The 48,310-nt window shown below is 69.0% G+C and carries 45 protein-coding genes (1 of these 45 cut by a window edge); 32 read left to right on the plus strand and 13 right to left on the minus strand.

What is annotated here, in order from left to right; all coding sequences use genetic code 11:
* Positions 1 to 645 carry the 5' portion of a TetR/AcrR family transcriptional regulator gene (locus Q9R27_RS05545; RefSeq protein ID WP_311251342.1) on the minus strand. 54 nt of this gene lie to the left of the window's left edge, so only the first 645 of its 699 coding nucleotides appear in the window; the start codon lies at positions 643 to 645; its stop codon lies off the left edge, out of view.
* Positions 646 to 730: 85 nt separating this feature from the next.
* On the opposite strand from Q9R27_RS05545, the gene Q9R27_RS05550 reads away from it, so the two are divergent.
* The 9 genes from Q9R27_RS05550 (at position 731) to Q9R27_RS05590 (ending at position 9,646) form a co-directional block, all read left to right on the plus strand.
* Positions 731 to 1,651, plus strand: a complete 921-nt coding sequence (locus tag Q9R27_RS05550; protein ID WP_311251343.1) for a DNA-3-methyladenine glycosylase 2 family protein — start codon at positions 731 to 733, stop codon at positions 1,649 to 1,651.
* A 124-nt stretch (positions 1,652 to 1,775) separates the two neighbouring features.
* Positions 1,776 to 2,621 (plus strand): ABC transporter permease, encoded by an 846-nt coding sequence (locus Q9R27_RS05555; protein WP_311251344.1) that lies wholly within the window; start codon positions 1,776 to 1,778, stop codon positions 2,619 to 2,621.
* 11 nt (positions 2,622 to 2,632) lie between these two features.
* The gene (locus tag Q9R27_RS05560) at positions 2,633 to 3,451 is read left to right on the plus strand and encodes an ABC transporter permease (protein WP_311251345.1); all 819 of its coding nucleotides are present in this window, start codon (positions 2,633 to 2,635) and stop codon (positions 3,449 to 3,451) included.
* Positions 3,451 to 4,476 carry an MCE family protein gene (locus Q9R27_RS05565; RefSeq protein WP_311251346.1) on the plus strand — a complete coding sequence of 342 codons (1,026 nt, stop codon included), beginning with the start codon at positions 3,451 to 3,453 and terminating at the stop codon, positions 4,474 to 4,476. Before Q9R27_RS05560 ends, Q9R27_RS05565 begins: the two co-directional genes overlap by 1 nt.
* Positions 4,476 to 5,495: an MlaD family protein gene (locus tag Q9R27_RS05570; protein WP_311251347.1), complete on the plus strand. Its 1,020-nt coding sequence runs from the start codon at positions 4,476 to 4,478 to the stop codon at positions 5,493 to 5,495. Before Q9R27_RS05565 ends, Q9R27_RS05570 begins: the two co-directional genes overlap by 1 nt.
* Positions 5,492 to 6,466, plus strand: a complete 975-nt coding sequence (locus Q9R27_RS05575) for an MCE family protein (RefSeq protein WP_311251348.1) — start codon at positions 5,492 to 5,494, stop codon at positions 6,464 to 6,466. Before Q9R27_RS05570 ends, Q9R27_RS05575 begins: the two co-directional genes overlap by 4 nt.
* Positions 6,466 to 7,548: an MCE family protein gene (locus tag Q9R27_RS05580; protein ID WP_311251349.1), complete on the plus strand. Its 1,083-nt coding sequence runs from the start codon at positions 6,466 to 6,468 to the stop codon at positions 7,546 to 7,548. The genes Q9R27_RS05575 and Q9R27_RS05580 overlap by 1 nt, the downstream gene beginning before the upstream one ends.
* On the plus strand, positions 7,545 to 8,537 hold the full coding sequence (locus tag Q9R27_RS05585) for an MlaD family protein (protein ID WP_311251350.1): 993 nt from the start codon (positions 7,545 to 7,547) through the stop codon (positions 8,535 to 8,537). Before Q9R27_RS05580 ends, Q9R27_RS05585 begins: the two co-directional genes overlap by 4 nt.
* The gene (locus tag Q9R27_RS05590) at positions 8,537 to 9,646 is read left to right on the plus strand and encodes an MlaD family protein (protein WP_311251351.1); all 1,110 of its coding nucleotides are present in this window, start codon (positions 8,537 to 8,539) and stop codon (positions 9,644 to 9,646) included. The genes Q9R27_RS05585 and Q9R27_RS05590 overlap by 1 nt, the downstream gene beginning before the upstream one ends.
* Positions 9,647 to 9,929: 283 nt before the next feature.
* Here the strand turns inward: Q9R27_RS05590 and Q9R27_RS05595 are convergent, their stop codons facing one another.
* Genes Q9R27_RS05595 through Q9R27_RS05605 form a run of 3 tightly spaced genes read right to left on the minus strand, consistent with a single transcriptional unit; the run spans position 9,930 to position 12,696 of the window.
* The gene (locus Q9R27_RS05595) at positions 9,930 to 10,523 is read right to left on the minus strand and encodes a carboxymuconolactone decarboxylase family protein (RefSeq protein WP_311251352.1); all 594 of its coding nucleotides are present in this window, start codon (positions 10,521 to 10,523) and stop codon (positions 9,930 to 9,932) included.
* Entirely contained in the window at positions 10,520 to 11,410 is an 891-nt protein-coding gene (locus Q9R27_RS05600; RefSeq protein ID WP_311251353.1) for an SDR family oxidoreductase, read from the minus strand. Before Q9R27_RS05600 ends, Q9R27_RS05595 begins: the two co-directional genes overlap by 4 nt.
* 26 nt (positions 11,411 to 11,436) lie before the next feature.
* Positions 11,437 to 12,696 (minus strand): phospholipase D-like domain-containing protein, encoded by a 1,260-nt coding sequence (locus tag Q9R27_RS05605; protein ID WP_311251354.1) that lies wholly within the window; start codon positions 12,694 to 12,696, stop codon positions 11,437 to 11,439.
* A gap of 85 nt (positions 12,697 to 12,781) precedes the next feature.
* Between Q9R27_RS05605 and uvrB the strand changes: the two genes are divergently transcribed.
* From uvrB to Q9R27_RS05680, 15 genes are all read left to right on the plus strand, one after another.
* Positions 12,782 to 14,905, plus strand: coding sequence for an excinuclease ABC subunit UvrB (uvrB, locus tag Q9R27_RS05610; RefSeq protein WP_311251355.1), 2,124 nt, complete (start codon positions 12,782 to 12,784; stop codon positions 14,903 to 14,905).
* A gap of 190 nt (positions 14,906 to 15,095) precedes the next feature.
* Positions 15,096 to 15,818 carry an ABC transporter permease gene (locus tag Q9R27_RS05615; RefSeq protein ID WP_311251399.1) on the plus strand — a complete coding sequence of 241 codons (723 nt, stop codon included), beginning with the start codon at positions 15,096 to 15,098 and terminating at the stop codon, positions 15,816 to 15,818.
* On the plus strand, positions 15,818 to 16,657 hold the full coding sequence (locus Q9R27_RS05620; RefSeq protein WP_311251356.1) for an ABC transporter permease: 840 nt from the start codon (positions 15,818 to 15,820) through the stop codon (positions 16,655 to 16,657). Before Q9R27_RS05615 ends, Q9R27_RS05620 begins: the two co-directional genes overlap by 1 nt.
* Before the next feature lie 6 nt (positions 16,658 to 16,663).
* The gene (locus tag Q9R27_RS05625) at positions 16,664 to 18,031 is read left to right on the plus strand and encodes an MCE family protein (protein WP_311251357.1); all 1,368 of its coding nucleotides are present in this window, start codon (positions 16,664 to 16,666) and stop codon (positions 18,029 to 18,031) included.
* Positions 18,028 to 19,095 (plus strand): MCE family protein, encoded by a 1,068-nt coding sequence (locus Q9R27_RS05630; protein WP_311251358.1) that lies wholly within the window; start codon positions 18,028 to 18,030, stop codon positions 19,093 to 19,095. Before Q9R27_RS05625 ends, Q9R27_RS05630 begins: the two co-directional genes overlap by 4 nt.
* Positions 19,095 to 20,078 carry an MlaD family protein gene (locus Q9R27_RS05635; protein WP_311251359.1) on the plus strand — a complete coding sequence of 328 codons (984 nt, stop codon included), beginning with the start codon at positions 19,095 to 19,097 and terminating at the stop codon, positions 20,076 to 20,078. The genes Q9R27_RS05630 and Q9R27_RS05635 overlap by 1 nt, the downstream gene beginning before the upstream one ends.
* Positions 20,078 to 21,268, plus strand: a complete 1,191-nt coding sequence (locus Q9R27_RS05640; protein ID WP_311251360.1) for an MCE family protein — start codon at positions 20,078 to 20,080, stop codon at positions 21,266 to 21,268. Before Q9R27_RS05635 ends, Q9R27_RS05640 begins: the two co-directional genes overlap by 1 nt.
* Positions 21,268 to 22,650: an MCE family protein gene (locus Q9R27_RS05645; protein ID WP_311251361.1), complete on the plus strand. Its 1,383-nt coding sequence runs from the start codon at positions 21,268 to 21,270 to the stop codon at positions 22,648 to 22,650. Before Q9R27_RS05640 ends, Q9R27_RS05645 begins: the two co-directional genes overlap by 1 nt.
* Positions 22,647 to 23,918: an MlaD family protein gene (locus tag Q9R27_RS05650; RefSeq protein WP_311251362.1), complete on the plus strand. Its 1,272-nt coding sequence runs from the start codon at positions 22,647 to 22,649 to the stop codon at positions 23,916 to 23,918. The genes Q9R27_RS05645 and Q9R27_RS05650 overlap by 4 nt, the downstream gene beginning before the upstream one ends.
* Positions 23,919 to 24,470: a hypothetical protein gene (locus Q9R27_RS05655; RefSeq protein ID WP_311251363.1), complete on the plus strand. Its 552-nt coding sequence runs from the start codon at positions 23,919 to 23,921 to the stop codon at positions 24,468 to 24,470.
* Between the two features lie 4 nt (positions 24,471 to 24,474).
* A complete protein-coding gene (locus Q9R27_RS05660; RefSeq protein WP_311251364.1) occupies positions 24,475 to 25,254 on the plus strand; it encodes a hypothetical protein in 780 nt (259 codons plus the stop codon).
* Between the two features lie 131 nt (positions 25,255 to 25,385).
* A complete protein-coding gene (locus Q9R27_RS05665) occupies positions 25,386 to 26,366 on the plus strand; it encodes an NAD(P)/FAD-dependent oxidoreductase (RefSeq protein WP_311251365.1) in 981 nt (326 codons plus the stop codon).
* 28 nt (positions 26,367 to 26,394) lie between these two features.
* Positions 26,395 to 26,589, plus strand: coding sequence for a ferredoxin (locus Q9R27_RS05670; protein ID WP_311251366.1), 195 nt, complete (start codon positions 26,395 to 26,397; stop codon positions 26,587 to 26,589).
* A 5-nt stretch (positions 26,590 to 26,594) separates the two neighbouring features.
* Positions 26,595 to 27,497: a 3-oxoacyl-ACP reductase gene (locus tag Q9R27_RS05675; protein ID WP_311251367.1), complete on the plus strand. Its 903-nt coding sequence runs from the start codon at positions 26,595 to 26,597 to the stop codon at positions 27,495 to 27,497.
* Positions 27,498 to 27,517: 20 nt separating this feature from the next.
* Positions 27,518 to 28,291: a glucose 1-dehydrogenase gene (locus tag Q9R27_RS05680; protein WP_311251368.1), complete on the plus strand. Its 774-nt coding sequence runs from the start codon at positions 27,518 to 27,520 to the stop codon at positions 28,289 to 28,291.
* A 17-nt stretch (positions 28,292 to 28,308) separates the two neighbouring features.
* Here Q9R27_RS05680 and kstR read toward each other — a convergent pair whose 3' ends face one another.
* Positions 28,309 to 28,914 carry a cholesterol catabolism transcriptional regulator KstR gene (gene kstR, locus Q9R27_RS05685; RefSeq protein WP_311251369.1) on the minus strand — a complete coding sequence of 202 codons (606 nt, stop codon included), beginning with the start codon at positions 28,912 to 28,914 and terminating at the stop codon, positions 28,309 to 28,311.
* A gap of 176 nt (positions 28,915 to 29,090) precedes the next feature.
* Here kstR and Q9R27_RS05690 point away from each other — a divergent pair, with 176 nt between their 5' ends.
* Genes Q9R27_RS05690 through Q9R27_RS05700 form a run of 3 tightly spaced genes read left to right on the plus strand, consistent with a single transcriptional unit; the run spans position 29,091 to position 32,209 of the window.
* Complete coding sequence (locus Q9R27_RS05690) at positions 29,091 to 30,338, plus strand: glycosyltransferase family 4 protein (RefSeq protein ID WP_311251370.1); 1,248 nt, start codon at positions 29,091 to 29,093, stop codon at positions 30,336 to 30,338.
* A gap of 4 nt (positions 30,339 to 30,342) precedes the next feature.
* The gene (locus Q9R27_RS05695) at positions 30,343 to 31,101 is read left to right on the plus strand and encodes a class I SAM-dependent methyltransferase (protein WP_311251371.1); all 759 of its coding nucleotides are present in this window, start codon (positions 30,343 to 30,345) and stop codon (positions 31,099 to 31,101) included.
* Entirely contained in the window at positions 31,094 to 32,209 is a 1,116-nt protein-coding gene (locus Q9R27_RS05700) for a prenyltransferase (protein ID WP_311251372.1), read from the plus strand. The genes Q9R27_RS05695 and Q9R27_RS05700 overlap by 8 nt, the downstream gene beginning before the upstream one ends.
* Here the strand turns inward: Q9R27_RS05700 and Q9R27_RS05705 are convergent.
* Positions 32,180 to 32,824 (minus strand): class I SAM-dependent methyltransferase, encoded by a 645-nt coding sequence (locus Q9R27_RS05705; RefSeq protein WP_311251373.1) that lies wholly within the window; start codon positions 32,822 to 32,824, stop codon positions 32,180 to 32,182. The two genes, Q9R27_RS05700 and Q9R27_RS05705, sit on opposite strands and share 30 nt — an antisense overlap.
* Positions 32,825 to 32,898: 74 nt before the next feature.
* Between Q9R27_RS05705 and Q9R27_RS05710 the strand changes: the two genes are divergently transcribed.
* Complete coding sequence (locus tag Q9R27_RS05710; protein WP_311251374.1) at positions 32,899 to 34,998, plus strand: acyl-CoA dehydrogenase; 2,100 nt, start codon at positions 32,899 to 32,901, stop codon at positions 34,996 to 34,998.
* On the opposite strand, the gene Q9R27_RS05715 is transcribed toward Q9R27_RS05710, so the two are convergent.
* Positions 34,999 to 36,288, minus strand: a complete 1,290-nt coding sequence (locus Q9R27_RS05715) for an alpha/beta hydrolase (RefSeq protein ID WP_311251375.1) — start codon at positions 36,286 to 36,288, stop codon at positions 34,999 to 35,001. It lies immediately after the preceding gene.
* Positions 36,289 to 36,370: 82 nt separating this feature from the next.
* Here Q9R27_RS05715 and Q9R27_RS05720 point away from each other — a divergent pair, with 82 nt between their 5' ends.
* On the plus strand, positions 36,371 to 37,762 hold the full coding sequence (locus tag Q9R27_RS05720) for a wax ester/triacylglycerol synthase family O-acyltransferase (protein WP_311251376.1): 1,392 nt from the start codon (positions 36,371 to 36,373) through the stop codon (positions 37,760 to 37,762).
* Here the strand turns inward: Q9R27_RS05720 and Q9R27_RS05725 are convergent, their stop codons facing one another.
* From Q9R27_RS05725 to pepN, 4 genes are read right to left on the minus strand one after another with little or no spacing between them, the layout of a single operon-like run.
* Positions 37,763 to 38,665: an alpha/beta hydrolase gene (locus tag Q9R27_RS05725; protein WP_311251377.1), complete on the minus strand. Its 903-nt coding sequence runs from the start codon at positions 38,663 to 38,665 to the stop codon at positions 37,763 to 37,765.
* Positions 38,666 to 38,724: 59 nt separating this feature from the next.
* On the minus strand, positions 38,725 to 41,724 hold the full coding sequence (locus Q9R27_RS05730; protein WP_311251378.1) for an SMC family ATPase: 3,000 nt from the start codon (positions 41,722 to 41,724) through the stop codon (positions 38,725 to 38,727).
* A complete protein-coding gene (locus tag Q9R27_RS05735; protein ID WP_311251379.1) occupies positions 41,724 to 42,893 on the minus strand; it encodes an exonuclease SbcCD subunit D in 1,170 nt (389 codons plus the stop codon). Before Q9R27_RS05735 ends, Q9R27_RS05730 begins: the two co-directional genes overlap by 1 nt.
* Positions 42,894 to 42,928: 35 nt before the next feature.
* Complete coding sequence (gene pepN, locus Q9R27_RS05740; protein ID WP_311251380.1) at positions 42,929 to 45,391, minus strand: aminopeptidase N; 2,463 nt, start codon at positions 45,389 to 45,391, stop codon at positions 42,929 to 42,931.
* Between the two features lie 155 nt (positions 45,392 to 45,546).
* On the opposite strand from pepN, the gene Q9R27_RS05745 reads away from it, so the two are divergent.
* Positions 45,547 to 45,687, plus strand: a complete 141-nt coding sequence (locus Q9R27_RS05745) for a hypothetical protein (protein ID WP_311251381.1) — start codon at positions 45,547 to 45,549, stop codon at positions 45,685 to 45,687.
* Between the two features lie 43 nt (positions 45,688 to 45,730).
* Here Q9R27_RS05745 and Q9R27_RS05750 read toward each other — a convergent pair whose 3' ends face one another.
* Positions 45,731 to 46,009: a Fe-S cluster assembly protein HesB gene (locus Q9R27_RS05750; RefSeq protein WP_311251382.1), complete on the minus strand. Its 279-nt coding sequence runs from the start codon at positions 46,007 to 46,009 to the stop codon at positions 45,731 to 45,733.
* Positions 46,010 to 46,124: 115 nt separating this feature from the next.
* Between Q9R27_RS05750 and Q9R27_RS05755 the strand changes: the two genes are divergently transcribed.
* Together Q9R27_RS05755 and Q9R27_RS05760 are read left to right on the plus strand one after the other, a co-directional pair.
* A complete protein-coding gene (locus Q9R27_RS05755) occupies positions 46,125 to 46,568 on the plus strand; it encodes an OsmC family protein (protein WP_311251383.1) in 444 nt (147 codons plus the stop codon).
* Between the two features lie 5 nt (positions 46,569 to 46,573).
* Positions 46,574 to 47,485 carry an oxidoreductase gene (locus tag Q9R27_RS05760; protein WP_311251384.1) on the plus strand — a complete coding sequence of 304 codons (912 nt, stop codon included), beginning with the start codon at positions 46,574 to 46,576 and terminating at the stop codon, positions 47,483 to 47,485.
* Between the two features lie 10 nt (positions 47,486 to 47,495).
* Here the strand turns inward: Q9R27_RS05760 and Q9R27_RS05765 are convergent, their stop codons facing one another.
* On the minus strand, positions 47,496 to 48,248 hold the full coding sequence (locus Q9R27_RS05765) for a peptidylprolyl isomerase (RefSeq protein ID WP_311251385.1): 753 nt from the start codon (positions 48,246 to 48,248) through the stop codon (positions 47,496 to 47,498).
* Positions 48,249 to 48,310 lie beyond the last annotated feature (62 nt).

Here is a 48,310-nt window from a genome sequence, read left to right on the forward strand (position 1 = left end):
GTACTGCCGCACCTGGTCCACCGAGAGCGGCGCAATCGTCGGCACGCCTGGCGCCAGCTCCTTCACCACCATGCCGACCCGCGCGAGCTGAAGAGCACCCAGGCCGCTGGCGTACATGTAGTTGGCCAGCAGATTGGTGTCGGCGACCTCGAAGTCGCCGCTGGCCACCCCGTCATCCAGGGTGGAGCCCAGCAGTGACAGGCAGCCGGCGATGCCGCGGCCCAGCCGGAACAGCGCCGACTCCGAGATCTCGTCGAGCAGCTCCGGGCCCGGGCGGCGCATCAGCGTCTGGGCACAGTCCACGAATGCCGGGTGCTGGATGCCGAAGTCCACGAAGGCAGCAACCAGGTCACCCAGTTGGTCAAGCGGGCCCTGGTCCCGCTCGGCCACCGTCTCCATCGCCTCGCGCAGCTCGTCCAGGTAACCGACCAGGGTGAGCGCGAAGAGTTCCTCCTTGCCGGAGAAGTGGCGGTAGAGGATCGCGCGGTTGGTGCCCACGGACCGGGCAATCTCGTCAATCTGTACGTCGCGCACCCCGCGCTCGTCGAAGAGCTTCCGGGTGGCCGCCAGGATCTCCGCCTCGCGCTTGCGCCGGCGGGTCGCTGCCGCGGTCCGTCGGCCGTCACCGGGTTTCGTGGTGGTCATGGCGTGCATCCTAGCCAAGGTGTAACAACGTGTTGCACACCGCGTTGACACCTGTCACGCCGACCCTGCGGGATACGGTGAGCAGGTGAGTGAGCCAGGCGTCCGGGAACGTACGTGGCGCCCGGCGTGGCCGTGCCCGGCAGGCCAGGTGCTCGCCGCGAGCCGCCGGGGGACCGGCGATCCGACGTACCGGATCGGCGACGACGGCGCCCACTGGCGCGGCATCCGTACGCCGCAGGGCCCGGTCGCCCTGCGGGTGGCCGCGCGCCCCGCCGAGGCGAGCATCCACGCCACCGCATGGGGGCCCGGCGCGGAGTGGGTCCTGGAACGCCTGCCGCAGATGCTCGGTGCCGACGACGACTGGTCCGGCTTCGAGGCGGACCACCCGGTGCTCCGCGAGGCACGACGGCGCCACCCGCACTGGCGGATCGGGCGGACCAGTCTGGTCTGGGAGGCGCTCGTGCCCTCGATCATCGAGCAGAAGGTGACCGGCCAGGAGGCGTTCCTCGGCTTCCGACGCCTGGTCCGGGCGCGTGGCGAGCGTGCGCCGGGCCCGCATCCGGACCTGTGGGTCCAGCCCGCGCCGGCCACCATCGCAGCGATCCCGTCCTGGGAATGGCTGGCCTGGCGGATCGACCCGGCCCGTTCCCGCACCCTGGTCGCTGCCGCGCAACGGGCCGCGGCCGTGGAACGGATCGGCACCTGCGAGACGGACGAGGCCGACCGGCGCCTGCGCTCCCTGCCGGGGATCGGGGTCTGGACCAGTGCCGAGGTGCGCCAGCGCAGCCACGGTGACCCGGATGCGGTCAGCTTCGGTGACTACCACGTCGCGGGCCAGGTGGGCCTGGCATTGACCGGGGAGCCGGTGGATGACGCGGGGCTTGCGGAGTTGCTCCAACCGTGGGCCGGGCACCGCTTTCGGGTCCAGGCGCTGGTCGCGATGAGCGGTCCGCACCGGGAACGGCGCGGACCACGGATGGCGCCACGCACTCATTTACGTGGATGAGGTTTGCGTCAAGTAGTGATACAAATAGCGGAGCCATGTCGACGGCCGTAACCTCATCCCGGATGGGCCGTTGGCAGGACAGGACGGGTGAGGACCCGGCGAGACCGTTGGGAGAGCGGGTCGGATGAGTACGCAGAGTCGCGGCGGTGTCGCAGCGTCGCTGCCTGTCCGCATCGTGGCCGAACTGGGCAACCGGATCCAGAAGGGCATCGAGACCGCCGGCGCGATGATCGTGCTGGCCATCGAGGCGACCGTTGCCGCCTTCTCGGACATCGTCCGCCGCCGCTTCTCATGGTCGGAGTTCCTGCTCCAGGCCTGGTTCATGAGCCGCGTCTCCGTCTTGCCGACCATCCTGGTCGCCATCCCGTTCGGCATCATCGTCTCGATCCAGGTCGGCGGTGTCGCCGCCCAGATCGGTGCCGAGTCGTTCGCCGGTGCGGTCAACGGGATCGGCGTACTGCGCCAGGGCGCACCCCTGGTCACCTCGATCATGATTGCCGGCGCCGTCGGTGCCGCGATCACCTCCGACCTCGGTGCGCGCACCATCCGTGAGGAGGTCGACGCGCTCAAGGTGATGGGGATCAACCCGGTCCAGCGACTCGTCGCCCCGCGGGTGCTCGCCGCCCTGGTGGTCGCCTTCTTCCTCAACATCATCGTCGCGGCCACCTCGATCACCACCGGCTACATCCTCAACGTCGGGGGAGGCGCGGTCAGTTCCGGCACCTACATCGCCGCGTTCGTCTCCTTCGCCCAGCCCACCGACCTCTTCCTGGCCAGTTTCAAGGCCCTGATCTTCGGCTTCATCGCCACCATCGTCGCCTGCCACAAGGGGCTGACCGCCAGCGGCGGCGCCAAGGGTGTGGCCGACGCGGTGAACGAGGCCGTGGTGATCAGCGTGGTCTGCCTGGCCGTCGTCAACGTCGGACTCACCCAGGCCTACGTCATGTTGGCCCCGGCCAGGATCGCGTAGGGGGAGGAGCGATGGCGAAGCCAACAGCAGGGGTCCAGGACGCACTGGCCCGATTCGGCGACTTCGCGTGGTTCTCGTGGACCGCGTTCGCAGGCACCCGCTACACCCTGCAGCGCTACTACAAGGAAGTGCTGCGGCAACTGGCCGACATCAGCTGGGGCACCGGCGCCCTCCTGGTCGGCGGCGGCACCGTCGGCGTGATGGTGCTGCTCTCCCTCTCGGCCGGCACCTCGCTGGGCATCGAGGGGTTCAACGGACTCGAGATCATGGGCCTCGCCCCGCTGACCGGATTCGTCTCGGCAGGCGTCAACACGCGCGAACTGGCACCACTGGTCGCGGCGCTGGCCCTCGGTGGGCAGGTGGGATGCAGATTCACCGCCCAGATCGGCTCGATGCGGATCTCGGAGGAGATCGACGCGCTCGAGGTGATGGCCGTCGAGCCGATGCGCTACCTGGTCACGACCCGGGTGCTGGCCTGCATGTTCGCGATCCTGCCGCTCTACCTGATCGGACTGCTCGGCGCGTACGCCGCCTCCGAGGCATCCGTGGTGCTGATCTTCAACCAGTCACGCGGCACCTATGAGCACTACTTCTATTCGTTCATCGACGGCAGGGACGTCCTCTTCTCGATCATCAAGATCCTGATCTTCGCGATGATGGTCGCTCTGATCCACTGCTGGTTCGGCTTCCGCGCCTCCAGCGGCCCCCAGGGCGTCGGCGAGGCGACCGGCCGGGCGATCCGGGCCAGCATCGTCTCCGTCGTCATCATCAACATGCTCCTCACCCTGGTCTTCTGGGGTTCGGACCCGGGATTCAGGGTGGCTGGCTGATGGCGCGCGGAAAGACCCTCGTCCCGCCGGCGACGCGCGGCGCCATCATCCTGGTGGTCTGCCTGTGCCTGCTCGGCCTGATCCTGGCCAAGTCGTTCGGCAAGTTCGACAAGACCCTTCCTGGCTCGGTCAACCTGGACACCGCCGGCGGCGCGCTGCAGGTCGGCGCCGAGGTCAAGCTCGACGGCGTCGTGGTCGGCAAGGTCACCGCGATCGATCCCGCCGAGCAAGGCGTCCGGGTCGCCCTCGAGTTCGACCCCGAGCGGGCCGAGAAGGTGCCCGGCAACGTCACCGTCCGGGTGCTCCCGGTCAGCATCTTCGGTGCCGCCTTCGTGGAACTGCTCCGCCCCGAGTCACCCCAGGGCGCCCTGGCCAGCAACGCCGTCCTCAAGCAGGACGAGTCGGCCACCACCGTCGAGCTGGGCGACCTGCTCGAGGAGACCCTGGCCCTGGTCGACGCGCTCGGCCCGGCCGAGCTGGCCAACATGCTGGAGACGTTCGCCTCGACGCTCGACGGCAAGGGCGAGCAGATCGGCGAGATGATCGAGACCGCGGACCGGGTGGTCGCCCGGGTGCAGCCGGTGATGCCGCTGATCCGCCAGGACATCCGCCTGGCCACCATCGTGATGACCACGCTGTCGCGGATCACCCCGAACCTCTTCACCGCGCTCGACGGCCTGGTTGCCCTGTCGCACACCATGATCGACATGGAGTCCGAGTTCGCCCAGGTCCTCACCAGCCTCGACCAGACCAGCACCAAGCTCGACACCGTGGTCACCAAGAACCAGCAGGCACTCGAGTACGGCGTCCCCTACCTGGCCCGGGTCGTGAACGCGCTGTACGCCGCCCGCGGTGACATCCCGCGCACCTTCGACGCCGTGATCTCGCTGGCCACCCGGGCAGCGCCCGCGTTCAGCTACGGCCCCTACATGCGCATCGACGCCGACCTGCGCCTCACCGACGAGCCCGAATACGGCCGCGGCGACTGCCCGACGTACGGCGGCCTAAGGGGGGTGGGTTGCTGATGGAGAAGGGTGTCAAGGCGATCGCCATCAAGTTCGGGCTCTTCGGCCTGATCGCGATCCTCCTCTTCGCGTCGCTCTACAACACGATGACCAACCAGGTCGACGGCAAGACCAAGAAACTGAGCGCGACGTTCTCCAACGTCAGTGGCCTGCGTGTCGGCGACGACGTACGCATCTCCGGCGTCAAGGTCGGCCGTGTGGAGGGCGTCAAGGTCAAGGACAACCACCTGGCCGAGGTGACGTTCACCGTCCAGGCCAAGCAGCAGGTCAGCGACACCACGCGACTGGAGATGCGCTACCAGAACCTGCTCGGGCAGAAGTACCTCGCCCTGACCCCCGGCGCGGTGGGCGGCGAGATCCTCAAGGACGGTGCCAACATCCCGATCGGGCAGACCAGCCCGGGCTTCGACCTGACCGCCCTGCTCAACGGGTTCGAGCCGCTCTTCAATGTGCTCTCGCCCGACGACATGAACAAGCTGGCCGAGAACATCGTCGCCGTGCTCCAGGGCGAGGCCGGCAGTGTCGAGTCGCTGCTGGACGAGACCGCCCAGCTGACCTCGTTCCTGGCCGACAAGGACCAGGTCTTCGGACAGGTGGTGGAGAACCTCACCCCGGTGATCGAGAACCTGGCCAGCCGCAACGACCAGTTCAACACCGCCCTGGTCGAACTCAAGGACCTGGTCACCGAGCTGAACCAGAGCAGCGACGCGTTCTTCGGGCCGCTGACCGCGATCAGCGCCAACCTGGCCTCCTCGACCGACCTGATCGAGTCGATCCGCCCCTCGCTGGCCCGCGACATCGAAGCCCTGCGCACCTTCGGCGCCACCATCAAGCGCGGCACGCCGATCATCGAGGACTCCCTGAAGACCATGCCGCAACTGGTCTCCGCCTTCGTGCGCTCCCAGTCCTACGGCAGCCACCTGCAGGTCTACCCGTGCATCTTCGGCCTCCGGTTGATCGGCGATGAGCCGCTCTTCCTCGGCGGCACCGAGGGCCCGTTCTCGGAGGCGTGCCAGTGAAGTTCGACAAGACTCCCCGCGGCTATCGCCGGATCGGCCTGATGGGTGCCGGCGTACTGGCCGTCCTGGCTGCGCTCGTGCTGGCGCTGACCGTCTTCCCGTTCGGTGTCACCACCTATACCGCCGAACTGGAGCACACCGCCGGGCTGCGGGTCGGCGAAGAGGTCCAGGTGGCTGGCGTCGGTGTCGGCGAGGTGCGCTCCATCGAGCTGGACGGCACCAAGGTCCGCATCGAGTTCACCGTCTCCAACGACATCGACCTCGGCAAGGACACCACCGTCGAGGTCAAGGTGGCGACCCTGCTGGGCACCCACTTCCTCCTGGTCCGGCCGCAGGGCACCGGCGAGCTCAGCAACCAGATGGTGCCGCTGGCCCAGACCCGGGTGCCGTTCAACCTGCAGGACGTGATCAACGAGACCGGGGACCTCTCCAAGGACCTGGACATCGACCTGATCAGCGAGTCGCTGGAGATCATCGCCCAGACCATGGACCAGTCGCGCGAGGAGTTCCTGCCAGCGCTCAAGGGCATCTCGGATGTGTCGGAGATGTTCGCCAAGCGCTCCGAGGACCTCAGCACGCTGCTGCAGTCGACCAGCACCTTCAGCGAGCAACTGGTCAACAACTCCGACGACATCACCGTGCTGATGGAGCAGGCGAACATCCTGATGACGGACGTGCTGAGCCGCCGCGATGCGATCCACAACCTGCTCGTCGACCTCAAGTCGGTGATGGAGGAGTTGACCACGCTGATGACCGAGAACCGCAAGGACGTCGGCCCGATGATCGACAACCTCAACGCGACCATCGAACTGATGACCCGGAACCACGAGCAGCTCTCCGCGATCGCGAAGCAGATGGGTCCGACGGCCCGCTACTTCGCCAACGCGACCGGTGCCGGGACCTGGCTCGACCAGTACATGCCCGAGGCGACCCCCGACGGGATCCGCTGCAAGCTGGAGGGCCGGTGCTGATGGCTACCATGACGGCGCGTCCCCTGGTCCGGCTGCTGGCGGCAGCGTTCGCGACGATGATGCTCACCCTCGGGTTGAGCAGCTGCTCCCTGGTCGGCGGCGACACGATCGAACTGACCGTGGAACTCGAGGACAGCTCGGGCCTCTTCCTCGGCAACGACGTCGGCGTGCTCGGCGTCTCCGTGGGCAAGGTGACCGCGATCGAACCGGTCGGCGACCGGGTCCGGATCACCCTGCAGGTCGATGCCGACGTGAAGATCCCCGCCGACGCCGGCGCCGTCGTGGTCTCCCGGTCGATGGCCACCGACCGCTATGTCGAGCTCACCCCCGTCTACAACGGTGGACCGACGATGCAGGACGGCGACACCATCGAGCCGGGCAAGACCCGCACCCCGGTGGAGTGGGACGAAGTGCTCGCTGCCATCGACACCCTCTCCGAGGGCCTCAACGGAGTCGGCGAGGACGGCGAGAAGCTGCGTGAACTCCTCGACGCCACGGCCGAGACGTTCGACGGCAACGGCCAGGTGGTCCGCGACACGATCGCCAACCTGGTGGCCGGGACCAGCGCGTTTGCTGACAACAGCGACGAGTTCGAGACCACCCTGAAGAACCTGGACACGCTGACCGCTGCGATCGCCAAGAACGATGCGCTCACCCGCGAGTTCATCAGCAACATCACCAAGACCACCGAACTGGTCCGTGACGAGCGGACCAACCTCGAGGCATCGGTGGAGAGCCTCGCGGAGACGATCCGGCTGCTGGGGATCTTCACCACCAACCACCGTGACGACATGAGCCGGACCGTGACGAACATCGAGGACGTCAGCGCCCGGATCATGAAGTACGACACCTCGCTGGACGAGTTCCTGCGGGTGATGCCGGTGGCGATGGAGAACCTGGGCCGGGCGATCAACGACAACCAGCGCCTGGACGTCAAGATGCCGCCCACCATGCTGCTGCCCGGCTCCGACCTGCTGCTCGACCTGTGTGAGAGCCTCAACGGGCTCTGCGACGCACTCGGCACCGCTCCGGACCTCGGCGCGATCCTGGACGCGATCCTCGGCCTGGGAGGCCGCCCATGACCCGCCGGCTCCCTGCCATCGTGCTCACCGTCGCGCTCGGCCTCTTCGGCGCGAGTTGCTCGGTGCTGAACGCCGAGAACATCCCGGTCTCGACCGGGGTCAAGGACCCCTACCAGGTCACCGTGATGTTCCCGGACGCGCTGAACCTCGCCAACGGCGCCGCGGTCAAGATCGACGGCGCGACCGTCGGTCGGGTCAACTCGGTGGAGACGGAGAACTTCAAGGCCAAGATTGTCCTCGACATGGACGGACGTACGCCGCTGCCGCAGGACACCATCTTCCGGCTCCGCCCCACCACGGCCCTGGGCGAACTCTTCGTGGAAGTGATCCGCGGCGAGAGTGTCACCACCATGGAGCCCGGCACCGTCGTCAACGACGACATGACCCGGGTCGCCCCCACGGTCGAGGACGGCCTGGCGGCGGCCTCGCTGCTGATCAACGGCGGCAGCCTGAGCCAGATCAAGACGATCATCACCGAGGTGAACACCTCGATGGAGGGTCGCACCGACACCATCAAGGACTTCCTGCACGGCGCGGACACCCTGCTCGCCACCCTCAACGACAGCACCGGTGACCTGGACGCGTTCCTGACCGCACTGGCCGAGGTCTCCACGATGCTGAATCAGCGCGAGGAGCAGATCAACGAGGCCCTCGACATCGCTGCACCGGTCGCCGGCGTGGTCCGACGCAACAAGGACGACATCACTGCGCTGCTGGCCAACCTGCAGGGGACCACCGCGTCGGTCGACGGGCTGGTCAAGGCCACCCGCGAGGACTTCCGCGCCACGCTGGCCGAACTCGGCCCGATCCTGGAGACCCTGCAGGCCAGCAAGGGCAAGGGGAAGACGATGGTCATCGAAGCCGCGAAGCTGGCCGGGCAGATCGATGCCGCGGTGCCCACCGAATACCTCAACCTGCTCCTGGTGATGCGCCTCGCCGGTGACTTCGGGTTGCCGACCGCCCTGACCGCTGCAGGAGGTGGCAACTGATGAAGAACAAGAAGGCTGCGTCCGCATCGCTGGGCAAGCTGGTCACCGGTGCCGCCATCCTGGCCCTGGTCCTGGTGCTCTGCCTGATGCTCCTCTTCGCCTGGGTGCTCCGCTCGCCGATCGGGCAGGAGCGGGCCGAGGTCACCGTCACCATGCCGTTCACCGGTGGACTCTTCGAGGGATCCGCGGCCACCTATCGTGGAGTGAACGTCGGCGAGGTCACCAAGATCGACCTGGACGAGAACGGGGTGCGCGCCACCGTCAAGCTGAAGGCCGGCGCCCAGATCCCCACCGACGTCGAGGCCAAGGTGCGATCGCTCTCACCCGTGGGGGAGCAGTACATCGACTTCCGGCCACGGACCGCCGAGGGGCCGTTCCTCAAGGACGGCGACACCGTCTCCGCCGAGGCCAAGGACCTGCCGATCTCGCTGGCGAAGATGGTCACCGGCCTGCAGCGGGTGATGCGCCAGGTCGACCCGGAGAAGGTCAAGACCGTGCTCCGTGAGATCAACACCGCCTTCGACGGCAGCAGCGACGACCTGCGTGCCCTGCTGGCCAACACCGAGGTGCTGCTGGAAACCCTCGACACCAACTGGCCCGAGTTCGAGAACGTGCTCAACCAGGGCAAGACCAGCCTGGAGATCTTCGCCGACAACCGCGACACCCTGGTGTCGTTCGCGGCTTCCGCGGCCCAGGTCGGCACCTGGTACATCGCCTGGGACCCGCAGGTGCGCAACGTTCTCTCCACGATGCCCGCCGACCTGAGCGCCGTGATGGTGCTGCTCGACGGCATGGACCGCCGCCTGCCGGGCCTGCTGGCCAAGGTCAACCCGCTCTCGCAGTTCCTGGCTCTGCGCGGACCGCACCTGCAGGCAACCCTGGCGATGACGCCGTACGGGTTCGGGCGCTTCTCCAGCGTCATGTACAACGGCTACATGAACGTGACGGCCAACCTGAACGGCCAGCGCACCTGTGAATACGTGCCGCGCGACCAGCGGACCAACCCGATGAGCGGGCGGTCCGAGCGCAAGCTGCTGCTCGACGGCCGCTGTGGCGGGGATTTCCCGTGGCGTGGGGCCAACCACGCGCCGCCGGCGCTCACCCAGTGACCGGGCGCCGCTGACAGTCGTTGCGATGTCGTCTGCCGTCACCCAGTGCCAGCAGACGACACGACAACTCGTGCTCGTGGCGTGTATGCCCGCCCGAGTACCCATGCGAGTGGTGCTAAACCATGTGGACCACGTGGTCCACATGGTTTAGCACCATCCGCGTTGCCCTCTCACGTCTGTGACCGCGGCGAACTGATCAGCGATGTCATCTGCAGTCACCTGGTGACAGCAGACGACACAGCAAGCCGCGCGCATGGCGCATAGGACCGCTGGGGGAGTGGCGCTACTTCTTCGGGCGCCCGGCATCCGGCTGGACGCGCAGCGCCTGGAGGGTGGTGGCGAGCATCCGGTAGTGGCCCACCAGCATCAGCAGTTCGATCCGGGTGCGCTCGTCGAGGTGGGCCGCCATCAGTTCCCAGGTGGCGTCGCTGAGGTCGCCGGTGGCGAGAAGTTCGTCGGTGACGGTGAGCAGCATCCGGTCCCGCGCCGTCCACGGGTGGCCAGCGGCCTCGTCGTCGCCGATGCGACCGACGGCGTCGATCTGGGCGGGGGTCAGGCCGGCCTTCTGACCGAGCCCGGCGTGCTGGCGCCACTCGTACGCCGATCCTGACGTCGCTGCGACCCGGAGGATGACCAGCTCGGTCTCGCGCCGCTTCAGGCGACCGCCGGGCATCAGCCGACCGGCGAAGTGGAGCCAGCCCCAGAAGAGCCGCCGGTTGCGGCCCAGGGTCAGGAAGATCGCCGGCGGCTCGGTGCCCGAGACGCGGCCGGCGAGCCGGGAGAAGCCCCAGACGAACGGACCGACCTCACGCAACCGCCCCGGCGCCAGGCGTGGGTCCTGGGCGACGTGCTCCGGACCGGAGTCGGCCGCGGTCACCGGACGGACTCCTCGGGCCGCCGGGCCCGCGCCACGTCGGGCAGCGCCTTGTTGGCACCGAAGTTCATCACCCGCATCGCCAGCACGTACGCCGGGGAGAAGTGGCGCTGGAGGAAGTGGATCAGCCGGATGTCGTTGGAGGTGTAGACCCAGTACTTGTTCTTCTTCATCCCGGCGATGATCGATGCCGCCGCCTGGTCGGGCGTGACCGCCCGCTTCTTGAAGTGGGCGTGGGCGCGGGTGAAGGCGGGCGTCGCCTTGTCGATGCCGGCAATGTCGATGGTGTCGGTCAGGCCGGTGTCGACGCCGCCGGGGCAGACCAGGCTCACCCCGATCTTGTGGCGACGCAGGTCGAAGCGGAGCACCTCGGAGACGCCGCGCAGGCCGAACTTGCTCGCCGAGTACGCCGCATGCCACGGCATCCCGATGATCCCGGCGGCCGAGGAGACGTTGACCAGGTGACCACCGCGGCCCGACTCCATCATCGGCGGCACCAGCGCCTCGATCACGTGGATCGGACCCATCAGGTTCACGTCGACCAGGCGCTGCCAGTGCTGGTGGGTCAGCGACTGCACGGTGCCCCACGAGGAGATGCCAGCGATGTTCATCACCGCGTCCATCGCGCCGTGCTCGGCGGTCAACCGCGCAGCCAGGGCGCGGACCGCCTCGTAGTCGCTGACGTCGACCGCCTCGGCCAGGCCGACGGTGCCGCCGAAGGAGCGGATCCGCTCGACGGTCTCGGCCAGCGGCTCGGCATTGCGGTCGGTCAGGTGCACGATGGCGCCCTCCCGGGCTGCCAGTTCGGCCGTGGCCCGCCCGATGCCGCTGGCGGCTCCGGTGATGAAGATCTGCTTGCCGGACAGGTCACGCATCCGCTTGCGGAACATGCTTCTCCCAGGGTGGATTGGTCAGGTCACAGGACGTGTCGCAACGGTGCCAGCACCAGTTCGGTGAACCGGCGATAGATGTTGCGTCGGTCCCAGTCGGACTTTGTCACAGGTTCGCTGTTGGTGAGGTCGGTCTCGAAGATCGATTCCATCTTCCGCGCCATCGCGGGGTCGATCACCTCGACATTGATCTCGTAGTTGCCGGTCATGCTGAGCCGGTCGATGTTGGCGGTGCCCACCGTCGACCAGTTGCCGTCGATGGTGGCGGTCTTGGCGTGGACCATCGCATCGCTGAACCAGTGGATCTTCACCCCGGCCTCGAGCATCTGGCCGTAATAGCCGCGCGAGATCCAGTCGGCGACGATGTGGTTCGACTTGCGCGGCACCAGCAGTCGTACGTCGACCCCGCGCCGGGCGGCGTCGTTGACCGCGTCCACGAAGTCCTCGTCGGGGATGAAGTAGGCGTGGGTCATCCAGATCCGGTCAGTGGCCCGGGTGATCGCCTCGATGTACATCGCCCGGATCGGGAACATCCACAGCCGCGGCACGTTGCGGTGCACCCGGATCGCCGGCTCCCACTGCGAGGCGGTCTCCAGCAGCAGCGGCCGCTCGCTGGCCCGGAACCGCTTGCGCCGGTGCAGGTTCCAGAAGTCGGCGAAGGCCCGCTTGAGGTCCCACACGCCGGGCCCGGTGATCCGGCAGTGGGTGTCGCGCCATTCGGTGGCGTACGGCGTACCGATGTTGTAGCCGCCAACGAAGGCAACCGAGTCGTCGACGACGAGGATCTTGCGGTGGTCGCGGCCATAGCGGCGCAGGTCGTAGAAGCGCAGGCCCGCGTTGTAGACCGGGAAGCGGAGCACCTTCAGCCGCGGCGAGAAGCGCTTGAAGCGCGGTGAGACGACCAGGTTGGCGAAGGCGTCATAGATGATGTGGACGTCGACGCCGCGCTCGGCGGCCTCGGTCAGGGCGAGCTTGAACTCCTCGCCCACCGAGTCGTTCTTCCAGATGTAGGTCTCGAAGAGGATCTGCTTCTTCGCCCCGCGGATCGCGGCGAGCATGTCGTCGTACAGGTCCTGGCCGAAGGTGTACGTCGTCACCGTGCCGCGGCCGACCTCGACGGTGGTGGGGGCGGTCACCGGGAACGGCTTGGGCTTCTTGTTGCGCCGTCGGTAGGAGTCGACCAGGGTGAGCGCGATCGCGACCAGCAGCGGCACCCCGAAGAAGGCCAGCACGCCACGGCGTACGTGGGCCAGCATCCGGGCACTGATCAGGGGGGTTTGCCGCACGGCGCCAATCTAGAGCATCGACCGCAGCGGGTGCCGGGGTGCGCACGCCCTGGCCGTGTCGGTGGTGGCGGTTACGCTGGCTGGCATGCGCCCCGTGACAGACCTGGAGCGCCGCGTCGCCCCCTTCGACGTGGTCTCCGACTACCAGCCCGCAGGTGACCAGCCGGCCGCCATCGCCGAGATCGCCAAGCGGATCGACGCCGGTGTCGAGGACGTCGTGCTGCTCGGCGCCACCGGCACCGGGAAGACGGCCACGGTGGCGTGGGTGGCCGAGCAGTTGCAGCGCCCGATGCTGGTGCTGCAGCCGAACAAGACGCTGGCCGCGCAGTTCGCCAACGAGTTGCGCCACCTGTTCCCCAACAACGCCGTCGAATACTTCGTCAGCTACTACGACTACTACCAGCCCGAGGCGTACGTCCCGCAGACGGACACCTACATCGAGAAGGACTCCTCGATCAACGAGGAGGTGGAGCGGCTGCGCCACTCGGCGACCAACTCGCTGCTCACCCGCCGCGACGTCATCGTGGTCTCGACGGTCTCCTGCATCTATGGCCTCGGTACGCCGCAGGAGTACGTCGACCGGATGGTCCGGCTCCGGGTCGGTGAGGAACACGATCGCGACTCGATCCTGCGCCGTCTCGTCGAGATCCAGTACACCCGCAACGACCTGGCCTTCACCCGCGGCACCTTCCGGGTCCGCGGCGACACCCTGGAGATCTTCCCGGTCTATGAGGAGCTCGCCGTGCGGATTGAGTTCTTCGGCGACGAGATCGAGCGGCTGATGACGCTGCACCCGGTCACCGGGGAGGTGGTCACCGAGGACACCGAGCTCTACGTCTTCCCGGCCAGCCACTACATCGCCGGTCCGGAGCGGATGGAGCGGGCGATCCAGGGGATCGAGGCGGAGCTGGCCGAGCAGCTGGCCACCTTCGAGCGGCAGGGCAAGTTGCTCGAGGCACAGCGCCTGCGGATGCGGACGACGTACGACGTGGAGATGATGCGCCAGGTCGGCTCCTGCTCCGGGATCGAGAACTATTCGATGCACATGGACGGCCGCAGCCGCGGCTCGGCGCCGAACACCCTGCTCGACTATTTCCCCGAGGACTTCGTGCTGGTCGTCGACGAGTCGCACGTGGCGGTGCCGCAGATCGGTGGCATGTACGAGGGCGACATGTCACGCAAGCGGAACCTGGTCGACCACGGGTTCCGGCTGCCGAGTGCGATGGACAACAGGCCGCTGAAGTGGGAGGAGTTCCTGGAGCGGATCGGGCAGACCATCTATCTCTCCGCCACCCCGGGTGACTATGAACTGGACCGGGTCCGTCGCGCCGACGGCGAGCCGGACGTGGTGGAGCAGATCATCCGTCCGACCGGCCTGGTCGACCCCGAGGTGGTGGTCCGCCCGACGAAGGGCCAGATCGACGACCTGATCCACGAGATCCGCCTCCGCGCCGAGCGCGACGAGCGGGTCCTGGTCACCACGCTGACCAAGAAGATGTCCGAGGACCTCACCGACTACCTGCTGGATGCAGGCATCCGGACCCGCTACCTGCACAGCGAGGTGGACACGCTGCGCCGGATCGAACTGCTCCGCGAGTTGCGGCTGGGGGAGTACGACGTGCTGGTCGGGATCAACCTGCTCCGTGAGGGGCTCGACCTGCCGGAGGTCTCCCTGGTCGCGATCCTGGACGCCGACAAGGAGGGGTTCCTGCGCTCGGACAAATCGCTGATCCAGACCATCGGGCGGGCCGCGCGCAACGTGTCAGGGCAGGTGTACATGTATGCCGACAAGATCACCCCCTCGATGGAGAAGGCGATCGAGGAGACGAACCGCCGCCGCGACAAGCAGGTCGCGTGGAACACCGAGCGCGGTGTCGACCCGCAGCCGCTGCGCAAGAAGATCGCCGACATCACCGACATGCTCGCCCGCGAGGACGAGAACACCGAGGAACTGCTCAAGACCTGGCAACACCTCGACCCGAAGGGGAAGAAGGCACCCGTCCCGGCGCTGTCGCGCACCGATGCCGGCGCCCACGCCGCGGACCTGGCCGGGATGCCGAGCGCGGACCTGGCCCAGTTGATCCAGGACCTGACCGACCAGATGCACACCGCCGCCGCCGAGTTGCAGTTCGAGGTCGCGGCACGGCTCCGCGACGAGGTCTCCGAGCTCAAGAAGGAGCTGCGCCAGATGATGGAGGCGACCCGCTGATCACGTCACCTTGAGCGCAGCACCTCGCTGGGATGGGTGCAGGGCGTGTTCTGTTGCCCAGAATGAGAACACGTTCTAGTATTCAGTGTCGCGTGGCGAGGCGCGGAGTTCCAACCGAGGGACCAGGGAGGTGTGATCAGTGGGCTTTTCTGCTGTGTCCGTGATCCGCGGCCCGGGCGAGATCACCGGAATGGTCCTCCAGGTCACCAAGCGCATCTTCACCCGCCGCTTCCAGACCCGCGAGTTCATCGAACAGGCCTGGTTCATCACCTCGGTGACCCTGATGCCGACGATCCTGGTCTCGATCCCGTTCGGCGCAGTCATCTCCCTCCAGGTCGGGAACCTGACCGGCCAACTCGGCGCACAGTCGTTCGCCGGCGCCACGGCAGTGCTGGCGGTGGTCCGCGAGGCGGCACCCATTGCGGCGGCCTTGATCATCGCGGGGGCGGCCGGTTCGGCGATCTGCTCCGACCTCGGGGCGCGGAAGATCCGCGAGGAGATCGACGCGATGGAGGTGCTCGGCATCGACCCGCTCGAGCGCCTGGTCGCACCGCGGGTCTGCGCCACCGTCTTCGTCTCGATGATGATCATCGGCATCGTGATCTCGGCCGGGATCGGCGGCGGCTACTTCTTCACCGTCATCATCCAGGGCGGCTCCGCCGGTGCCTTCCTCTCCTCCTTCACCGCGCTCGCCTCCCTGACCGACCTGTGGATCGCCGTGATCAAGGCAGCCATCTTCGGTTGGCTGGCGGCCGTGGTCGGCGCCTACAAGGGGCTCAGCGCGGGCGGCGGCCCCAGTGGGGTCGGTCGCGCGGTGAACGAGACCGTGATCATCGCGTTCATGCTGCTCTTCTTCGTCAACGCCATCATCACCGCGATCTACTTCCAGGTGATCCCGCCGGAGGGCATGTGATGGCCAGCCTCAGCGCCTTCGGCGCCTCCGTCGTCCAGGGCCGCCGCGACAGCCTCGAGCGCCTGGGTGACCAGTTCCTCTTCTACGTCAAGGCGCTGGCCTGGACGCCCCGGGCGCTCTCCCGCTATCGCCGCGAGATCCTCAACACCCTGGCCGAGGTCACCTTCGGCGCCGGGGGACTGACCATGATCGCCGGCTCCGTGGGCGTGATCGCCTTCCTGGCCTTCTTCGCCGGCACCGAGGTCGGCATCCAGGGGTATGCCTCGCTGAGCCAGATCGGTGTCGCGAAGTTCAGCGCCTTCATCTCGGCGTACTTCAACACCCGCGAGGTCGCCCCACTGGTCTCCTCGATCGCCCTGGCCGCCACCGTCGGATGCGGCTACACGGCACGGCTCGGTGCGATGCGCATCTCGGAGGAGATCGACGCGCTCGAGGTGATGGGCGTCCCGTCGCTGCCGTTCCTGGTCACCACCCGGATGATCGCGGCGTTCATCGCGGTGATCCCGCTCTACATCGTGGCCCTCTCCGCGTCGTACCTCTCTCCGCGGCTGATCACCACGATGATGTACGGCCAGTCCGCCGGCACCTACGACCACTACTTCATCCAGTTCCTGCCGCCCATCGACATGCTCTGGTCGTTCTTCAAGCTGCTCTTCCTGGCCACCTCGGTGATCCTGATCCACTGCTATTACGGCTTCTCCGCCTCGGGCGGTCCCGCCGGCGTCGGTACGGCGGTGGGCCAGGCGATCCGCTCGTCGATCGTGTGGATCGTGGTGGCCGACTTCTTCCTCAGCTTTGCGATCTGGGGCTCGACCACCACCGTGCGGATCACGGGGTAGGCGCCGATGCTGATCAACATCCACCACGGCAACGCTGCCGAGCACCGGCGGTTGCTCATCTGCGGCGTGCTCTTCCTGGCGATGCTGATCGGCCTGCTCTCGCTCTCCATCGCGATCTACCAGAAGGTCTTCGAGCCGGTCACCATGGTCACGGTCAAGGCGGACCGGGCCGGCCTGCAACTGGCCAAGTTTGGTGACGTCCGGTTCCACGGCGCCCTGGTCGGGCAGGTCCGGGGTATCGAACAGGACGGCGAGGAAGCATCCATCAAGGTCGGCCTGAAGCCCGAGGCGGCCAGGATGATCCCGGCCAACGCGCGCGTCGAGATCATCCCGACCACGCTCTTCGGCCAGAAGTTCATCGCCTTCATCGCCCCCGAGGAGGCGGCGGAAGGTTCGATGTCCGACGGCGCCGTCATCCCCTCGGAGAGGGTGCAGACCAACGTCGAGCTGAGCCGGATCCTGGCCGACCTCTTCCCGCTGCTGCGCGCCGTCCAGCCGGCCGACCTGAACGCCACCCTGAACGCCCTGGCCACCGCGCTGCAGGGCCGCGGCGCGGACCTCCAGGAGACCCTGCTCGACCTGGATGACTACATCGGTGACATCGAGGACCACCTGCCCACGCTCCGCGAGGACCTGATCCTGCTGGCCGACGTCGCCGAGACCTATGCGATCGCGGCACCGGACCTGATCGAGGTGCTCAAGGACGTCACGGTGACCAGCAAGACCGTGGTCGAGAAGCAGGCCGACCTGGCCGCCTTCTTCGGCGACCTCACCGGAATGGCGGTCACCGCCACCCGGGTGCTGGGCGACAACGGCCCGGCCCTGATCCGGGCGATGGAGGTGACCGAGCCGGTCCTGGACCTGCTCGCCGTCTATTCGCCCGAGTTCCCGTGCCTGCTCGAAGGCCTGGACATCTACGACGACCGGCTCGGCGACATGTTCTCCGGCGACCGCGTCAAGCAGTACATCGAACTCGGCGCCACCCAGTTCGAGGGTTACAAGCCCGAGGACCGCCCGATCTTCGGCGAGGTCGGCCACGGCCCGTGGTGTGCCGGCCTGCCGAACCCGCCGGTCCCGTACCCGCCCGGCATCCGGCTCAAGGACGGCGACAACCGGAGCCTGGACACGTCACCCACGGCGCTGCTGCAGAACCCTGCCCGACTGCTGGACCTGCTCGGCCTGAGCCAGGCCTCCACCGCGGCGGATGGCGGCACCGGCACCATCACCGACGTGAACATGGGGTACGTCGGCACCGACGCCGACCGCCAGCTGACCAGCATGCTGCTGGCCGCCGAGTCCGGTACGGACGCCCAGGCCTTCGGATCGCTCGCCCCCCTCTACTACGGCCCCCTGCTGCGGGGTGTGGCCGGATGAGCCGCAACTCCACCACCCTGGCGGCCGGCATCAAGCTCGGCATCTTCACCGTGGTCAGCCTGCTGGTCACCGGCCTGCTGGCCGCGATCATGGGCAACTTCGGCTTCGGCGCCAGCAACGAATACAAGGCGATCTTCACCAGCGCCTCCCAGTTGCAGAAGGGCGACGACGTCCTCGTCGCCGGTGTCTCGGTCGGGGCGGTGAAGAAGGTCGAGCACCACAACCGGACCCAGGCGCTGGTCACCTTCACGGTCAAGGCCGATGTGGAGATGACCACGTCCACCCGGGCCGAGGTCCGGTTCAAGAACCTGGTCGGTGACCGCTACCTGGCGATCGAGGAGGGCGACGACCCGCAGGCGCCGGTGCTCTCCGCGGGCTCGACGATCCCGGTCACTAACACCAGCCCGTCGCTCGACCTGACCGTCCTCTTCGCCGGGTTCCAGCCGCTCTTCGCAGCCCTCGAGCCGCACCAGGTCAACGACCTGGCGATGAACCTGGTGCAGGTGCTCCAGGGCGAGGGCGGCACTGTCGCCAGCCTGATGCAGCACACCGCGTCGCTGACCAGCACCCTGGCCGACCGCGACGAACTGATTGGTGAGGTGATCACCAACCTCAGCCAGACCCTCGACACGATCAACGGGCGCAGCGGCCAGCTCACCGCCCTGATCCTCGAACTCAAGGGATGGATGCAGTCGCTGGCCGACGACCGGGAGACCATCGGTGGCTCGCTGGAGTCGATCTCCGACCTGACCGCCGTGGTGGCCGGCCTGCTCGAGGAGTCGCGCCCCCTGCTCAAGGCGGACATCGCCGAGCTGCGCAAGGTCTCCGAGCTGCTCACCGAGCCGGAGAGCATCGATGTGCTCACCGAGCTCTTCGAGCGGCTGCCCGAATCGATGACCGACCAGACCCGCACCGGCACCTACGGCTCCTGGTACAACTACTACCTCTGCGCGGCATCGGTGAAGATCCAGCTGCCGGTGGTCTCCGACATCCCGATCCTCAATGAGCTGCAGGAGATGCTCGGCGGGTTCAAGATCAAGTCGAACGCAGCGAGGTGCCAGTGATGGGGCACTACAGCGAGCGACAGATCCTCCGCCTCGGCGCCTACGCGATCGTGGTGGCCCTGCTCATCGTCGCGGCGGCGTTCAACCTCTCCAAGTTCCCGGGGTTCGGCGGCGACAGCTATTACGCAGACTTCGAGAACGCCTCCGGGCTGCGCAAGGGGAACATGGTCCTGGTCTCGGGGATCAGGGTCGGCCGGGTGCAGGACATCAGCCTGTCCGACGGCAAGGTGCGGGTGAAGTTCGAGGTCGACCACGGGGTCGAGTTCGGCAAGGAGAGCTCGGCCTCGGTCGAGGTGCTCAACCTGCTCGGCGAGAAGTACCTGCTGCTCACACCGGCCGGACCGGGCCAGCTGGACAGCGACGAGGTCATCCCGGTCGAGCGCACCAAGGCGGCGTACGACATCGTCGGCGTGCTGACCGACGTCGCGGAGACCTCCGAGGGCATCGACCACGACCAGCTGCGCCAGGCGCTGGCCACCGTCTCGGACACGGTGGAGGCCGCTGGCCCGGAGCTCGAGGCCGCCTTCACCGGCATCTCGTCGCTCTCCGAGTCGATCGCCAGCCGCGATGCGGAGCTGGAGACGCTGCTGTCCAGTTCGTCGGCGGTGAGCCAGGTCCTCAACGAGCGCAGCGGTGACCTGGTCAACCTGATGCAGAACGCCGACCTGGTCTTCGTCGAGCTGCGCGCCCGCAAGGACGCGGTCCACAACCTGCTGGTCAACGCCCGGGTGCTGGCCGACGAACTGCGCGGTGTCGCGGCCGACAACCAGGAACAGATCGGCCCGGCGCTGGCAGAGATCGACGAACTCCTCACCTTCCTCACCGCCAAGGAGAAGGAACTCAAGGAGACGCTGGCCGCCTACGGCCCGTACGCCGACATCCTCGGCAACATCATCGGCACCGGCCCGTGGTTCGACGCGTACGTCGTGAACCTGGCCGGCCTCGCCACCGGCGAGTTCACCCAGCTCGGGGAGGTGGAGTGATGCTGGCCCGGATCAACCCCCGCTCGGTGGCCGCCGCAGTCGCGGTGCTGCTGGTGATCGCGGTGCTGCTGATGTTCACCGGCAAGAGCGAGACGAAGACCGTCACCGCCCACTTCGACCGTGCGGTGAGCATCTTCGAGGGCACCGACGTGCGGGTGCTGGGCGTCAACGTCGGCAAGGTGACGGCGGTGGTGCCCGAGGGCAACTCGGTGCGCGTGGTGATGGAGTACGACGGTGACGTCGACCTGCCCGTCGACGCGAAGGCCCTGATCATCACCCCGACCCTGGTCGCGGACCGCTTCATCGAACTGACCCCGGTCCACACCGGGGGAGAGGTGCTGCCCAGCGGTGCGGAACTGGCGCTGGAGGACAACGGCGTACCGGTGGAACTGGACCGCATCTATGCCGGCCTGCGCGACCTCACCGAGACGCTCGGCCCCAACGGCGTCAACAGCGACGGCACCCTGGACCACCTGCTCACCGTCGCCCAGGAGCACCTGGTCGGCAAGGGACAGCAGGGCAACCAGACGATCCGCGACCTCTCCGAGGCGGCCGCGGTCTTCGGCAACAACAGCGGCGACCTCTTCGAGACGGTCACCAACCTCGCCGAGTTCACCGAGACCCTGGCGCTCAACGACGAACTGGTCGTCGCCTTCATGCAGGACCTGGCCGGGGTCTCCCGCGACCTGGCCGATGAGCGCGAGGAACTGGAGGCCGCCGTGGTCGCCCTGGCCGGCGCCGTCGGCACGGTGGAGACCTTCGTCAAGGAGAACCGCGAGGCGCTGACCACCGACATCGAGAAGCTGACCCGGGTGATCAAGAACATCGCCTCCGAGAAGGACAACCTCGACCTCGCCCTGACCGCGGGACCGGTGGGCATCGGCAACCTGGTCCTCGCCTTCGACGACAAGTCCGGCTCGATCGGCTCCCGCTTCGGGTTCCAGGGCAACGTGGCCGACGCGGACGGGTTCATCTGCGCCGTGGTCCAGCAGTCCGAATTGCCGCAGGCGGCCAAGGACCTCACCTGCACCATCCTGGAAGCGGCACTCGAGCCGATCCTCTCCCAGGCCAACCAGAACCTCCCGATCGCCGGTCCCGCCTCCGACGATCCGGCAAGCGGGCCCCATATGGCGTCGGGTTATGCCTCGAGCGGACCCGCCACCCTCGACCAGTTGCTGGGAGGTCGCTGATGGCAACGACGACCCTCCGGAACCGATGGACCCGACTGCTGCCCGCACTGCTGGCCACCTTGGTGCTTGCCCTGTCGGCCTGTGACTTCGACGGCGCCTATGACCTGCCCCTGCCCGGCTCCCCGGTGGACAAGGACCACGCGATCACCCTGACCGCGGACTTCGAGGACATCCTGAACGTGGTCCCCAAGTCGCCGGTGATGGTCGACGACGTCACGGTTGGCGAGATCGTCGAGGTGGACCGGGTCGGCTGGAACGCCCGGGTCACCATGCGGATCCGCGACGACGTGGTGCTGCCGGCCAATGCGGTGGCGATGATCCGCCAGACCAGCCTGCTGGGGGAGAAGTACGTCTCCCTGGAGGACCCGGTCGGCATCGAACCGGCGGGCCGGCTCAGCGACGGCGCCCACATCGCGCTGGCCGAGACCGGTCGCAACCCGGAGGTCGAGGAGGTGCTCGGTGCACTCTCCTTCCTGCTGACCGGCGGCGGTGTTGCCCAGCTGGGCACGATCACCGAGGAACTGAACCTGCTGATGGGCGGCGACGGCACCCCGGAACGGCTCAAGGCGCTGCTGGGCAACCTGGAGCGGGTGGTCGGCACCATCGACGACCAGAAGGCGGACATCATCTCCGCGATGGAGTCGATGAACACCCTGGCCGCGACCCTGAACGCCGAGCGCGACGCCATCGGTGAGGCGATCGACGTGATGCCGGCCGCGATCCACGTGCTGCGCGAGCAGCACGGTGAACTGGTCACGATGCTCAGCGCGCTGGAGCAACTCGGCGAGGTCGGCACCGAGGTGATCACCGCCAGCAAGGACGACCTGGTCTCCTCCCTCCGCTCACTGCAGCCGATCCTCACCAAGCTCAACGAGGCCGGGAAGTCCCTGCCCGCTGGCTTGTCGCTGATGCTGAGCTTCCCGTTCCCCGAGGAGGCACGCGACATCGTCAAGGGCGACTACGGCAACACCGAGATCCGCCTCGACGTCAACCTGGAGAACTTCCTCACCGACGCGCCGCTGATCACCCTGCCGGACCCGGGCGAACTGATCCAGAACATCACCGCCTGCCTGGCCAGTGGCAACCTCGGCAGCGCCCAGTGTGCCGCCTTCCTGACCAACCTCGACCTCTTCTCCGAGTTGCGCCAGGCCTGCACCGAGCCGGTGAACCGGCTCCGCGACGTGTGCAAGATCGTGGCCACCCTGCCCGGCGGACGGCTGCCCAGCCTGAGTGACCTGACCGACCTGCTCGGCCTGCCGGGGATGCCGGGTGGCAATCCGCTGCTGAACCTGCCGGGCCTGCTCGGCCTGAAACAACAGGCGACGGGCGCCACCGGGGGCACGCAGCCGGTCGACCTCTACGGAACAGGACTGGACTCATGATGACCGCAGGCGTCCGGGCCAGGCTGCTGGCCTTCGTCGTCCTCAGTGCCGTGGGGATCGTCTACGTGACCGGCAACTACCTCGGCCTGGTCGACCGCATCCTGGGGCGCGGCATCACCGTCCACGCCACCCTGCCCGACTCCGGCGGACTCTTCGTCGGCAGCGAGGTCACCTACCGCGGCGTGAAGGTGGGCAAGGTGACGTCGATGGACATCGATCCCGAGGGCCTGCTGGTGACGATGGACCTCGAGGAGGGCACCAGGATCCCGCAGGACGCGCCGGTGCGGGTGCACAACCTGTCCGCGGTGGGGGAGCAATACATCGACTTCGCCCCCGAGGACGGCGAGGGTCCCTACGCCGGCGAGGGGTTCACCTTCCGTGGTGACGCCGACTCCCTGCCGATCGGCGAGGACGAGGTGCTGATCAAGCTGGATGCCTTCGTCAACTCGGTCGACAAGGAGAACCTCTCCTCGGTGATCCAGGAGCTCGGCATCCTCTTCCGCGACACCGGGGAACCGCTGCAGCAACTGATCGACGGGGGCAGCGAGTTCATCGAGGTCGCAGCCGAGCACACCGACGAGACGATCAAGCTGCTCGACCAGGGACTGCGCGTGTTGCGCACCCAGAAGGAGCAGGGCGAGAACATCACCGCCTTTTCCCGCGACCTCGCCGCGCTGACCGACGTGATCAACCGCAAGGACCCCGAGCTGCGCCAGATCCTCGACGCATCGCCGTCGGCGCTGCGCGAGGTCAACACCCTGCTGACCGAGCTGGAGCCGACCATCCCGGTCCTGCTGGCCAACATGATCACCGTCAACCAGGTCGTGGTGAACCACCTGGACGGTGTCGAGCAGCTGCTCGTCTCCTTCCCGCTCGCGGTGGCCGGTGGCTTCACCGGGACGCCGGGCGACGGCTGGGGGCACGTCAACATCCAGCTCGCCCAGTCGCCGGGGCCCTGCCGGGGCGAGGGCTACATGCCGGCGAGTGAGTGGCGCCGCGGCGACCAGCTCAACGACACGGCGGTCTATCCCGCCCAGTGCCTCAACCCGGGCGACTCGGTCCAGCGCGGGTCGCTCTACGCGCCCGGTCGCACGGGTGGCGCCAATTCGACCGGCAAGGCCTACCGGGGCACCTACGACCCGCTGACCGGACTGGTCGACGCGCAGGACAAGGACGGCAACCAGGTCTCCGTACACTCGCCGAAGAACCTGTCCGTGCTCGGCAACGACTCGTGGAAGTGGCTCCTGGTGGGGCCGGTGGCTGAATAAGTGACTGAAGAACGACTCGACCCCGTCGTACGGCGCAACACCTGGCTCTACGTGGCCTTCGTGGTGACCGTCTGCCTCACCGCCGTGGTGGCACTCCTGGTCTTCAAGCCCGCCCTCGAGGCCCGGGCCGACCAGGCGCCGCTGGCCGACCGGACCGCGGAGGACGTCGACGAGCAGGTGTACGCCGACGTGCTCGAGGCTGCCACCGGGGTCACCACGGCCTTCTTCAACATCGACTACAACGACCTGGATGCGTCCCTGGAGCGGGTCGCTGCCGGGGCCACCGGTGAGTTCGCCGAGCAGATCGAGGCGTCCGACGACGGCCTGCGCTCGGCGATGACCGAGAACGAGACGGTCATCGAGAGCAAGGTCCTCGCGGCGGGCGTGGTGGCGATCTCCGACTACACCGCGCGGGTCCTGGTCAGCGTCTCCGGCGTCGTGCAGAACACCAGCACCGGCGGCAACCAGCAGGCCCGCGAGTTCCGGATCCAGGTCGACCTGGCCAACGTCCAGGGCGAGTGGCTCGTCAACGACCTCCAGTTCGTGGGATGACGCGATGAACGAGAAGCAGACACCGCGCCGGGTCGCCGGCTCCCGCAACCCGGTCTCCGCGCCGCGCCGGATCGCCGGGCGCCGGGAGCGTTCGGGCACCCCCGAGGCGGCACCTGTCGAGGAGACAGCGCCGACAGAGGAATCCACGGCGTACGTCGAGGAAGCGCCCGCCACGCCTGAAGCAGCGCCCGCCACCACGGAATCCCGCCCGGGACTGCTCGGACGCGGTTCCACCACCCGGGTGCTCGCGGTCCTGCTCTCCGTCCTTGCCGTCGCGAACCTGGTGATGCTCGGGCTCGCCGCCTGGCACCACTGGGGGAGTGACGACTCCTCCGCGACGGGGCAGGTGATCTCGTTCGACGATCCCTATGAGGTCCGCGAGGTGCCGGTGCAACTCACGGTGGCCGAGTGGAACGCTGCCAACAAGGCCGCCCAGGACGCCGTCACCGAGATGTTCACCTTCACCTGGCAGGACTACGACGAGAACGTGGCCGCGGCCCGGGACCTGATCACCGAGGGATTCCGCGCCGAATATGACCAGACCACGCGGGCCACCCGGGAGCGGGTGATGTCGGCGAAGGCGGAGTACGCCGTGGAGGTGGTGGGGCGCTCGGTGATCGAGGCGCGTGGCGACGAGGTGGCGACCCTGCTCTTCATCAACCAGACGGTGACCAAGGGCGCGGGTGAGGAGAAGTCCGCTCCCGAGCAGTACCAGTCGCGGGTCCGGGTCAAGATGGTGCGCACCGACGACGGCTGGCTGCTCGACGAACTCGCGCCGCAGTGATCCGGCCGCGCCGGCGCGCGGGGTTTGGTCTGGACATTGGCGCACGGGGCGACTAGTTTTGGTCAAACTAGAACACGTTCCAATTGCGTGTCCCGGTAGCGCCGGTGCAGCAGACACGGAAGGATCGCTCCATGACGACACCTCCGCCTGTCATCGACACCGACCTGGTCATCATCGGCGCCGGCCCAGCGGGCCTCTTCAGTGCCTATTACGCGGGCTTCCGCGGACTGCGCGTGGCCGTGGTCGACTCGCTCCCGGAGCTGGGCGGGCAGGTGAGCGCGATGTATCCGGAGAAGTCGATCCTTGACGTGGCCGGTTTCCCCGACATCAAGGGACGGGACCTGGTCAACGGCCTGGTCACCCAGGCCGCCACCGCCGCTCCGACGTACCTGCTGGGGCGCAGCGCCACCACCCTGGAGAGCACCGACGGCACGGTCCGGGTCGGGCTCGACGACGGCACCAGCGTCACCGCCGGGGCGGCCCTGATCACCGCCGGCATCGGCAAGTTCAGCCCGCGCCCCCTGCCGGCCGGTGAGGAATGGGTCGGGCGCGGGGTGGAGTTCTTCGTGCCCTCGTTCGCGCCGTACGCCGACAAGGACGTGGTCATCGTCGGCGGCGGTGACAGCGCCTTCGACTGGGCCCAGCACCTGGTGCCCATTGCCCGCTCGGTCACCCTGGTCCACCGGCGTACCGCGTTCCGGGCCCACGCCCGCACTGTCGAGCAGGTCCAGGCGTCGTCGGTCGAGATCATCACCCCCGCCCAGGTGGTCGCACTCCACGGCGAGGACACCCTGGCCGAGATCGAGCTCGACGTCGATGGCGAGAAGGTACGCCGTCCGGCCCAGGCCGTGATCGCGGCGCTCGGCTTCGTCGCCGACCTCGGCCCGATGAAGGAATGGGGCCTCGAGCTCGACAAGCGCCATGTGGTGGTCGACTCGGCGATGCGGACCAACCTGGACCGCGTCTTCGCAGCTGGCGACATCACCGAATATCCGGGCAAGGTCCGGCTGATCGCGGTCGGGTTCGGCGAGGCCGCGACGGCGGTCAACAACGCGGCGGTCGCCATCGATCCCGATGCACACGTCTTCCCCGGTCATTCCAGCGAGGGATGAACCGCTCCACACCGAAGGGATGGAACCAATGAAGGTCAAGGTCGACTTCGACCTGTGCGAGTCCAACGCACTCTGCGAGGCGCTCGCACCGGATGTCTTCGAGCTCGATGACGACGACTACCTGGTCGTCAAGCAGGACGAGGTGACGGACGAGAACCGGGACGGGATCCAGCGCGCCATCGCTGCCTGCCCGCGCTCGGCCATCTCGATGGTGGAGGACTGAGGCGGATGGCACAGACGTCGCTCGAGGGCCGGGTCGCCATCGTCACCGGTGCCGGTGCAGGACTGGGCCGTGCCGAAGCACTCGCCCTGGCCGGAGCTGGCGCCCGGGTCGTGCTCAACGACCTGCCCGGTGCTGCCGAGGAGGCGGCCGAGGAGATCCGCGCGCTCGGCGGAGAGGCCCGGATCGCGGCCGGGGACGTGGGGGAGCGGGCCACCGCGGACGCCATGATGGCCACCGCCCTGGACGAGTTCGGTGGCCTCGACATCGTGGTCAACAACGCCGGCATCACCCGCGACCGGATGCTCTTCAACCTGAGTGACGAGGAGTGGGACCTGGTCCTCAAGGTGCACCTGCGGGGCCACTTCCTGCTCACCCGCAACGCCGCCTCGCACTGGCGCTCCCAGTCCAAGGCGAGCGGCGAGCCGGTCTATGGCCGGATCATCAACACCGCCTCGGAGGCGTTCCTCTCCGGCTCACCGGGCCAGGCGAACTATGCCGCGGCCAAGGCCGGGATCACGGCACTGACCCTCTCGGCCGCCCGTGGCCTGGCCAAGGTCGGCGTACGGGCGAACGCCATCTGCCCCCGCGCGCGGACCGCGATGACCGAGGCGGTCTTCGGCGAGGACACCTCCGGTGAGGCTGTCGACCCCTACTCGCCCGACCACGTCGCACCGCTGGTCGCCTACCTGGCCTCCCCGGACGCCGACGGCATCAACGGACAGGTCTTCGTCGTCTACGGCGGGATGGTGGCCCTGCTGGCCCCGCCCGTGGTCGAGCAGCGCTTCGACGCCGCCGGCGACACCTGGGACGCCGGTGACCTGGCCAGCCAGGTCGGCGGCTACTTCGCCCAGCGCGAGGACCCCTCGCGGAGCTTCTCCGCGGACTCGGTCATGCAGTTGACCGTCTGAGCCAACCACCCGATCACGACATGCAAGGGAAGAACACCATGGGCCGACTGGCCGACAAGGTTGCCATCGTCACCGGTGGCGCGCAGGGACAGGGCGCCGAGATCGTCCGCGCCTTCGTGGCCGAGGGCGCCCGCGTGCTCATCGCCGACGTGGCCGACGAGCCTGGCCAGGCGCTGGCTGCCGAACTGGGCGACGCCGCACTCTTCGCCCACCACGACGTCAGCGACGAGGAGTCGTGGCAAGCCCGGGTTGCCGAGGTCAACGAGGCATTCGGGCCGGTGAACGTGCTGGTCAACAACGCCGGGATCCTGCGCTTCAACGCGCTCGAGTTCACCCCGCTCGAGGAATACCTGCAACTGGTCAACATCAACCAGGTCGGCTGCTTCCTGGGGATGAAGTCGGTGGCCCGCACGATGCGCAAGAACGGCGGCGGCTCGATCATCAACGCCTCCTCCGTCGAGGGCCTGGGCGGGATGCCGACCCTGGTCGCCTATTCGGCAACGAAGTTCGCGATCCGCGGGATGACGAAGGTCGCGGCCCTCGAACTGGGCCCGAAGGGGATCCGGGTCAACTCGGTGCACCCCGGCATGATCGACACCCCGATGACCCGGGTGCACGGCGGCGACGCCGCGATGGAGTTCGGTGCGTCCAAGGTGCCGCTGCGCCGGGTCGGTACGCCGTCCGACATCGCGCCGCTGTACGTCTACCTCGCCTCGGACGAGAGTGCCTACGTCAACGGAGCCGAGATCGCGATCGACGGCGGGGTCACCGCCACGCACGCCTTCGGCGGCTGACGGGGAGGGTTACCGGCTCAGCGCAGCAGCAGGCGGATGGCGACGGTCATCGACTTCTCGACGTCCTCCGCGCTGCTGCGCCCGGTGACCCAGCCGACCAGCGAGGAGAGCCAGACGTCGCCGATCACGCGGGCTACGGCAATCTCCTCCTCGGTGGGCTCGCCCTCGTCCTGGCGTCCGCTCATCGCCTCGGTGAGCATGCTGGTCAGGATCAGCCCCACGTGGTGGATCTCCGCAGAGACGCTGGCGTCGGCGAACATGAATGCCCGGGTCAGCGCTTCGGTCAGGTTCGGGTCCTTCTGCAGCGCCTTCGTGGTGCGGCCCAGGATCAGACCGACGCGCTCGGCCGGCGTGTCACCGGGGATCGGCTTGCCGGCGCGTCGCGCCTGCGCCTCCTCGAACTCGCGGCCCAGCGCCGAGACGAGCAGGTGGATCTTGGACGGGAAGTAGCGGTAGAGGGTGCCCAGGGCGACGTCGGCCTGCTCGGCCACGGCGCGCATCTGTACGGCGTCGAATCCGCCGTGCGAGGCAAGCGAGATGGTGGCGTCCAGGATGCGTCGACGACGCTCGCGCTGGGCTGCCGATCCCAGGTCTTCCTGGGTCAGCGAGTTCAGTGCATTCACTGGTTCGTCCTCTCTTCAGGGATACTCACGTGGTCCACGTCATAGGTGATCCGGGAGTGGTGAGCGGCCCCGGGCCGTTGGGCATGGTGCCTAGGCTACTGCGTCGTAGGCAATAATAGGAACATGTTCCACTTTGACGGCTCGTCGGAGGGACCAAGGGAAGGAAGGTGAGGGCCATGCGCATTGCACTGCTGTCCTATCGCAGCAAGCCGCACTGTGGGGGCCAGGGCGTCTACATCCGGCACCTGAGCCGGGAACTGGTCGCACTGGGCCACGAGGTCGAGGTCTTCTCCGGCCAGCCCTACCCCGAACTCGACGAAGGGGTCACCCTGACCAAGGTCCCCAGCCTCGACCTCTACCGCGAGCCGGACCCGTTCCGGATCCCCAAGCTGTCGGAGTTCCGCGACCTGATCGACGTCGAGGAATTCCTCACCATGTGCACCGCCGGCTTCCCCGAGCCGAAGACGTTCAGCAAGCGTGTCGCCAAGATCATCAAGGCCCGCCGCGACGACTTCGACATCATCCACGACAACCAGGTCCTCGGCTACGGGATGGTGGAGATCATGGATGCCGGCATCCCGCTGATCACCACGCTGCACCACCCGATCACCTTCGACCGCCGGGTCGACCTCGCGGCCGCGCCGAACCTGCGCAAGAAGTTGAGCCTGCGCCGCTGGTACGGCTTCCTCAAGATGCAGGGCAAGGTCGCCCGCCGCGCCGTACGGATCCTGTCGCCGTCGGAGTCGTCGGCCCGCGACATCGTCACCGACTTCGGCGTGGACCCGGAGCGGATCCAGGTGATCCCGCTCGGCGCCGACGACATCTTCGCGCCGCCCACCGAGCCCCGTGTGCCGGGCCGCATCGTTGCCATGGCCAGCGCGGACGCACCGATCAAGGGCGTCGCCACCCTGCTCGAGGCATTCGCCAAGCTGCGCACGGAGCGTGACGTCGAACTGCTCCTGGTCACCCGCCCCGAGCCGGGCGGGCGCACCGAGCAGCTGATCGAGAAGCTGGCGATCAAGGACTCGGTCCGGTTCGTGAACGGGATCAGCGACGCCGAGCTGGTCCAGGTGATGGGCTCGGCCGAACTGGCCTGCGTGCCCAGCCTCTATGAGGGCTTCTCCCTGCCCACCGCCGAGCTGATGGCCTGCGAGACACCCCTGGTGGTGAGCCGCGCCGGTGCCATCCCCGAGGTGGTCGGGCCCGACGGGCTCTGCGCCGACCTGGTCGAGCCGGGCAACGTGGAGGAGCTGCGGGACGCCATCGCGGCCCTGCTCGACGACCCTGAGCGCCGCGCCCGGATGGGCCGCGCCGGGCGCGAGCGAGTGATGGAGAAGTTCAGTTGGCGCGCCGTCGCAGCCGCGACCGCGGCCGCCTATGACGACGTACTTGCCCAGCACGACAACCAGAACACCAAGGGGTGACCACATGCTGACCGTCGACTTCGACCGCCTCGGCCTCAAGGCCGGCGAGCGGGTCCTGGACATGGGCGCGGGTGCTGGCCGCCATGCCTTCGAGATGTATCGCCGCGGCGCCGACGTGGTCGCCTTCGACCGCGACGCCGACGAACTGGCCGGCGTGCTGGAGATCTTCGGCGCGATGAAGGAGTCCGGCGAGGCACCGGCCGGCGCGGAGGCCGACATCAAGGAGGGCGACGCGCTCTCCCTGCCGTTCGCCGACGGCGAGTTCGACCGGATCGTCGCTGCGGAGATCCTCGAGCACATCAATGAGGACGTCCGCGCCATCGAGGAGCTCGTCCGCGTGCTCCGTCCCGGCGGCACCCTGGCCATCACCGTGCCGCGCTGGCTGCCGGAGGTGATCAACTGGAAGCTGTCGGCCGACTACCACAACGCCACCGGTGGGCACATCCGGATCTACACCGACCACGAACTGATCGACAAGGTGACCAAGGCCGGCCGGCCCAACGACGGTACGCCGGGCACCGCGATGATCTTTGAGGGCAAGGAATACACCCACGGCCTGCACGCCCCGTACTGGTGGATCAAGTGCGCCGTCGGCGTGGAGAACAACGACCACCCGCTGGTGAAGGCCTACCACCAGGTCCTGGTCTGGGACATCATGAAGACGCCCCGCTGGAGCGTCGCCACCCGGCTGGCCGAGAAGGCGCTCAACCCGGTGATCGGCAAGAGCATGGTGCTCTACTTCCGCAAGCCGGTCGATGCCTGAGGTGGGCCCGGACACGCCCGCGGTCCCCGGGATCCTGAGCGCCTTCGACGTCGCCGCGACCGCGGCCTCGATTGCCGCCATGCAGGAGCCCGATGGCGCCGTGCCGTGGACGACCGGCGAGCACACTGACGTGTGGAACCACGTCGAGGGCGCCATGGCGATGCTGGTCGGTGGTGAGGTCGAGGCTGCCGAGCGCGCCTACGAGTGGTGCCTGGCCACCCAGCGCGAGGACGGCTCCTGGCCGATGAAGATCGTGGCCGGCAGCGTCGAGGACGCCAGTTCGGAGACGAACATGTGCGCCTACCTGGCCGTCGGGATCTGGCACCACTGGCTGATCCGCCGCGAGGTGAAGTTCGTACGCCGCTTCTGGCCGGCGATCTGCAAGGCACTGGACTACGTGGTCTCGATGCAGTTGCCCTTCGGTGGCATCGCCTGGTCGCAGGAGGCGCAGGCCGACGGCACTCCCGGCGGCAAGGTCAACGCAGAGGCCCTGCTGGCCGGATCGTCCAGCATCTACCAGGCACTCCGTGCCGGGGTCGCGCTTGCGGACCTGCTGGACGACCCGCAGCCCGACTGGGAACTGGCCGGTGGCCGGCTCGGACATGCGCTCCGCCACCACCGCGACCTGTTCCTCGACAAGGCACAGTTCTCGATGGACTGGTACTACCCGATACTCGGTGGCGCGGTCCGCGGCGAGGCCGGTATGGAGATGATCGCCGAGCGGTGGGACACCTTCGTCGAGGACGGACTGGGCATTCGCTGCGTCAGCGAGAACCCCTGGGTGACCGGCGCTGAGACGTGCGAACTGGTGATGGCGCTCGATGCCCTGGGTGACCGGGACCGGGCACTGCAACTCTTCGCCGACATGCAGCACCTGCGCGACGAGGGTGGCCGCTACTGGACCGGGTACGTCTTCCCGGACAAGGTCAACTGGCCGCCGGAGCACACGACGTACACGGCGGCGGCGGTGATCCTCGCTGCCGACGCACTCGCCCACGGGACCGCTGGATCGGACATCATGCGCGGGACGAGCCTGGCCGCACACTTCGAGGAGATCGGGCTGGAGTGCGGGTGCGCGTCAGCCGACGCCCTCCCCGGCCGCTCCTGAGGTCCGCTCCAGCACGCGCATCGAGCCCAGCGCTTCCACCTCGGTGAAGGCGCCGCTGGCCAGGGCGCGCTGGAACACGTGGTACGGCGCCTGCCCGCCGTCGGCCGGGTCGGCGAAGACGTCGTGGATCACCAGGCGGCCACCGGCCTGGATCCAGTGCGCCCAGCCGGTGTAGTCGTTCTGCGCGTGCTCCTCGGCATGGCCGCCGTCGATGAAGAGCAGCGAGAGCGGGGTGCGCCAGTGCTGGCTCACCGTGGTCGACTTGCCGATCACCGCGATCACCTGGTCCTCCAGGCCGGCACGGGCGATGGTCTTGCGGAAGAACGGCAGCGTGTCCATCAGGCCGAACTCCGGGTCGACCACCTCGGTGTCGTGGTGCTCCCAACCGGCCTGGTTCTCCTCCGAGCCTCGGTGGTGGTCGACGGTGAAGAGGACGCCGCCGACCTCGCGGGCAGCGGCACCCATCCAGATCGCGGACTTGCCGCAGTAGGTGCCCACCTCCAGGGCAGGTCCGGTGGGCAGTTGTGCGCGGGCCACCCGGTGCAGCAACTGGCCCTCGTCCTCGGGCATGAACCCCTTCGCGGCACGGGCATGGGCAAGAAGATCGGTCGGCATCACACCGGACAGCCTATTCATGGCAATATTGGAACACGTTCTAGTCACTCTCCCTCCAGGCACCAGGAGCATCCGTGTCCCTCGGCATCAGCGACGAGCACCGCGAACTCGCCGGCACCCTGCGCAAGTGGGCAGCCTCCCTCGACCCGGTGACCGCCGTCCGTGCGGCCGAGGAGGACCCCTCCGCCGACTTCGGCGACCAGTGGCAGGCCGTGGTCGAGATGGGCCTGCCCGGGCTGGCCGTCCCGGAGGCCGCCGACGGGGGCGGGGGATCGGTCCTCGACCTCGCGGTGGCGCTGGAGGCGTGCGCGGCCGAACTCGTCCCGGGGCCGCTGCTGGCCACCGCCGCGGCCTCGCTGCTGGTGCCGATGCTCGGACCTGACCTGGCCGCTGGCGAGGCACGGATGGCCCTCGGCCCCGAGCCCACCCTGGCCACCAGTGGTGACCGGCTGACCGGACACGTCGAGGTGGTCTGGGACGCACCGGGCGCCACCCACTTCCTGCTCGGCGCCGACGACGACGCGTGGTACGTCGTACCGGGCCGGCGCGTCCGGGTCACCGCACGGATCGCGCCGGACCTGACCCACCGTTTCGGCCGCGTGGAGGTGGATGCGTCCCTGGCCGAGGTGGACCGTGTCCACGACCTCGACACGGCGGCCCTGCGGCGTACGTTGGTCGCCCTGGCTGCCGCCGAGGCCTCGGGCATCGCCCGCTGGTGCCTGGCCGCGGCGGTCGAGCATGCCCGGGTGCGTGAGCAGTTCGGCAAGCCGATCGGCTCCTTCCAGGCGATCAAGCACCTGTGCGCCGAGATGCTGGAGACCTGCGAGGCGATCACCGCCGCGGCGTGGGACGCCGCGAGTGCACCGGCGGGCGACCAGGCAGCGTTCGCGGCCGACGTCGCCGGGGTGATCGCCCTGGACGGTGCGGTCAAGGTCGCCCAGGACTGCATCCAGGTGCACGGCGGGATCGGCTTCACCTTCGAGCACGACGCCCACCTCTACCTGCGCCGGGCGATGACGCTGCGGAGCCTGCTCGGCACCGGTGACCGGCACGCGACCGCGCTGGCCGCTCGTGCCATCGCCGGCGAGCGGCGCCGGGTGGAGATCGACTTCGCCGGCGAGGACGGGCCGGTCCGTGACGAGATCCGACCGCTGACGGCGGAGATCGCCGCGCTGGACCCCGATCGGCGGGTGGGTGCGTTGGTGGATGCCGGGCTCTACATGCCGCACTGGCCCGCGCCGTACGGGCTGGACGCCTCGGCCCTGGAGCAACTGGTCATCGATGACGAACTGGCCGGGGCCGGGGTGGAGCGACCCGACATCAAGATCGGGGCATGGGCGGTGCCGACGATCCTGGAGCACGGCTCCGACGCGCAGCGGGAGCGGTTCGTCCGCGCCACCCTGCTCGGCGAGATCACCTGGTGCCAGCTCTTCAGCGAGCCCGGCGCCGGCTCCGACCTGGCCTCGCTGCGCACCCGGGCGGTGCGGGCCGAGGGTGGCTGGCGGCTGACCGGTCAGAAGGTGTGGACCTCCCTGGCCCAGGACGCGGACTGGGCGATCTGCCTGGCCCGCACCAATCCGGAGGCCCCGCAGCACAAGGGGATCAGCTATTTCCTGCTGGACATGACCAGTGACGGGATCGACGTACGGCCGCTGCGCGAGATGACCGGCGACGCCCTCTTCAACGAGGTCTTCCTCGATGACGTCTTCGTGCCCGACGAGATGGTCGTCGGCGAGGTCGACAACGGGTGGCGGCTGGCCCGGACCACGCTGGCCAACGAGCGGGTGGCGATGGCCGGCGCGAAGCTGGACGTCAGCGTCGAGCGCGCGGTGCGCCTCAGCGAGGGGCGCCCCGAGACCCATGCCCGCACCGGGCACGCCGTCGCGCTGGCCACCGTATGTGCGCTGCTCGGGGTCCGTTCCACGCTGCGGTCACTGGCCGGCCAGGGGCCCGGGGCCGAGTCGAGCGTGGCGAAACTGCTCGGCGTACGGAACCGCCAGGACGCCTCGGAACTCGTGGTGGACCTGCTCGGCGAGCAGGTGGCCAGTGGCAGCGAGGAGGCCGCTGCTGCGGTCCACGAGGCACTGCTCACCCGGTGCCTCTCGATCGCGGGCGGCACCACCCAGGTGCTCCGCAACGTCGCTGCCGAGCGGATCCTGGGCCTGCCGCGCTGATCAGTCCGCCGCTTCGGCGTTCGCGATGATCTCCTCGGCGTCCACCTCGGACGGCTCGACGCCCTGGCGGTAGCCGTTCCAGTGCCAGTGCAGGTAGCGGTCGACTGCCTTGACCGCGTGCCCGCATCGGACCGAGTTGAAGATGTCGTAGGCGTGCTGGGCGCCGGGCACCTCGGCGTACACCACGGACGCGTCGGAGACCTCACGGAGCCGGCTGACGAAGAGGCGCGCCTGTTCGACGGCGACCAGGGTGTCGTTGGTGCCGTGCATCACGAAGAAGTCCGGTGCATCCGGGCCGATCCGCAGGATGGGGGAGCCGGCCTCGAAGATCTCGGGGTTCTCGGTCCACCGCTTCTTCACCACGCGCGGTGCCAGGAAGCGGTCGCGCATCTGGGTGGCCCAGGAGATCCCGGTGGCGCCGGCGAAGTCGTAGACGCCGTAGTGCGGGACCGCCACCTGCACGGAGGTGTCGGCGTCCTCGAAGCCGGGCTGGAACTGCGGGTCGTTGGGGGTGAGGGCGGCGAGTGCGGTCAGGTGGCCGCCGGCCGACCCGCCGGTGATCGCGATGTAGTCCGGGTCGCCGCCGTAGTCGGCGATGTTCTCCTTGACCCAGGCGATCGCCCGCTTGACGTCGATGATCTGTGCGGGGAACGGATTGCGCGGGGCGAGGCGGTAGTTGATCGCCACGCAGACCCATCCCTTGCTGGCCAGGTGGGACATCAGCGGCAGTCCCTGCTGCTTCTTGTCGCCGACCGTCCAGGCGCCACCGTGGACCTGGAGCAGGACGGGAGCCTTGGCCAGGTCCACGCCGCGGGGGCGGTAGATGTCCAGGCGTCCGCGGCTGCGGGTCTCCGGGTTGTAGACGAGGTCGCGGGTCACCTCGACGTCGGGGGAGACGATCCGGAACGGGTTGACCAGCGACTTCCAGTCCGTGGCCAGTTCGGCAGGAGACGGCGCAGCGTCCAGGCGCTCCACGTAGTCCACGCCGATGCCCTCGACCAGGGCCTCCTCGACGCCGTCCTTGAACTGTTGCGAGGAGCGGATCACGTGGACCAGGCCCGCGGTGCTGGCAGCGGCCAGGGCGAGGCCCAGTTTGCTGCGTCGTCGCGGCGCCAGGTGGGCCGCGGTGTCCGCGGCGGTGAGGGCGAGCAGGTGGGGGGCCATCTCGTTGGTGAACCACCCCGCTGCGAAGGAGCCGATGCCGGCGCGCATGCCGGGCAGGGGGCGGAGGGCGTTGCCGACGAGGGCGGCGGTGATCAGTTGGCGGCGTAGGTAGGACACGTCGTCCATGCTATCGACCCCAACCAGTCAGTTGACGTGAACCACGCCATAAAACTAGAACAGGTTCTAGGAATGGGGGTACTATTCGGACATGGAACGACTCAGCGGACTCGATGCCAGCTTCCTCTACCTCGAAACGCCCGAGCAGCTCATGCACGTGTGCGGCCTGATCGTCCTGGATCCGTCCACCATGCCCGAGGCCTACACCTATGAGCGGCTCCGCGACGCGATCGAGTCCCGGGTCAGCCAGGTGCCCGAGTTCACCCGGCGCCTGCGGCGGGTCCCGCTCGACCTGGACCACCCGGTCTGGGTGCGCGACCAGCACTTCGACATCGAACACCACGTGCACCGCCTGGCACTGCCGGCCGCCGGCGGGTACGACGAACTGATGGCCCTGTGCGGTCACCTGGCCGGCCTCACCATGGACCGCAGCCGCCCGTTGTGGGAGATGTGGGTGATCGAGGGGTACGACGACAAGGTCGTGGTCTTCTCCAAGATGCACCACGCCACCGTCGACGGCGCGTCCGGCTCGAACCTGATCTCGCACCTGTGCTCCCTGACCCCGACCGACGACCCGATCGCCGCCATCGGAGAACACTCCAATGACCGGGAACCGGGCAGCCTGGAACTCCTGGGGCGTGGCGTCCTGGGCACGGTCAGCCGTCCGTTGCGGATCCCCGGACTGCTGCGCCCCTCTGCTGCACTGGTCACCAAGAGCGTCAGCCGGGCCCGGGCGGGCACGGCGATGGCGGCACCGTTCACCGCGCCGCGGACCTCCTTCAACGGCACCATCACCCGGCGGCGCACGATCGCCTGCGCCGACCTGCCACTGGACGACATCAAGGCGCTGAAGAGCGCCACCGGCGCGACGGTCAACGACGTCGTGCTCACCATTGCCGGTGGTGCACTGCGCAGCTATCTCCTCGAGCGCGGCGAACTGCCCTCGTCGACGCTGCTGGCGACCGTGCCGGTGTCGGTGCGGGAGAAGACGCAGCGCGACGGAGGCGCCAACAAGGTCTCGGCACTCTTCGCCAAGCTCGGCACCGACATCGAGGATCCGCTCGAGCGCCTGGAGCAGATGGCCGAGGACAACCGCAACGCCAAGGAGCACCAGCAGGCGATCCCGGCCGACGCGCTGCAGGACTGGGCAGAGTTCGCCGCCCCGCGGACCTTCGGGCTCGCCGTCCGGGCGTACGCCGGACTCCGCCTGGCCGAGAAGCACCCGGTGGTGCACAACTTGGTCATCTCCAACGTGCCCGGCCCGCCGATCCCGCTCTACTTCATGGGCGCCCGCATCGACGCGCTCTATCCGCTCGGCCCGGTCTTCCACGGCGCCGGGCTCAACCTCACGGTGATGTCCAACAACGGCCAGGTCCACGTCGGGGCGATCGCTTGCCGCTCCTCGGTGCGCCACCCGGACGAGCTGGTCAAGCACTTCCCAACCGAGATGGCACGCCTCCAGGAGGCCGTCGCCGCCCGCTGATCAGGCGTCGAAGTCGCCGACCCGAGCCTGGACGGTCGAGCACGCCTCGACGAAGGCCGGCACGAAGACCTCGGCCTCCAGCACCACGCTGGCGTGCCCGGCGTCGATCTCATGGATGGTCGCGCCGGGGATCCGACGGGCCAGGTCGAACTGGCGCTGCGGCTCGATCACCTTGTCGCGCAGGGTGACCACGACCGCGACGGGCACGTCGATCTTGCCCAGCCAGGGGCGGGAGTGGTGGCGCCCCAGCGCGGCGACGGCCTGGGCCACCGCCCACGGACTCGTGGAACGGAACTCGGCCAGGGCGAAGTCGTGGATGTCGGACGGCGCCAGGTCCAGCGCCTCGCCCGCACTGCGCAGGGCGCGCGACGCCGTACGCGACTGGGCCAGGCCGCGCAGCGTCCCCATGGACAGTTCCATCGCCTGGTGGAAGACCCGCTCGGAGACGGTGCTGCGGAACCGGTCCGTGGTGGCCCCCAGGACCAGGCCGGCCACGCGGCCCGGGTGCTGGCGCCAGACCCGCTGGGCCACGATCGAGCCCATCGAGAAGCCACCGAAGAGGGCGCGCTCGATCCCCAGCACGTCCAGCAGGGCAACCGCGTCGTCGGCGCAGTCGGCGAGGGAGAACTCGTCGGAGGTGATCCCGCGCCCGTGCCAGCGCTGGTCGAGGGTGATCACGCGGAAGCGCCCGGCCAGTGCCGGGATGGTGGGATACCAGGTCAGTAGGCCGGTGGTGCCCAGGGCATGGAGCAGCACGATGGCAGGGGAGTCCGGGTGGGGGCCGGGGGTGTCGGTGACGAACGTGGAGCCACGCCCGGGAAGGTCCACCATGGCGCCCACGGGCACCTCGGCCCCGGGCATGTGGACCGCGGTGCGCAGCAACTGGCGCGGTGAGGTGATCACTGGGTCTCCTGTCCGTTACTGGAACAGGTTACAGTTTTGCGGCCGGTGTGGGGCAGGAATCAGCCCTGGGCGTGGACGATCGCCAGGGTGGAGCCGGTCCGGTCCTTGGTGACCGCCAGTCGGGTCGGGATCCGGCTGCGCATCTCCGAGACGTGGCTGACCACCCCGACCACGCGGCCACCCTCGCGCAGGCTGTCCAGGGTGTCCATCACGTCATCGAGGGTGTCGGCGTCGAGCGAGCCGAACCCCTCGTCGACGAAGAGGGTGTCCAGTTCTGCGCCGCCGACCTCACGGGTGACCACGTCGGCCAACCCCAGCGCGAGGGCCAGGGAGACCACGAACGTCTCGCCCCCGCTGAGGGTGACCGGATCGCGTGACTCGCCGGACCACTCGTCCAGGACGCGCAGGCTCAGGCCGCCGCGGGCCTCGCCACCGCCCCGGCGATCGGAGTGCTCCAGGGTGTAGCGCCCATCGCTCATCCGGACCAGCCGCTCGTTCGCCGCGGCCACGACCTGGCCCAGGCGCCAGGCCAGGACATAGGCGGAGAGGCGCATCCGCAACTCGTTCTCCGCCGACTTGCCCTCCACGAATGCGGCCAGTTCGGCGGCCACCAGGTGGTCCGCACGCAGCGGTGCCCAGCGAGCCAGGGCGGCGGTGAGCTCCTCGTCGAGGGCGGTGAGCCGTTCCTTGCGCCGCTGGGCGAGGGTGGCCGCGCCCCGGGCGCGCTCCTGCTCGCCGCGGGCCTGTGCGACGGCCGCCTCGAGGGCGGTGAGGTCGGGCGTGTCCAGGGCGAGTGCTGCGCTGACCTCCGGATCGTCGAGGACGACGGCGACCCGCTCGAGAGAGCGGTCGTGGGCGTCGATGGCCTCCTGGAGTGCCCGCGTCCCGGCTTCGGTGAGCAGGGCCTCCAGGGCCTGGTCGACGTCATCGAAGTCATGTGCCGACAACCAATCGGTGAGTGCCTGGTCGGCGTCATCGGCGACCTGTGCGGCCTGGCTGGCCCGGTCACGCGTGCGCACGGCGGCCTCACACGTGTCGGCCAGGGTCGTCTCGGCCGCGACCAAGGCGGCCAGGTCGGCGTGGTTGCCCCGTACGTCGTCGATCTCGGCGCGCAACCGCTCGGCGGCCGCCGCGTCTGCGTCCGTCGCGGCCCGCGTGGTCGCCAGTTCGACCTCCAGCGCGGCCTGCTCGGTGCGCGCCCTCTCCAGGTCTGCCCGCGCCCGGGCGAGCTCGGTCTCCAACTCATGGCCACGCTGGACGGCGGCGCGCGCTGCGGTGAGCTGAGCGGTCACCTCAGCCTGTTCGGTGGTGAGGTCCTCCAGCGGTACGCCATCGACCTGCTGCTCCAGGGCAGCGAGCGTGAGGGACGACTCGTGCAGGGCTGCCTCTGCGGCCGTCCGGGTCAACTCGGCGTCGTCGAGGCGCTTGCGGGCAGCCTTCTCGGTCGCGGCTGAGGGGGCGCCCGGGGTCGCCTCGGCCTTGTGCGGATGGTCGGCGGAGCCGCAGACCGGGCAGGATCCGCCGACGGCCAGGTCGTGGGCCAACTCGGCGGCGATGCCCGCGATGCGCTGCTCGCGGACCTCCAGCCAGTCCTCCTTGAGGGCCAGGCATTGCTCCACCACCTCGTCGCGGTGGGTGCGGGCGCGCTCGGCGGCGGCGCGGACCTCCACCAGGCGCTCGGCGGCGTCGATGCGCTCGGCCACGCCGGCCAGGGTGCGCTCGAACTCGTCGACCTGATCGCCCTGGCGGCGTACCGGGCCGAGGTCACCCTCGAGCTGGGTGACCCGGGCCGGCAATTCGGCCACCTGCTGGCGGCGTCGACCCAGGTCGGCCTCCAGGCGGGTCGCCTGCTCGCGACCGTCGCGGACCTGGTCGTGGAGGCGAGCCAGCTCGGGCTCGCGTGGTCGCAGTGCTGTCGCGACGGCGGCACGGTCACGTGCGGCCCGGGCACCGGCCAGGACGGTGTCGCGGTCCGGATCGGAATCGCCCAGCGCGGCCGCGGCCTGCTGCCAGGCCGTCGCGGCCTCCTGGGCTGCGCGTTCGGCGCTCGCCCGGGCGCTCCGTGCGTGGCGATGCAGTGGTTCCATCGGCGCGGACCTGTGGGCCAGGGCGAGCCGGTCGCGTCGCACCTGCTGGTCCGCGGACTCCGCTGCCAGGCGGGACGACTCCGCCTGTGCCTCGCGCCCGCGCTGCTGGAGGGCGGTGACCCGCTGGCCCTCGCTGGCAGCCTGGCTGACCCGGTCCAGTGCGGTCGCAGTCCGGGCTACCTCGCTTTCGGCTGCCTCGGCGCCGTTGGCGGCCGCCTCCACCTGACTCGATACCCAGTCGCCCAGGGCGCCGTCGTCAGCGAGCGTGCCGAGCTGGTCGGCTTCCCACTCCGCGGGCAGTGGGGTGTCGCTGGCCTCCACGATCCGGTCGATCGCGCGTGCCACGTCGCGCTCCGCTTCGGCGGCATCGCGACCGAGTTGGCGGGCGTGGTCGCGCACCCACTGCTCGATGTCCTGGAAGCGGCGGGTGCTGAAGAGTTGCTGCAGCAACTTGTGCCGCTCGAGGGAACTGGCTCGCAGGAACGCCTGGAACTCACCTTGGGGGAGCATCGCGACCTGGCAGAACTGGGTCATGTTCATGCCGAGGAGGCCGGTGATGAGGTGGCCGGTCTCGTCGATCCGGTTGGACAGCGGCGACCACTCGTCGTCGACGCGTTCCTCGATGACGACGTGGGCCTGCTCGGTGGTGGTGCCGGTGCCGCGCTTCTTGGGCCTCGTCCACTGGGGAGAGCGGGTGATCCGGAACCTGCGCCCGGCCATCGTCGCCTGGAGGACCACGCGCGGGGCGACGCCGGGTGCGGCGTGGTCACTGCGCAGGGAGCGGGCCGTGCTCCGGTCGCCGGGCACGTCGCCGTACAGGGCGAACGCGACTGCATCGAGCACGGAGGTCTTGCCGGCGCCGGTGGGCCCGGAGAGCAGGAAGAGCCCTGCTGCGGAGAGTTCGTCGAAGTCAACGGTGACGGTCTCGGCGAAGGGGCCGAACGCCGTGGCGCTGAGGTGGTGCAGCCTCATCAGCTCACCACCGTGTCCAGATCGCGGTCGGGTGAGCAGGCGTCGCAGGCATCTCGCAGCAAGGCTGCCTCAGCGGGGGAGGCCGGTCGCCCGCGCAGTGCGTCGACGAAGTCCAGGGCGATCTCGTGGTCCGAGCGGCCCGCGGCCACGGCGGCTCCCGCCGAGCCCGGGCGGTGGCCGCCCGGGGGCTGGAAGGAGAGCACCAGCGTGTGCGGGAAGCGGCGGCGCAGGCGCTCCATCGCCTGGGCGGGGCGGACGGCGTCGGTCAGGGTGGCCTGGACCCACGCGTCCTCGTGGCGGGCCAGCGACGCGTCCGCGAGCAGGTCGGCCAGGGTCCCCGAGATCCGGGCCAGGCGGCGGGGGACCGGTGCGTCGATGAACTCGGTCGAGGTCACTCCGGCGGCACCGAGGTCGACCAGCCAGGAGCCCTTGCGGTGGTGGGCCTCGGAGAACGAGTAGGCCAGCGGGGATCCGCTGTAGCGGACGGTCTCGGTCAGGGTGTGGCGCCCGTGCAGGTGACCCAGCGCGGCATAGTCGATGCCGTCGAAGACGTCCGTGGAGACCATCGAGACGCCACCGACGCTGATGTCGCGCTCGGAGTCGCTGGTCTCCACCGGCCTGGCAGCGCTGGAGAAGAAGCCGTGTGCCATCACCACGGAACGGACGCCGGGCCGGGTGGCCAGGTCGGCACGGACCCGGCGCATCGCCTCGCCCACCACGGCCTCATGGCTGCGCGCGGGGAGTTGCCACGGCTCGTGGAGCAGGTCCGGGTCCAGGTAGGGCAGGCCATGGACGGCGACCGTCCCGTGTTCGTCCTCGAGGAGCACCGGCGTACCGACCGAGAGCGCACTGGCCCGGATGTGGACCCCGGCAGCGTCCATCAGGTCGGCCCCGAAGCCGAGTCGCTGGGCAGAGTCGTGGTTGCCGCTGGTGACTACCAGGCGGGCCCGCGAGTGCGCGATCCGGGTGAAGGCCTCGTTCGCCAAGCGGACCGCGTCGACCGGTGGCAGCGCGCGGTCGTAGATGTCCCCGGCCACCACGACCAGGTCCACCTGCTCGGCATCGATCACCTCGAGCAGGTGGTCGACGTACGCAGCCTGGTGACCGAGCAGTCCTTCGCGGTGGAAGGAGCGGCCCAGGTGCCAGTCGGAGGTGTGGAGGATGCGCACACGAAGAACCTAGGACGGGGGTCCGACACAACCCGTCAGGACGCGCGGACGATGGCGATCCGCCGCTCCAGTTCGTCGACCATGTCGACCAGGTTGCGCCGGATGGTCAGGTCCAGATCGTCGCGGCCCAGCACCTCACGAGCCCGGGCCACGGTCGCATCCTCCAGCGCCGTGATCGGGAAGAAGAGCGCGGTCACATCCCCCAGCACCCATCCGGAGTGATGGCGGGCGGCACCGGGCAACTCGGCGAAGTAGCGCTCGACGTACGGTGCGGTGACGGCTTCCTGCCCGGGGCGCCACAACCCGGCAGCGCAGGCGGCGAGCTCGTAGTTGCTGGCCGGAGCCGACCCGTCGAAGCGTTGCCACGCCCATGCCTTGGCCTCGGCATGTGGCCGGCTGCTCAGCGCGCGGGCGTGCTCCACCCCGGACTTGGTCGAGGGGGCCTGGGCCAGTTCGGCGTCGAGTTCGTCCACGCCGACGGCATCCAGTGTGGCCAGTCGGACCAGGACCCGCCAGCGGAGGTCGTCATCGAGTTCCACGCCGGCGGGCAGGTCAGCACCGCGGCGCCACGCCTGGAGTACGTCGACCGCGGTGCAGGTGTCGACGGCCCCCTGGAAGGCCGCGAGCTGGACGGTGCTGCCGGCTTCGGCGCGCTCCAGGAGTGCCTGACAGGCGTCGTGGAGGCGGCCCAGGGCGACGGACGGTTCGGCGGAGAGGGCCGCCACCTTCCTGCTCAGGTAGGGCAGCGTGTAGGCCAGCGCGTCGTCGTTGGTCTCGGTCGGGATGGCCGCCACGGCGACGTCGATCACCTCGGTGGGGGAGACGCGTGCGTTGTGCAGCGCCGAGCGCATCGAGTTCCAGATGCCCGAGCGGAGCACCGGGTCGGTGGTCGAGGCCATCGCCTCCGGGTACGCCGTCACGGAGGCCGGGTCGGGCAGCGGCAGCGCCCAGGTGGCCTGGGCCGGGTCGATCAGGACCGCTGCGTCCGCCGCGACCTGCACCGGCGTCCTGCCCGGGGCGACCACGGCTGGCTGGGCGGTCCAGTCGCCCTGCGGAGTGCGGGTGAGGAGGTCGATGGCGTGGGTGCGTTCGGCGGGATGCTCCGCGGGGGCGGTGCTGGTGATCACGCCCGCGGCCCGGTCGAGTTCGAGGGTGTCCGCGCCGGCGGTGCGCAGCCAGTTGGTGGTGAAACCGGAGAGGTCACCGGCTCCGGCGCGCTCCCAGGAGGCGAAGAGGTCGGCCATGGTGGCGTTGCCGAAGCGGTTGCGCTCGAAGTGGTCGATGGCTCCGGCGAAGAAGACGTCGTCGCCCAGCGTCGCGTTGAGTTGCTTGAGGATCGTGGACCCCTTGGCATAGGAGATGCCGTCGAAGTCCTGCAACGCGGAGAGCGCATCGGCGGCACCGTTGCCGGCGACCGGGTGGGTGCTGGGGCGCTGGTCGGCCACCAGGCCCCACTGGCGCCGGGCATAGGAGACGTGCACCCACGCGTCGTCGTACTGGGTGACGTCGGCGGTCACCCGGTTGCCCATGTATTCGGCGAACGATTCGTTGAGCCACAGGTCGTCCCACCACTTCGGGGTGACGATGTTGCCGAACCACTGGTGGGCCATCTCGTGCGCGACCGTGGTGGCGCGCTGGATCCGCTGGCTGCGGGTCACCTTGCTGGTGAAGACGAGCGGGTCGCGGAAGGTGACGCAGCCGGGGTTCTCCATGGCGCCGGCGTTGAACTCCGGCACGAACGCCTGGTGGTAGTTGCCGAACGGGTAGCGGATCCCGAAGAGGCGGTGGAACTCGTCGAAGCACTGGCGGGTCAGGGTGAGCAGTTCGTCGGCGTCCTTGTCCAGGTGCGCGGCGATGGAGTGGCGCGCGCTGAGCGAGAGCGGGATGCCGTCGTGTTCGTCGCGGATCAGGTGCCACGGGCCGGCGACCAGGGTGACGAAGTACGTCGAGAGCGGCGGTGTGGTCGCGAACTCCCAGGTGCCGGGCTCGACCTGCTCGCCCGGCGCGTTGCCGACCACGTGCCAGTGCGGGGGAGCGGTGACGTGGAGGGTGAAGGGGGCCTTCAGGTCCGGCTGGTCGAAGCAGGCGAAGATGCTCGGCGCTGCGTCCATGAACGACATGCCGTAGACGTAGGCCTCACCGTCGGCCGGGTCGACGCTGCGGTGCAGGCCCTCACCGTCGTTGCGGAAGCCCATCACTGCGTCGACGACGAGTTCGTGCTCACCGGGCGTGGTGTCGAGCGGGAGTCGTCCGCGTACGACGGCGGAGCCCGGGATCTCGGCCCCGTCCAGGGTGATCCGTTCGACGTGGCGTGCCTTGAGGTCGACGAACGTCGCACCGCCGCGGCTGGTGAACCGCAGGGTGGTGCGCGAGGTGAAGGTCTCCGGGCTGGTGGCGAGGTCCAGGACCACGTCGTACGACGTGACGTCGAGGAGTGCGAACCGCTCGGCGGCTTCGTCGCGGGTGAGGCTGTGGAAGGGCGCTTCGGTGGTGGTCACCCGGCCAGCCTACGAGCCCGTGCAGGGGTGGTCGAGATCACCCCGGATTTGGCACAGAGCCATAACTGTACCAACTAGACTGTAAGAGGCGCAGGAGCGCCGTCCAATTACGCAGATCGAAGGGCGCCGAAGGCGCGGAAGGAACAGGAAAAGCAATGCAGTCGCAGCTGTACGTGGCCCAGGCGGTCGTCGCCGATCAGATTCGCCACGAGCAGAACCCCGTCTGGCTCAGGGACCTCCAGTTGGCCCGGGCCGAGGCCCGCGCCGAGCGCCGGGCGCGACGCGGACGGCTCTGAGACCGTCCACGCCACGCCGGCGTCGTACCGGCGGAAGTGACGATCAGGCCTGCGGCGCGAGCGCGAACTGCACGCCGCCCTGGTCGTCCACAGCGGCATCGAGCACCTTGTCGTCCAGCTGGACGGACGCTGGCTCGTCGAGGTAGACGGTGGCCCCGTCCTGCTCCACCACCTGGTCACCCGGCTCGGCCGAACCGGCCGCGCTGACCGCGAAGGCGTTCTCGGCCCCCGCTTCACTGGTGATCCGCAGGCCGACGGTGGCGTCGTCCTGGCCTGCGATCTGCTTGACGATCGTGCTGGCGTTCTCGGTCAGGGTGAGCATGGCTCTCCTTCTCGGATTGCGTGCATGACCCCCTCACCCTTGCGCGGCCCGTGGCGAGAAACAAGGGACGTGGGATCCCGGGCGCGCCGACGCGCGATCTGGCACCCTCGTGGGCATGACCACTGACGAAGCCCCCAACGACGCCACCCGCTCGGTCAGCCTCGAACGGATCGGGAAGGGCCGCTACAAGGCCACCAACGCCCGTGGCGGCGTACTCCCGATCGGCATGGGGGAGGACCCGGACTTCACACCGGTGGAGTTGCTCCTCGCCGCGATTGCCGGCTGCAGCTCCATCGACGTCGACCTGATCACCGGCAAGCGTGCCCAACCGCTCGACTTCCGGGTGAGCGCCAGCGGTGAGAAGGTGCGCGACGAGGACGGCAACCACATGACCGATCTCCGGGTCGAGTTCTCGATCACCTTCCCCGAGGGTCCCGACGGCGATCGGGCCCGCGACTTCCTGCCGCGCGCCATCGAGCAGTCACGCGACCGGCTCTGCACGGTCAGCCGGACCGTCAGCCTCGGTTCGCCGGTCGAGTTCGTCCAGGGAACGTCCTGACCGGCATGCCGTTGCTGCGCAAGCCGGTATGGTCCGGCGATTCGCTCCCGTCCCAGGCCGGACGCCGCTTCGTGGTCACCGGTGCCACTGGCGGTCTTGGCCTGGAGATGACCCGTGCGCTGGCCGCCGCGGGCGCTCACGTGGTGCTCGGCGTACGCAATGTCGAGGCCGGGCGGGAGGCCGCCGAACGGGTACGGCGTACCGGCGCGAGCGGCAGCCTCGAGGTACGCCGGATCGACCTGTCCGACATCGCCTCGGTCGGCGCGTTCGCGGCCGGGATCCGGGAAGTCGACGTGTTGATCAACAACGCGGGCGTGATGGCCATCCCGCAGGCGCGCAGCATCGACGGGTTCGAGATGCAACTGGCCACCAACCACCTGGGGCCGTTCGCGCTGACCAACCTGCTGCTGCCGCGCCTGGGCGACCGCGTGGTCATGGTCGGTTCCGCTGCTCACTGGCAGGGACGCCTCGACCCGGCGGACCTGCACCTCGAGCGTGGCTACCGGCCCTATGCGGGCTATGCCCAGAGCAAACAGGCCAACCTGCTCTTCATGGGCGAACTCCAGCGGCGCCTCGAGGCCGTGGGCTCCACGCTCCGCTCGGTCGGCGGCCACCCCGGGTACGCCGCCACTGGGATCACCGGCGGCACCGGGAGCAAGGCGTTCACCTCCCTGGGGCGGGCCGGCAACGCACTGGTCGGGCAGCGTCCCTGGCGGGGTGCGCTCCCGATCCTGTACGCCGCAACTGCGGATGTCCCGGGGGACAGCTACTTCGGGCCGCACGGGCCGGGTGGGTTCTTCGGCCTGCCCGCGCCAGCACCGCGGAGTCGCCGGGCGAGCGATCCGGAGGTTGCCCGTGCGCTGTGGGAGGCGTCGGAGGCGATGACCGGGGTGGAGTTCCCCCTGGTCAGTCGTTGACTCCTCGCGGTCAGTCGTTGATCACCACGTCGGTGAAGTCCACCGGCTGGTTCGGCGCGCCGCCGCCGGCCGGGTGCGAGCCGTCCTCGCCCTTTTCGCCGACCTTCAGCAGCAGGTCGATGCCGGCCTGGTCGATGGTGCCGAAGACGGTGTAGTTGGGCGGGAAGCCGGAGTCGGCGAAGACCAGGAAGAACTGCGACCCGTTGGTGTTCGGTCCGGCGTTGGCCATGGCAATGGTGCCGGCCGGGTAGGTCTCGGTCCCGCTCAACTCATCAGCGAACTGGTAACCCGGACCGCCGGCCCCGGTGCCGGTCGGGTCACCGCACTGCAGGATCGCGAAGCCGGTCTGGTAGCCCATCCGCGGGCAAGGGGTGTCGTCGTAGAAGTCCTGCTCGGCCAGCGAGATGAACGAGTTGACGGTGCACGGGGCGGTGTCACCGTGCAGGGTGATCGGGATGTCACCGACGTTGGTCTTGATCGTCGCGGAGACCTTCCCGGTGTGGGTTGGCGTGGCCGGCGGCGGGTTGACCTCGCGTGCGGCGCCGGGGCTGGCGACGTACTCACAGGTGCCGCCGGGCTCGGCCGCTCCGGAGGAGGCGTCGGCCGAGGCGTCGGCCGAGGGCTCGGGGGAGGACGCCTCAGGCGAGGATGCGCTCGGCGTCGGGCTCGGCGTGCCGTCCGCGTTGGAGTCGTCGTCGCTGCCGCAGGCGGCAAGCGTGAGCAGGGACGCGGCGGCCAGCGCGGCAAGGGTTCGCTTCAGCATGGTTGAAGGGTAGTCGCCCGCGCACCATCACCAAGGAGGCGGTGCGGCATGCGACGGGGAGC

Source organism: Nocardioides sp. AE5, assembly GCF_031844485.1.
In the GTDB taxonomy this organism is placed as follows: Bacteria; Actinomycetota; Actinomycetes; order Propionibacteriales; family Nocardioidaceae; genus Nocardioides.

What these genes read in the sequence shown, in the direction of transcription:
- Q9R27_RS05570 (WP_311251347.1), top strand. Translation starts at nt 4,476, where the DNA reads ATGGAGAAGGGTGTCAAGGCGATCGCCATCAAGTTCGGGCTCTTCGGC.
- Q9R27_RS05715 (WP_311251375.1), bottom strand. Translation starts at nt 36,288, where the DNA reads ATGGACGACGTGTCCTACCTACGCCGCCAACTGATCACCGCCGCCCTC.
- Q9R27_RS05695 (WP_311251371.1), top strand. Translation starts at nt 30,343, where the DNA reads ATGCTGACCGTCGACTTCGACCGCCTCGGCCTCAAGGCCGGCGAGCGG.
- Q9R27_RS05760 (WP_311251384.1), top strand. Translation starts at nt 46,574, where the DNA reads ATGCCGTTGCTGCGCAAGCCGGTATGGTCCGGCGATTCGCTCCCGTCC.
- Q9R27_RS05630 (WP_311251358.1), top strand. Translation starts at nt 18,028, where the DNA reads ATGAGCCGCAACTCCACCACCCTGGCGGCCGGCATCAAGCTCGGCATC.
- Q9R27_RS05625 (WP_311251357.1), top strand. Translation starts at nt 16,664, where the DNA reads ATGCTGATCAACATCCACCACGGCAACGCTGCCGAGCACCGGCGGTTG.
- Q9R27_RS05645 (WP_311251361.1), top strand. Translation starts at nt 21,268, where the DNA reads ATGGCAACGACGACCCTCCGGAACCGATGGACCCGACTGCTGCCCGCA.
- Q9R27_RS05670 (WP_311251366.1), top strand. Translation starts at nt 26,395, where the DNA reads ATGAAGGTCAAGGTCGACTTCGACCTGTGCGAGTCCAACGCACTCTGC.
- Q9R27_RS05755 (WP_311251383.1), top strand. Translation starts at nt 46,125, where the DNA reads ATGACCACTGACGAAGCCCCCAACGACGCCACCCGCTCGGTCAGCCTC.
- Q9R27_RS05555 (WP_311251344.1), top strand. Translation starts at nt 1,776, where the DNA reads ATGAGTACGCAGAGTCGCGGCGGTGTCGCAGCGTCGCTGCCTGTCCGC.
- Q9R27_RS05705 (WP_311251373.1), bottom strand. Translation starts at nt 32,824, where the DNA reads ATGCCGACCGATCTTCTTGCCCATGCCCGTGCCGCGAAGGGGTTCATG.
- Q9R27_RS05615 (WP_311251399.1), top strand. Translation starts at nt 15,096, where the DNA reads ATGGTCCTCCAGGTCACCAAGCGCATCTTCACCCGCCGCTTCCAGACC.
- Q9R27_RS05680 (WP_311251368.1), top strand. Translation starts at nt 27,518, where the DNA reads ATGCAAGGGAAGAACACCATGGGCCGACTGGCCGACAAGGTTGCCATC.
- Q9R27_RS05560 (WP_311251345.1), top strand. Translation starts at nt 2,633, where the DNA reads ATGGCGAAGCCAACAGCAGGGGTCCAGGACGCACTGGCCCGATTCGGC.
- Q9R27_RS05750 (WP_311251382.1), bottom strand. Translation starts at nt 46,009, where the DNA reads ATGCTCACCCTGACCGAGAACGCCAGCACGATCGTCAAGCAGATCGCA.
- Q9R27_RS05640 (WP_311251360.1), top strand. Translation starts at nt 20,078, where the DNA reads ATGCTGGCCCGGATCAACCCCCGCTCGGTGGCCGCCGCAGTCGCGGTG.
- Q9R27_RS05690 (WP_311251370.1), top strand. Translation starts at nt 29,091, where the DNA reads ATGCGCATTGCACTGCTGTCCTATCGCAGCAAGCCGCACTGTGGGGGC.
- Q9R27_RS05650 (WP_311251362.1), top strand. Translation starts at nt 22,647, where the DNA reads ATGATGACCGCAGGCGTCCGGGCCAGGCTGCTGGCCTTCGTCGTCCTC.
- Q9R27_RS05620 (WP_311251356.1), top strand. Translation starts at nt 15,818, where the DNA reads ATGGCCAGCCTCAGCGCCTTCGGCGCCTCCGTCGTCCAGGGCCGCCGC.
- Q9R27_RS05745 (WP_311251381.1), top strand. Translation starts at nt 45,547, where the DNA reads ATGCAGTCGCAGCTGTACGTGGCCCAGGCGGTCGTCGCCGATCAGATT.
- Q9R27_RS05590 (WP_311251351.1), top strand. Translation starts at nt 8,537, where the DNA reads ATGAAGAACAAGAAGGCTGCGTCCGCATCGCTGGGCAAGCTGGTCACC.
- uvrB (WP_311251355.1), top strand. Translation starts at nt 12,782, where the DNA reads ATGCGCCCCGTGACAGACCTGGAGCGCCGCGTCGCCCCCTTCGACGTG.
- Q9R27_RS05765 (WP_311251385.1), bottom strand. Translation starts at nt 48,248, where the DNA reads ATGCTGAAGCGAACCCTTGCCGCGCTGGCCGCCGCGTCCCTGCTCACG.
- Q9R27_RS05635 (WP_311251359.1), top strand. Translation starts at nt 19,095, where the DNA reads ATGGGGCACTACAGCGAGCGACAGATCCTCCGCCTCGGCGCCTACGCG.
- Q9R27_RS05675 (WP_311251367.1), top strand. Translation starts at nt 26,595, where the DNA reads ATGGCACAGACGTCGCTCGAGGGCCGGGTCGCCATCGTCACCGGTGCC.
- Q9R27_RS05720 (WP_311251376.1), top strand. Translation starts at nt 36,371, where the DNA reads ATGGAACGACTCAGCGGACTCGATGCCAGCTTCCTCTACCTCGAAACG.
- Q9R27_RS05660 (WP_311251364.1), top strand. Translation starts at nt 24,475, where the DNA reads ATGAACGAGAAGCAGACACCGCGCCGGGTCGCCGGCTCCCGCAACCCG.
- Q9R27_RS05665 (WP_311251365.1), top strand. Translation starts at nt 25,386, where the DNA reads ATGACGACACCTCCGCCTGTCATCGACACCGACCTGGTCATCATCGGC.
- Q9R27_RS05730 (WP_311251378.1), bottom strand. Translation starts at nt 41,724, where the DNA reads ATGAGGCTGCACCACCTCAGCGCCACGGCGTTCGGCCCCTTCGCCGAG.
- Q9R27_RS05700 (WP_311251372.1), top strand. Translation starts at nt 31,094, where the DNA reads ATGCCTGAGGTGGGCCCGGACACGCCCGCGGTCCCCGGGATCCTGAGC.
- Q9R27_RS05585 (WP_311251350.1), top strand. Translation starts at nt 7,545, where the DNA reads ATGACCCGCCGGCTCCCTGCCATCGTGCTCACCGTCGCGCTCGGCCTC.
- Q9R27_RS05600 (WP_311251353.1), bottom strand. Translation starts at nt 11,410, where the DNA reads ATGTTCCGCAAGCGGATGCGTGACCTGTCCGGCAAGCAGATCTTCATC.
- Q9R27_RS05565 (WP_311251346.1), top strand. Translation starts at nt 3,451, where the DNA reads ATGGCGCGCGGAAAGACCCTCGTCCCGCCGGCGACGCGCGGCGCCATC.
- Q9R27_RS05580 (WP_311251349.1), top strand. Translation starts at nt 6,466, where the DNA reads ATGGCTACCATGACGGCGCGTCCCCTGGTCCGGCTGCTGGCGGCAGCG.